A 57,671-nucleotide genomic window follows, 5' to 3' on the forward strand; every position below is an offset into this window, starting at 1 on the left:
GGAGGAATACCCAAGTCCGGCTGAAGGGATCGGTCTTGAAAACCGACAGGGGTGTCAAAGCCCGCGGGGGTTCGAATCCCTCTTCCTCCGCCATATGTGGTCCCGTGGTGTAGCGGTTAACATGCCTGCCTGTCACGCAGGAGATCGCGGGTTCGATTCCCGTCGGGACCGCCATTTTTTAAACTATATAAATTTATTCTTTCAATGTGGAGGGGTAGCGAAGTGGCTAAACGCGGCGGACTGTAAATCCGCTCCCTCCGGGTTCGGCGGTTCGAATCCGTCCCCCTCCACCATTTTTAGGGGCATAGTTTAATGGTAAAACGAAGGTCTCCAAAACCTTTGATGTGGGTTCGATTCCTACTGCCCCTGCCATTAAATGATTATATTTTACATGGCGGCTGTGGCGAAGTGGTTAACGCACCGGATTGTGGTTCCGGCATTCGTGGGTTCGATTCCCATCAGCCGCCCCATAAAAAATTGGGCTATAGCCAAGCGGTAAGGCAACGGATTTTGATTCCGTCATGCGTAGGTTCGAATCCTACTAGCCCAGCCATTATGCGGGAGTAGTTCAGTGGTAGAACACCACCTTGCCAAGGTGGGGGTCGCGAGTTCGAATCTCGTCTTCCGCTCCATATGCGCCCGTAGCTCAATTGGATAGAGCGTTTGACTACGGATCAAAAGGTTAGGGGTTCGACTCCTCTCGGGCGCGCCATACTATTTTTAAAATAAATCTGCGGGTGTAGTTTAGTGGTAAAACCTCAGCCACGAGCACAGCAACCTTGAGTAAGCAACGAGTTGTCTCGACGCATACGCTACGAAGTAAAGCAAGTAGAGGAAGAGACATGTAAGGTACAAAGTAAGAATGTAGTTATAAATTTTATATAGAAACATTGTGCGGGTGTAGTTTAGTGGTAAAACCTCAGCCTTCCAAGCTGATGTCGTGAGTTCGATTCTCATCACCCGCTCCATTATTTACCCATATATGAAACTCATACATGGGCCTGTAGCTCAGCTGGTTAGAGCGCACGCCTGATAAGCGTGAGGTCGGTGGTTCGAGTCCACTCAGGCCCACCATAGTTGATCCACAGTAGCTCAGTTGGTAGAGCAATCGGCTGTTAACCGATCGGTCGCAGGTTCGAGTCCTGCCTGTGGAGCCATTTTGGAGAAGTACTCAAGTGGCTGAAGAGGCGCCCCTGCTAAGGGTGTAGGTCGTGTAAGCGGCGCGAGGGTTCAAATCCCTCCTTCTCCGCCAGAGTTTAATATTATAGTTAAACTATGAAAAATTGAAATTGGCCCGTTGGTCAAGTGGTTAAGACACCGCCCTTTCACGGCGGTAACACGGGTTCGAATCCCGTACGGGTCACCACTTATTTTTATTACTGGAATAATTGAATAAGCTAGGAGCCATTAGCTCAGTTGGTAGAGCATCTGACTTTTAATCAGAGGGTCGAAGGTTCGAGTCCTTCATGGCTCACCATTTTCATTAGACTTGTAAATTGCAGGTCTTTTTTTGTTTGTAAAAATAAAATAGTAATTTATAAAAGAAACTAAAGACGCTTCATCTAAGCTTGTATCTTGCCTCAGAATAACTTTCCAACCATTGATTACAATAAGCACTTGAGCATTTCCAATCACATGTATAACCTCTATCATTCTAACTCGTCAAATATTTTACAATGATCAAAGTTTATTAAGAGTATTATAAGAGGTGAGTAACATTAATACATATTTTTTAATAAATGACAGAACAACTGGGCTAACTTTCATAGTATATAGTATGATATTTATATTTTGGGGAGGGAATCTTTTGGTTGGGTGTGGAATGGATAAAAATGACGATAAAAATATAGGTGAAGTGGATAGAACTGTATTTTCTAATGAAGTTGTTCAAAGTGAAATAATTAAGGGATTGCATATTTTTGGGGTAGGGATTCTTCATGAATTATTAAATGAAAAAGAAAACCAAATAATTAGTCCCTATTCCATATCTGCTGCTTTATCAATGATTTTAGCGGGAGCAGACGGAGAAACACGTAAAGAAATAAAAGAGACATTGGCGTTTAGCCAAGTAAAAGAGGAAGAAGTACATGAGTCACATGAAGCTTTATGGATTGTATTGAAAGGATTAGATACTGATATTACCTTTGAAGTTGCTAATTCTATTTGGATGGATGGGAACACGAATTTTCGTACTCCCTTTATAGATGTTCTTAAAAACAGCTATGATGCCTCAGCCCATAAATTATCAACTCCAAAAGCCATTAATGACTGGGTTTCTAATAAAACAAATAGGACGATTAAGGAGATGGTGGATGAAATCGATCTCGATGCTATATTGTATATTCTAAATGCTATTTATTTTAATGGTAGTTGGTCAGTTCCTTTTGATGAAGGCTTTACTAGTAATGAAGAATTTTATATTGGAGACAGTAGTGAAACGGTAACAACTTCTTTAATGACAAAACGGGATGAATTATATTATCACAAAACGGAGAAATATGAACTAGTTCGACTTCCTTATGGTAATGAACGATTGTTTATGGATGTGTTATTACCGAAGGAGGGGGAAAGTGTTTCTAAAATACTAGAGGTATTAAAGAGTGGAGAAATGGAATGGAAAGTTCCCATAGAAAAACAGTCTGGAATAATAGCTCTTCCGAAGTTTTCTATTGAGTACGATATGAGTCTTAATGAAGTATTAAAAGAGATGGGAATGCCAAGTGCTTTTGATCCTAAGCTTGCTGATTTTTCAAACATTGCTGAAATCCCCCCTAATATTTTTATTAATGAGGTAAAGCACAAGACGTATATTGAAGTGGATGAAAAAGGAACAGAAGCTTCTGCAGCGACGTCAGTAGAAATTACAAGGGGAAGTGCTCCTAAAGAAGATTTTCAAATGACCATTAATCGTCCCTTTTTATTTAGAATAATTGAGGATAAAACTGGTGCAGTGATTTTCATAGGCCATGTATCCAATCCATCCCTATAATTAAAAAAACAATTACGAATTAACAAAGCCAACATCCAATATTTCCAATTGGTGTTGGCTTCCTTTGTTGCTTTTCCCGCTGGAGTCGCCACCTTTCACTTCTCCAAGTATTCTAAAAAGCAACAAAATTTGCGAAAACTACCTTTAATTAAAATCCACCGAAAATGTCTTCTTCTGTTAATTCTACTGCATTTTCTAGAATATCCTCAGGTATTGTTAAATCATTTAACTCATTAAAACGACTCATAATTATGTGGGAGCTTTGGGTTGTAGTAACATGATCCCCAATAATCTCCATACTCATTTCTAAATGAACAAATGCTTCCACTTGATAAAATGTTTCTTTGTCAATGAATATTTCATAATCAAGGGCATGTATTTCAACATCAGACATTAGATCCATTACTTCATTCATCGTTTCTCCTGACATTCCCATGATTTGATCTACGAGAGCTTCCATGGCCATGCCCTCACCCTTTAAGCTAATAATATAGTGGTTGTCATCAGATGTAAGGGTAAGCTCATCAATATATTCTAAAAAAGTTTTTAATTGTTCTTCAGGATTTATTTGTTCGTCTGTTAAATTAATAAAATTATCGAGAAGAGTATCAGGAAATTTACCCCATTTCTCTGTAAATGGGTCTTCCATAAAAAAGCCATGCTCTTCGGAATAATAAGAATCATAGGACAAAAGGCCTCCCATTATCCCCATATCCATTGTTGTTAGTTGATAAAAGGTAATAGGTTCAAGCAACAAATCCATTCTTAGTTGTGAAGAAATGTCAAAGCTTTCTTCTTCCGTTATCCCCATTGATTGCTGAGTATCCATTTCTATTGAATAACTAGTTAAGTTTTCCATTGCATCCACGGAATTGTTTAGAATATCTTCAATACTCATACCTTCTTCTTGGGCAGTATCGTTACAAGCAACAGTAACTGCGAACAGGGCAATGGTTAACAAGATAAATAAATATTTTTTCATTTAATAAACCTCCAACTATATTTGCAATACTTTACTAGTTTACGATGAATGTACAGGAAGGTCTATGGCTAATTTGCCTTTAAAAGATAATTTTTACTTTTAGACTTCATTAACAAATCACTAGTAACGCCGGATACCAGCGAGCCTGTCCTTCGTCCAATAGTAACTAAACTCTGGATAAACGATGGAAACACCCTTGTCTTTTCTAACTACAATAATTCGATCTTGTCCAATATAGAGGGCAGGAAGAAGTGAACCATTATTGGAGCGAAAGAAAAAAACATCTCCTTCCTTTTCTTCTCCTTTTGGAACAGGCGACCCATATTCCCACTGTGCTTTAGCTGTTCTTGGAAATTTTTTATCTTTATGTTTAAAAATATAATGAATCAACCCTGAATAGTTAAAACCTTCATCAGGTGAAGCCCCGTTCTCCTTATAAGATATATTTAATAGTTCATATGCCCGTTGTACTTTCGTATTATCACTGTTTACTTGAAGGTGGTTAAAGCGTTTCACCCCTGTTAAATATTTTTTCCAATATTCACCTAGATAAGAGATGGTTGTTTCTCCTTCTTCACTGCTGGCATGGATGAAGAAGTTATCCCCTAAATAAATCCCTGTATGGGATATGCCTTCCTGCCAGGTTCCTGAAAAATATAGGACATCACCTGGAATTGCTTCTTCTAAGGGGATATCCTTTCCAACCTCCCATTGATTATAAGTTATTCTTGGCAAATGAATGTCCATTTTTTTATATGTATGTTGAACTAAAAAGGAACAATCAAAAGCAGCTAATGTATTACCTGTTAATAAGTAGGGGCGATGGAGAACCCTTATGGCTTCTCGGATAGGAGTATGGTCATGACTTATATAGCTGGAAGGGTTCAGTTTTTCCTTTTCTAATGGAGTTAAGCGTTTCGCTTCAACAAAATGTTTTTTCCAATAAGGGTCAGCGAATAGGTTTCTCAGTGCCACCCCTGTTTTTGTAGCCACAATAAATTCTCCATTCTCCAGATAGATAGCTGATAAGTCTCGATCTTCAATTTGAAAGAAAAGGAGATCCCCAAGCTGTAAGTTTTTTAATGTAACAACTTCCCCAAGCTCCCTTTGTAAAATAGCTTTCCTTGAAAGGAGTATACCTTCTCCTTCACGATAAAGATATTGAACCAAAGTTGCCGTATTGAAACCTTTTTCAGGTGAATTCCCTTTAGTATTGTATGGAATACCAATCAATTGTTCAGCTAGAGTCTTGATGGATTGACTTTTCATCACCGGAGAACTTTGAAAGCTTGTTCTGTTAGCAGTCTCAAAATTATGTACATTTGAAACTGCAATAGGGTCATTTACACTCATTGATTTTGTTTTAGACCAGCTGAAATCAGGTGTAATGGAATACGATAAAACATGAAGAAGTATGAAAACAGCAATAATTCCTTTCATAAAACGTTAACTCCTTTTTTAAAGATAGTTTCAATGTTAAAAGATTTGTCACTAGTATTCCCTAAAAGTTCACAAAATTGTACGGGACCCGGTCCCGCACAATTTGTGAAGTTTTGAAATTAATGGAAAAATTAAAAGAAACAACATCCATTCTGTTTTCTACCCATGTTCTTCATGATGCAGAAGAGATTTGTGAAGATATTTTTATTATTAAAGGTGGAAAAGTTATCGTAGAAGGTAATTTAAAGGAATTGCAAAAAAAATACCAGCGACCAACTATCTATTTAGAAACGGAACAACCGTTGGATCAGTGGTGTTATTCCTTAAAAAAAATGGATTGGATCCGAAATATGAATGGTAATGAGTATCAGTTAACCATAACTGTGAAGGATATAGACGAAGCAAGGGATTTTCTAATATCAAATGATGGATTGCGTAAATTGAAGCTTGTTAACTTCGAAGTCGTAAAAACGACGTTAGAAGACCTCTTTATGGAGGTGACGAAAGAATGAACCAGTGGAGTGTCCTTTTTCTTAAAGAATGGAAAGAGTCTTTAAGAAACTTTAAATGGGTTTGGATACCATTGTTCTTTTAGGGGTTACGCAGCCAATAACTTCGTACTATTTACCTGATATTCTGAAAAACTTCGGGGGCCTGCCGGAAGGGAGTCTATTAGAATTCCCTTTACCAACTGGACCGCAAGTATTGGCAGAAACGTTAGGGCAATTTAGTCAAATTGGTTTTCTTGTATTAGTATTAGCCTTTATGGGGACCGTTGCTGGAGAGAGAAATACTGGAAGCAGTATTATGGTTTTGGTTTAGCCCTTTATTATACTCATGTTTTGATTGAAAGTGTTCCGTTTAGTTATGTCTTACAAGGTGCAGTTACCTTTAGTTTATGGATTATCTTTGTGATGACATTGGTGCTTTTCTTTAGTACTTTAATGAAGAGCACTGCAGCAGTTGCCTTTTTATCCCTTGGTGTTACTATTATCATAAGCTTATTAAGTAGTATTGTACCGGAGATTATGCGCTGGTCTCCGAGCATGTTAGTTAGTCACAGCCACATGTTTTTTCAAACTGGCAGCGGGGGAGAGGCGTTCTTTCTGTCTGTAAGTATAACTTTCTTACTTATTATCACGATGGTAGTTACGGAAAGTTATGTTTTCCAACAAAAAGAGATAGCAATCCATACGACCTAATTAGGTGTAAAGAAATCCGGTGACAAAAAAATTTGTTCACAGGTTTTCTTTATTCTCAAGGTTTTCCAGTATAAACACTATTGTAATAGTTAAAAGTATAAAAATTCTGTATTTTCAAAAAAACTGATAATTTATTGTTGTTAGACTTGTGAATTTTTGATATAACTAATATAAGGAAACGCTTTCACGTATATTTTACTGTAAACTGTTTAAAAAGGAGAAGGCAATTCCTGATGTACTACTGACGGGAGAAGTATTGAAAGGAGGTTCAGTTTTTACATTCAACTTGGGGGAGCTACAATACATTAAATACCATCCATATTATTTCATATCCACTCATATTTTAATTGTACTTATTTATTTGTATTATAAATAGCATTTTATAACCAATAATCCTAAAAGTTAATGATGTTCCTTTCATTTATCATCTTTCGTGAACTGCTGAACAAATAGGGGACTTGTACATTAGTTCGTGAATAATTGAACAAAGTGATTATTAAAGTGTTTGTCAAGTAGTCTCAAAAACTTTGAGCTTACTATTTTTATAGAATGAATAGAAGGTGGGGAGAAAATGAACATTCTTGTTTGTATTAAGCAAGTACCTGATACGAAGATCATTAAAGTTAATCCAAAAACGAATACGTTGGACCGTTCTAGTGCACCAGCTATATTAAATCCTTATGATGCACATGCAGTAGAAGAGGCCGTTCGTTTAAGGAAGGTTCATGGGGGAAAAGTAACTGTTTTATCAATGGGCCCTCCACAAGCGAGGGAAGCCATAAAGAAGTGTGTGGAAATTGGTGCAGACGAGGGCTATTTAATTTCTGACAGAAGATTTGCTGGTGCTGACACTTTAGCAACAAGTTATGCCTTGTTCAAAGCGATTGATAAGATGATGAAGGAAGATGGTGTGGATTTAGTTTTATGTGGAAAGCATGCAATTGATGGGGATACAGGTCAGGTGGGGCCTGGTATTGCTCGTCGGATGGGAATTCCTCCCCTAACAAATTGTATTAAAGTTGAAGAGGTGGACCTTAAAGGAAAAACAATGAAAGTCCGTAGAAAAATTGAAAATGGGTATGAATTAATTCAATCAACACTCCCATGTTTGTTAACAGTAGAGAAGGAGATTAACCAAGTTGCCTATTCACCACTTCCAAACATGTTACGTGCCGCACGATACAACCCGATTGTTTGGACCGTCGATGATTTAGATGATGTAGACATTAAACAATTAGGTCTTAAAGGATCTCCGACAATTGTTGGAAAGATGTGGCCACCGGCGAAAAGTGAAGGTGCACAGATGATTGAAGGAGATGTCAAAAAGCAAGCTACGGAAATTGTAACGATGTTATTACAAAAACGTGAGCTTTTTGAAGTGAAAGGTGGGGAGCAAGCATGAACATGGATGAATATAGAGGGGTTTGGGTATTCATTGAACAAAGAGATGGTGATCTAGTAGATGTAGGTCTCGAGCTTTTAGGAGCAGGTAGAGATTTAGCAGATAAATTAGAAGTGGATCTTTGTGGTATTTTATTGGGCCATAATGTGAAGGGGTTATCAAAAGGAATTTTTGAGTATGGTGCTGATAAGGTGTATGTAATTGATGATCCAATTTTGGAAAAATACCGATCTGAAACATATATGATAGCGGTTGGAGATCTTGTTCGCAAATATAAACCTGAAATATTCTTATATGGTGCAACATCCAATGGTAAAGATTTAGCGAGTGCCGTAGCCACTGAGGTTATGACAGGTTTAACTGCAGATACAACGATGTTAGATGTGGATTTAGAGAAAAGGCTGTTAGAAGCAAGTCGCCCTGCCTTTGGTGGTAACATTATGGCCACCATTCTCTGTAAAAAACACCGACCGCAAATGGCAACCGTACGTCCAAAGGTTATGAAAAAGTTAGAGCCAGAAGTTGGACGTACCGGACAAATTATTGAAGAAACTATTTCTTTAAAGGAAGAAGATCTTCGTACGAAAGTTTTAGAGATTGTAAGGGATACAAAAAAGGCTGTTAACTTAGAGGATGCAGATATAATAGTAGCAGGAGGAAAAGGGATAAAAGATGAAAAGGGATTGAAAATGATTGAGGAATTAGCTGATGTTTTAAATGCTACTGTAGGTGCCAGCCGTGATATTGTAGAAGCAGGACTTATTAGTCACGCTCACCAGGTTGGGCAAACGGGATTAACAGTTACCCCGAAGGTATATTTTGCCATCGGAATTTCCGGTGCCATTCAGCACAAAGTAGGAATGGAGAACTCTGAAACAATTATTGCTATTAATACAGATCCAGCGGCACCTATATTTGATGTTGCCCACTATGGAATCGTAGCTGATGCCTTTGAAATTGTTCCTATCTTAACAGAAGAATTTAAAAAAGCATTACAGCACGTTGAACCAGTAAAGGAGAAGGAAAAGGGAGGTGTGGCACATGCCTGAAAAATTTGATGTCATCGTTGTAGGAGCAGGACCTGCTGGCACTAGCTGTGCCTATACTGCTGCAAAAAATGGTTTAAACGTTCTTCTAATCGAGCGGGGAGAATTTCCTGGTGCCAAAAACGTAATGGGTGGAATATTATACCGTAAGCAGATGGAGGAAATTATTCCTGAATTTTGGAAGGAAGCTCCTTTAGAGAGACCGGTTGTAGAACAGCGTTTCTGGTTCCTTGATAAAGAGTCTATGGTGACAACGAGCTATAAAGGGCTGGAATGGGGAAGAGAACCTTTCAATAACTTCACCGTTCTCCGTGCTAAGTTTGATAAATGGTTTGCTAGTAAAGCGGTAGAACAGGGTGTAACACTCATTAACGAAACAGTAGTTACAGAATGTATCGTTGAAGATGGAATAGTTGTTGGTGTCCGTACAGACCGTCCTGATGGAGATGTATATGCAGATGTAGTTGTTCTTGCTGATGGAGTCAACTCGTTGTTAGCGAAAAGTCTTGGTTTCCACAAGGAATGGAAACCGGAAGAAGTAGCCTTAACCGTAATGGAAGTAATGAAGTTACCTAAGAAAACCATTAATGAACGATTTAATGTATCTGATGATCAAGGAGTTTCCGTAGAAATATTTGGAGATTCTACGCAGGGGGCACTTGGTACAGCTTTCCTATATACGAATAAGGACAGCATCAATATTGGTGTAGGCACAACGCTATCTTCTATGATTAAAAAGAAAATGAAGCCATATCAACTTTTAGAATATGTAAAAAATCATCCTATGATTCAACCGTATATTGAAGGAGCGGAAACATTAGAGTATTTAGCTCACTTAATCCCTGAAGGTGGATACAATTCTATTCCTAAGTTAGTAGGAGATGGTGTCATCGTGACGGGTGATGCTGCTCAATTAGTTAATGCCATCCATCGTGAAGGATCAAACATGGCAATGTACTCAGGTAAATTAGCAGCGGAAACGATCTTGAAGGCGAAAGAACTTGGAGAATTTTCAGAAAGAGTACTGGATTCGTACCGAACTGGTATTTATGATAGTTTCATAGGAAAAGATTTGAAGAAATATAAAGATGCCACCCATACATTTGAAGAGCATCCACAATATTTTGAAGAATATGTTCCACTTATAAACCGGGCTATGAATACGATGTTTACTGTTGATGGTACGGCGAAATGGGATAAACAAAAGAAGATCATGCAGTCGTTTACCGCTGGAAGAGGAAAATTAGGAGTGGCTAAAGACCTTTATCGAGCTTGGAAGGTGGTGAAATAAGATGGCAACTACATTAGAAGAAAAACAGTATTTAGTTCGTTTTCGGTGTGACACAGAATCCCATCTTACAGTTTTAGATCATGATGTTTGCGCAACAAAATGTCCAGATAAGGACTGTACCATTTTTTGCCCTGCAGACGTGTATAAATGGGAAGGCGACCGGATGTTTGTAGGCTTCGAAGGCTGTCATGAATGTGGGAGCTGCCGAATCGGCTGTCCATTCCAAAACATTAAGTGGGAGTATCCAAAAGGTGGACACGGAATTGTTTTCCGCTTAGCTTAAAAAAAGGACCTCAAGGAAATTACTCCTTGAGGTTTATTTTTTAAGAAAAGTGTGGAAGATATGGCAAAGTTATTACCTTATACACTATCGTTATGATGTTATTATAACCGAATGAAAAATCATAGTAAATAGCGTTTACAATAGAAAGAAATTTCAAATTATTAGGTGGTGAAGACAATACATTTTTGCTATATAAAAAATTGGAGAACAGTTTACATGAAGTACAAGGAAAAATAATACTCATTAATAAAGTGCTTTTAAAAAATTTCTGATTAATATAAAATCAATACTGTTTTTTCTATAAACTTCATGTAAAATTAACAATAATTATTTGTAGCTCAATAGCACATAAAAGCATTAAAGTTTTTAAAAAGAATTATAGTAAATTTTTGTGAAAATGGAGGGGACTGGGTCCGTGAATTCTAAAGAGAAGGAGCTTTTGAGGCTCTTAGAAAAAGACGGTAGAATATCTGTAGAAAAATTATCTAAAATGTTAGATGTTTCTACAGAGGAAGTAGTTGGTATGATTCATAAATTAGAAAAAGCTAAAGTTATTTTGGGTTACTCTGCCATTATTGATTGGAATAAGGTTAACGAAACGGAAACCGTAACTGCAATGATTGATGTGAAGGTCACTCCTAAGCGGGGAGTAGGCTTTAATGAGGTTGCCGAGAGAATATATCGTTTCAAGGAGGTAAAAGCACTTTATTTAATGTCAGGTACGTACGATTTATCGGTTGTTATTGAAGGGAAAACCATGTCAGAAATCGCCCGTTTTGTATCTGAAAAGCTATCCACATTGGATTCCGTATTATCCACAACGACCCACTTTCAGTTGAAAAAATATAAACATGATGGAGTCGTTTTCGAGGACCGTGATGAAGATCATCGGATTGTGGTATCACCATGACAAGCTTCCATAAAAATAAAATAGCGATAGGTAAACTATCGAACGCGGTTCAACGGATTAAACCATCAGGAATTAGAAGGTTTTTTGATCTGGCTTCAACGATGGATGATGTTATCTCCCTCGGGGTCGGGGAGCCTGATTTCACCACCCCATGGAACGTAAGGGAAGCAAGTATTGCCTCATTGGAAAGGGGTTTTACCTCCTATACTGCTAATGCAGGTATTTTAGAGCTACGAATTGCAGTTGCAAATTATTTAAAAAAATTTAAAACTGATTATAATCCAGAAAATGAAGTAGTTATAACTGTTGGAGCAAGTGAAGGAATTGATTTAGCACTTCGAGCTATCATCAATCCTGGAGATGAGGTTCTTATAGTTGAACCTTGTTTTGTATCGTACGCTCCGTTAGTTTCTTTGGTTGGGGGAGTTCCCATATCCGTTCCTACTTCTATTGACTATGAATTTAAAGTAAGTGCAGCTTCCGTTGAGGATAAAATTACACCGAAGACAAAAGCTATACTTATTTCTTTCCCGAATAACCCTACAGGTGCAGTAATGGGCAAGGATGAGTTAGAGGCTGTGGCACAGGTTGTGAAAAAGCATGATTTACTTGTGATCTCTGATGAAATCTATGCAGAGCTTTCTTATGATAACAAACATGTGAGTTTTCCAGCAATTGAGTCTATGTGGGAACGAACGATTCTCATTTCCGGATTCTCCAAAGCTTTTGCTATGACTGGATGGCGGTTAGGCTATGTTGCTGCACCGGAGCCTTATGCAAAAGCAATGCTAAAAATTCATCAATATGCCATGATGTGTGCTTCCACAATGGCTCAATATGCCGCTTTAGAGGCTATTATAAACGGGCAAGAGGAAATGGAAGAAATGGTAGTAAGTTATAGACAGCGTCGAAATTTCTTTGTTAAATCATTACGGGAAATCGGATTAGACTGCCACCTTCCAGGGGGGGCTTTCTATGCCTTCCCGTCCATTGTATCCACTGGTTTAAGTTCTGAGGAGTTTGCTGAACAGCTTTTAATGGAGGAAAAGGTTGCTGTTGTACCTGGTTCTGTTTTCGGCTCCGGAGGGGAGGGGCACATCCGTTGTTCCTATGCTACCTCCATGGAACAACTGGAAGAAGCCATCACCAGGATGAACAAATTCATTCAGAAACATGCTTCTAAATAGTAAGGCTTGGATACGTTACAGGCGGACCAATTATGCCTAAGGGCAGCTCACGTCCTGCGTCTGCAATTACTCGTCGCTGGAGTCGCCGCCTTCCACTTCTCCAAGCTTTTCAAAAAAAGCCATAAAGTTTCATAAAAAAAGCAAAGTATCTATGGGAGACACTTTGCTAAAAAAGGGGGAATACTAGGTTGTATACAATCCTAGTGTTTCCTTTATTTTTGTTTTTATACATGATAGGAAAATAATTCATTCCATAAATAAAGATAAAAGATTATTCCCGAGGGAATATTACAAAGGATGAGAACAAGTAATTGAAGGCACTATACAGCTGATGTTTAGGATAGAAGAATGTTCTTTTGTCATGAAAAAAAACTTATGGTATAATTAACAAGTTAAAAATTAGTTAGGAGTTGTTTTCATGTCAGGTCAATATGAAGTAGGAAGTATTGTAGAAGGTAAAGTAACAGGTATTAAACCATTTGGTGCATTCGTAGCATTGGATGACGAAAAACAAGGTTTAGTACACATTTCACACATTGCACATGGATTTGTTAAAGATATTAATGAGCATTTAAAAGTGGGGGATGAAGTAAAGGTTAAAGTATTATCTGTAGATGAAGAAACTGGGAAAATTTCTTTATCTATCCGTGAAACACAGCCTAAGCCTGAACAGCCAGAGCGTCCAGCCAAAACGGAACGCCCGAGAAGAAACAATACTTCGAAGCGTCAAGAGCAAAGTAATCAAGGACAAGGCTTTAACACTCTTGAGGAAAAGTTAAAGGTTTGGTTAAAGGAATCTAATGAAATCCAAGCTGATTTAAATAAGCGTGTTAAAAAATAAGTAAAAAAGGTAACGAAAAGAGGCAGCTTATAGGGCTGCCTCTTTTTTCCACTTTAATATGAAGTTCTTTAACGTTGCGGCTCTGGACTACGCTCCAACTCTTCATCGGGTTTAAATAAAATTGAAATACAATACAACCCTGCCAATCCTACGAGGGCATAGATGAAACGGGAAAATCCAGCTGCTTGACCACCGAAAATGGCAGCGACAAGGTCAAAACGGAAGAAACCGATTAAGCCCCAGTTTACTGCACCGATGATAGCCAATGTAAGTGCTGTTCGTTGAATTCCGCTCATGCGCTCCTCACCTCCTTATCAGGGGTAGAATCAAGACACAAATAGAAGCGAAAAATATGCTCCTGACCTTAGAATGATTAAAGTAACCTACGATTATGCATAAATGACAAAAAAACTTTTTATATTAGTTCTTAAATCCTTTGTTTTTTCACCAAAACTGAGGGATAATACAAAATGGAAGAAAGTGCAGAAAGCTCATTGTTTTTTCATGACTAAAAATACTTAGTAAGAAATTATGCTTTTATCTAAAAGGAGTGTTTGTATTTGGATTCGTTTATCTTTCAAAATCCCACAAGACTAATATTTGGACAAGAACAAGTACAGCAACAACTAGCTAAACAACTGAAACCGTTTGGAGAAAAGGTCCTCCTTGTTTATGGTGGAGGGAGTATTAAAAGGAATGGATTATATGATGAAGTTTCTTCGATTTTAAAGGAAGAAGGATTTATTGTAAGTGAACTTCCTGGAGTAGAACCGAATCCACGATTGACTACTGTACATAAAGGTGTAGAAATATGCAAAAAAGAAGACATAGATGTGTTGCTAGCTGTTGGTGGTGGAAGTGTTATTGATTGTACCAAGGCTATTGCCGCAGGTGCGAAGTATGATGGAGATGCATGGGATTTAGTTACAAAGAAGTCCCCTGTTAATGATGCTTTGCCTTTTGGAACTATTTTAACTTTAGCAGCAACAGGGTCAGAAATGAATTCCGGATCCGTTATTACAAATTGGGAAACTCATGAAAAGTATGGGTGGGGCAGTCCCCTTGTTTTTCCAAAGTTTTCTATATTGGATCCTCAAAATACAGTGACAGTACCAAAGGACCACACCGTTTACGGAATTGTGGATATGATGTCCCACGTGTTTGAACAATATTTTCACCCTCAAGAGAATTCGTATCTTCAAGAATATATGTGTGAGGCTGTTTTGAAATCAGTGATAGAAGCGGGACCGAAGCTTGTGGAGGATTTAGAAGATGTAGACCTTCGTGAAACTATTTTATACTCAGGCACCATTGCATTAAATGGCATGCTGCAAATGGGCGTAAGGGGAGATTGGGCATCCCATAATATAGAGCACGCCGTTTCAGCGGTGTATGATATTCCCCATGCTGGTGGATTAGCTATTATTTTTCCACAATGGATGAGGCATAACAAAACCCTTGGAGAAAGAAAGCTCGTTAATTTAGCAGTCCGTGTATGGGGTGTCGATCCTTCTGGTAAAACAGATGGAGACATTGCAGAAGAAGGTATCCAAAAGCTCGAGCAGTTTTGGTCTTCATTAGGAGCTCCTAGCAGATTAGCTGACTATAATATTGACGATAGTCAGTTAGAGGTGATGGCTGATAAAGCTATGGTAAATGGATCTTTTGGTAATTTCAATCCATTGGAAAAATCCGATGTATTGTCGATTTTAAGGTCCAGTTTATAAATATGAAAAATTTCGCACTTGGCTGCGGTTACATTTTTTTATAGCTTGATTATTATGCTCTAATTTAATAAAGTTGGATTTATGGAAGTAGTAAGATAAATTGGAGGAGAGAAAATGTCTGATAAATTAACATTTGATTTTTCAAAATCATCATCGTTTATTTCACAACATGAAGTTGATTATATGGGTAGTTTAGTAACTGCAGCCCATGAAGCTCTTCATAACGGATCTGGAGCCGGTAACGATTTTCTTGGGTGGGTAGACCTTCCTGTAAATTATGACAAGGAAGAATTTTCCCGTATTAAAAAAGCCTCGGAAAAAATAAAAGCCGACTCTGATATCTTGTTAGTTATTGGAATTGGTGGTTCTTATTTAGGTGCACGTGCAGCTATTGAAGCATTACAGCATTCCTTCTATAACGTGTTAGATAAAGAAAGCCGCCAAACACCACAAGTGTTCTTCGTTGGAAACAACATAAGCTCTACATATGTTAAGCATTTATTAGAGGTTATTGAAGGAAAAGATGTATCCATTAATGTTATTTCAAAATCAGGGACTACTACAGAGCCTGCAATAGCTTTCCGTATTTTCCGTGATTATTTGGAGAAAAAGTACGGTGTTGAGGAAGCAAGGAATCGTATTTATGCCACTACAGATAAGGAAAAAGGTGCTTTAAAGACCTTGGCAACGGATGAAGGCTATGAGTCCTTTGTCATTCCGGATGATGTGGGAGGACGTTTCTCTGTATTAACTGCTGTTGGGCTGTTGCCGATTGCTGTTAGTGGATTGGATATTGACGCCATGATGCAAGGGGCAGCTGATGCGCGTGAAGCATACAGTAACCCAAACTTAGCAGAAAATGAAGCGTATCAATATGCTGCGGTTCGAAATGCATTGTACAATAAAGGTAAGACGATCGAATTAATGGTTAACTACGAGCCTTCTTTACATTTTGTATCAGAATGGTGGAAGCAATTATATGGCGAAAGTGAAGGGAAGGATGGAAAAGGTATCTACCCAGCATCCGTTGATTTCTCTACAGACCTACACTCCATGGGGCAATATGTACAAGATGGACGTCGTGAATTGTTTGAAACTGTGTTGAATGTTGGGAAAGTGGCGGAAGAGGTTACCATTGAAGAGGCAGCTAACGATTTAGATGGGTTAAATTATCTCGCTGGAAAAACAATGGATTTTGTTAATAAGAAAGCATTTGAAGGAACTTTATTGGCACACTTAGATGGTGGAGTACCTAACTTAATTGTCAACGTGCCGGAAATGAACGAATATCATTTTGGGTATTTAGTGTATTTCTTTGAAAAAGCATGTGCCATCAGCGGTTACTTACTAGGAGTAAATCCGTTCGACCAACCTGGAGTAGAAGCATACAAGAAAAATATGTTTGCTTTGCTTGGCAAACCAGGGTTTGAGGAAGAAAAAGCGAAACTAGAAGCTCGTTTAAACGAAAAATAAATTTATTTTGAGAAACCCCAAAATTGCGTTTAGCATTTTGGGGTTTCAGCATTAAGCTTCCTTTTAACACTAGGCTGTTTTCTAAAAGATTGTTTTTTTGTTATATATGATGTGGCTTGGATAAGCTACAGGGGGATACCTTACGCTTCTCCAAGCTTTTCCAAAAAAGGTTTCAAGTAATTATTGTGAAACCCCATTCAATATGGTAATATTTGTTTAAAGTAAATTTATATTTCTATTTTTATTTAGAATATCCACAATCCGTCTACAACTAGACTCTACATAAAATTAATTGCCTACCAACGTAGAATACAACCTCTTAGCTATCTCAGTGTCTGTTGTTCCTTTGATAATTATCCGGCCCGTTTTAAAAAGGGATATTTGATAATCTTCATAATTTAATCTGAGTAAAAAAGGTGTTTGTTCCACCTTGCCAATTTTTGACCATTTATCTTTCAAATAAGTTAAATCTAGGCTCTCCTCTTCATTCCCTAGGGGTGTTATTTGAATAGCATCGCGGCCACAAAGGGACGAAACCAATTTATCTGAAGTTTTATTATCTAAGTATGCAAATTGTTTTTTTCGACAGCAAGGACAATCAGGGTTTAGGGAATATTGAAATGGAAATGTTTCGTAATCATTTTTCCAAATATCGAGTTGAACCATGTCTTCCCGTCTATAAGTCTCATGCTCTATAAGTAGCTTAAAAGCCTCGGTAGCTTGATAGGATGCAATGATATGGACAGCTGTACTTAGTACACCAACTGTATCACACGTTTCCCCATGTCCTGAACCGACATTGGGAAATAAGCAGGCGAAGCAGGGAGTAATCCCAGGGATGATGGTTGCTGTCATTGCCCTAGAATGAACGACACCAGCATAGATCCAAGGTATTCCGAGTTTTATACTCACATCATTAATAAGAAAGCGAGTTTCCATATTGTCTGTGCCGTCTAAAATTAGATCGGAGCCACTAACTAAGGATTCTATATTTCCGTTGTTAACATCATTAACAATCGGAATAATCTTTACTTCTGAATTGATAATGGAGAGTTTTTCATTGGCAGCAATGGCTTTGGGCTTGTTGCTGTTCACATCTTTTTCGTCGAATAACATTTGACGTTGAAGATTGCTTTCCTCCACAAAATCACGATCTATTAACCTTATTTCGCCAATACCTGCACGGACTAGATGGTTAGCTAAAGCTGTTCCTAATGCACCGATCCCAATGATGCTTACTGTTTTACTTTGAAGCAGCTGTTGGCTTTCTTGTCCATTAGGCCAAAATAATATTTGACGGGAATACTTATTTACATTTACATTCATTCTCACCGGCTCCTTTGCTTTATTTAAAGCTATATCGACGCTATTAACATATGAGATTCTAAAACTAGTTTATAGGATATATTTTACAAGTGAAAGAGCATTTTCGAAATATTTAGGAAAAGTTCATCATGTAATACTATATAAATATTTTTTTACCATTAGGGAGGGGTTTCAAGTGGAACTAGGAGGTTACAGAAATCACGAAGCATGGATTGATTTAACAGAAGGGAAAGTGGAGTATCGCAAGCTAAATGAGGAAAATTTGCGGAAGTATGTAGGTGCAAGGGGTCTTGGAGTTAAATATATGGTTGATAACAAAGTGTATGAAGCAGATCCTTTTTCAGCAGAAAATCTTTTAGCAGTTATGACAGGTCCCCTTACAGGTACTCGTATTCATATGAGTGGTCGTTTATGCACAGTTACCCGTTCACCGTTAACAGGTACAGTAACAGATTCCCATATGGGAGGTTGGACCGCAGCAAGATTAAAGTGGGCGGGCTTCGACAACTTAATTTTTAAAGGGATTAGTGAAAAACCTGTGTATTTATATGTAGAAGATGGAAAAGTGGAATTGCGTGATGCTTCCAGTCTCTGGGGAAAAGGTGTCCGTGGGACGATTAAAGCTTTGCAAGACTTACATGGAGATAAAGATGTAAGTGTCATGGCAATCGGACCAGGGGGTGAAAACCGAGTTCGTTACGCTGGTTGGATGAATGAGGACGACCGTGCTTCTGGCCGTGGTGGTACAGGTGCCGTTGCTGGTTCAAAAAATCTTAAGGCGATTGTTATTAAGGCTTCTCAAAAGGGAAATATGCCAGAGCCAGCGCAGCCAGAAAAATATCCAACTGCCATTAAAAATGGTCTAACTGCATTAGTAGAAGGAGCTTTAACTGCTCCTAAAAAGGGTGGACTTTCTGTCTATGGAACAAACGTATTGATGAATATTATTAATGAATCTGGTGCATTACCTGCGAGAAACTCACAAGAGACTCATTTTGAAACTGCTGATGAGATTAGTGGAGAAGCAGTTCGGGAGGAAATTTTAGTTGGTGACCCTACCTGTCATGCCTGTCCGGTAGCCTGTAAGATAGAGGTTGAGGTGAAAGACGGAAAATACAAAACAAAGGTTGAGAGTTTCGAATATGAATCAGCTTGGGCACTAGGTCCTAACTGTGGAACTTCAAATAAAGAGGCAGTTGCATTTATGATTGACCTTTGTAACGAATATGGAATTGATACGATCGAGCTAGGAAATGCCTTCTCTGTAGCAATGGAAGCTTACGAAAAAGGATTAACGAAGGACCGCCTTGATTGGGGCGATGTGGATACAATGATTAACTGGATTGAAAAAATAGTCAACCGCGAAGAAGGGATTGGTAATGTCCTTGCTGATGGTCCAGGTCGAGCGGCAGAATTCTTTGGAGATAAAGGTTTAGCAATGGTTGTTAAAAATCAAGCTATTCCTGCCTATGATCCTCGGGGAATTCAAGGTATTGGTTTAGGTTATGCAACGAGCAACCGCGGTGCTTGCCACTTAAGGGGTTATACAGTTGCCTCTGAAATAGCAGGTATTCCTGAGCCAACCGATCGATTAGCAGTAGAAGGAAAAGGGGAGCTCTTAAAGATATTCCAAGACCTTTTGGCATTTTCCGACTCCTTAGACCTTTGTAAGTTCTCCTCCTTCTCCGAAAACGCTGACTTATACGCGGAACAATATTCTGCCGTCGTTGGAATTAACTTAACTGGCGATGATATAATGACTATTGGAGAGCGTGTCTATAATATTGAACGATATTTTAATAACAAAGCTGGTTTTGTTGGAAAGGACGACACTTTACCAGAGCGTTTCCTTAAGGAACCTGCCACTGGAAACTCTAAAGGTCATGTGAGTCATTTACCTGAAATGTTAAAAGAGTACTACAATGTTCGAGGCTGGGTAGATGGTATAGTACCGGCGGAAAAATTAAGAGAGCTTGGTATTGAAGAAGGTGTGGAAGCTTAGATAGGATTTTAGAGGTGCCCCAAAGACCGGTGTGGTCGTGGGGCACTTTTTAATAAGGCTGTTTGCGCATAGATTCGATTTTTTCCCATGGTCAATCATTTTACCCGCCAACGCGAAAAGTCTTCTTACGAAATGATGCTAATATGCTAGTTAACCGATAACGATCATTAGCTTCAAACGTTACATAAACTTTAGGGACATCTGATTGAAGGAAATGAAATGTCTCTTCCTCCGATACAATGCAGTTCCAGCCATTGCTTCTAAATAGAGTATCACTCACCTGAACCCCACCAAGCTCTACTACATATTTACAAACATCTTTCCTAGAAATTCCCCTGATTTCTAATCTCTCTTTAACCACTCAACCACCTGCTACTGGTGGGAATAGGGCAACTTCATCTGTTACCTTTAATTTAGTTTCTAAACCATCTAAATGAATGATATTTCGGCCATTTATAAAAACATGAATCATTGGTTTTAATTCTTTTTTATCAGTAAATAATTCTTCTTTCATTGGGGGGAATTCTGTAGTTAAATCATCGAGCACAGAATGAATGGATTGACCTTCTTCTATATGTAAAGTTACTTTTTTCCCACCGCAAATATCACGGAAGTTTGCAAATACTTTTATATCCATTTTCTCATCTCCCTTTTCTTCATTATTTAATAAATAGACAAAAATTTCAATTATTTTCTTTGAAATAAAAATAGAAAAGGGCGCCACTATTTGGCACCCAGTCGATTAGCCTAACTACCAAGCGTACCCTGTCCAAGCTACTGCACCAATGATTACTAATAGGATAAACACAACAAGGATGAAAGCAAACCCTGCTGCAAATCCCGGTGCTGGTGCTGGTTTAACACAATCTGACATGCTCCATAACCTCCCTTCCCAACGGAGAACTCAATACAACATATTCATTTCCCCCTAACATTGTGTAGTCATTAATGGATTCGGACAAAAATGGGTGTGAATATGTAAAGGCAACTGAAAAAGAAAAACACTCTTTTCAGTATTCTCGATTTGTACCATTAAATTTTTCATAGGGGAAGATGCTTTAGGACAAGATAAAAGAAGAAATGAAATAAATTGGAGGGATTTTCAATGTTTGAGGTGCCATCACCATTGGAAAACCGTGAATATAAGCTCATTGATTTAGAAAATAAATTAAAGCCACTAGGATATGTTATAGGCGGTGGTTGGGAGTATGATCACGGATATTTTGACTATAAGATTGACGATGATGGAAGCTATCTGTTTGTTAGATTGCCATTTACTGCTGTAAATGGGGAATTAGACACAAAAGGGGTAGAAGTTAGGTTAGGCCGCCCATTTTTATTATCCCATCAATATGAAGGTGGAAATGACCACGATAATGAAGAAGATCCTAATCCTTGGGTGAATCAATTTGCTGCACCAGCAAACCCCGATGCCATCATTCCATCTCAGTGGATTGCAACGGGGAAAGATTATATAGAGGAGCTGGAGCAAGTGATTTTGTACGAAGGAGATAGTAATCCTACTCAATAATATTATATTCTATTGAAAAAAATCAGTATATCACCCTTTAATAAGGAGGACCCTTTATTTGGATGTAAAATAGTCTCGTTGTCACGTCGTATTCCAATTAAAAAACGGTCCTCCGTTTGACATTCTTCGATTGCTTTCTTAAAGCTCTCGTTAACCAATTCTGAACGAAGGGGTTCAAAGGATAACTGATCTTGTTTTTCATGCCTTAACATTTGGGATATAACATCCGTCATTCCATGATACAAAATTCCGTTTATCATTAACAAACTTAAGTAGTTAGAGCTTTGGATTATTTCATCAGCACCGGCCCGTTCTGCATTTTTTATTTGATTAGGGGTAACTAGCTCCACGATGGAATAGATTGCAGGTTGAATCCCTTTTACCGTTAGAAGTGTTAAAACAGAATTTGCATCTGCAACCTTTTCATTTATGTGTAAGTTAGCTGTTATTATAACTGTGTGAGCTTCTTTTGCATTAGCTCTGATGAAGGTTTCATCTATTGTTGGAGACCCTTTTACGAATACAACATTAGGACATTCTTCAGGTCTTTCTTGTAAGGATTCGTCAATTAATATTAACTTTGTGTGACTATTAATTTTTCTGATTTCTTTAATTAACTGCTGACTCCGTTCATTCCAGCCTACAATAATATAGTGGCCCGATTTATGATAGGAAGTCCCGCCTTTTTCTCGATCCTGCCTTGCTAAAACGGTAGAACTGGCGAGATTTGAAATGAAAAAGGAAAAAAGGGCAATGCCAGATATAATTAAAAGCATTCCAAGTATTCTTCCAATAACACTTTCAGGAACAAAATCTCCGTATCCAACCGTCGAAATGGTGACAATGGCCCACCAGACTCCATCAAAAAACGTAGGAAATGCCCCAGGCTCAATAAAATGAATGATATACCCCACAAGGAAAATGAAAAAAAGAACGATTCCAGTCATTCTTAGAAGCCCATGAAATTTACTATAGGATTGGACAATAAATTCGAAACGAAACATAACATCAGTCCTTTTAGCTATCTCATTTCCAGTATGTACAAAACCTGGTGCATCTCATTCACCGATTTGGTATGATAGAAAGGATGGAAGGGGAGTATGACATGGTTGAAGCAATCATTTTTGCGATTACGATTTTTATTGGATGGGTTATTTTTGATACAGTCAAGCATAAGAGAGTTATTAAAGAAAACGTATGGTCTGGACTTGTAACAGCTATTGTTGCTGGTGTATTTTGGTATATATTGTTTGTCGTTTTCTAGAAAATAATGAATTTTTATTATGAAAAAATATTTTTTTCACATTTTCGACATAATTCTTTGAAAAAGACTTGATAAATGTTCACAAAGTAGCTATAATTCATAAATGTAGAAGCTTTCACATAGATATTTAAAAAAGCTTTTCAAATAGATATTTGTGGGGCGTTGGCGCAGTGGGAGCGCATCACACTGGCAGTGTGGGGGTCGTCGGTTCGAATCCGATACGCTCCACCACTTACATATTTTTTATCATTCATAATACTTACATTACTTAACTATTGTGTATAACGATGTGGTTTCTCGTAGGAAGCGAGGAGTTGCGTCGTTTTTTATTTATTATTAACGTTCTTTTCCTTAAACAAGTGATTCAAACGGTCGAGACTTATATTAAGTTCATAATCCACTATTAGACATTTTGGTTTGATAAGATGATGAATGCGATCGGTTGGGCGAAGGGAATAGAGTATTCAATCTATGCAACTTCTCGGGTTTCATTTTGCGTATTTTTCCCTAGAACATTAATTATGATTACACCTGATAGGGCTATTAAGCCTCCGATCAGGGAAAGGGTTGTTGGCCATTCGCTAAGCCAAATCCATGCCACGATAACGGCAATGGCCGGCTCTAGGTACATCATGCTAGTTACTGAGCTAGCTTTACCAGCAGACAGAGCAATTGCCCATGTAACATAAGCGATTGCTGCAGGAAAAATACCTACAAATAATGCTGATAAATGTGCTTCCATGCTAGCATTTTGAAGAGAAGTGGAAAGGCCTGGAGTAAAAATAAAAAATGGAATTGTCCCAGCCCAAGTGAGGTATGCCGTTAATTCCAGGGCCGTATAACGAGCTAACAGTTGCTTTTGAAAAACAAAAAAGAAAGATGTAGCTAAAGCAGAAATTAATACAAAAAAGGTCCCGACAGAGAAATCCAGGTTTGGACCAGCTGCTCCTAATTTAATACAGATAATACCACTGAAGCCTATTCCAAGTCCTAACCAGCCTACAGTACTCAAACGCTCTTTTAAAATCATCACGGCAATGATTGCTGTGAAAATCGGTGCAGCACCAATTAACATCCCTGCTGTTCCAGCAGAAATTGTTTTCATACCAAAGGTAACGCCAATATGGTACACGCTAATTCCAATCCAGCCTAACATTATGATTCGGATAACATCACCTTTACGTGGTAACCGAAACTTAATCCCTGGGCAAAAAGCAAAAAGAACGAATATTGCAGAGGCAATAAGATAACGAACGAGTACTAAATGACCTGCATCATATCCCCCTTGCAAACTAGCACGAATAGCTGCAAAAGCAGATCCCCATATAATAATAGTAATTAATGCCATTGAAAAAGCCTTTGCATTCAATCTCCATTCTCCTCTCTTAAAACCAACCAATTCATTTCTTTTTGTTTTACTACTTCCAATTTTATAGATACCCTGATAAAATGTCTTCAACCAGTTAGAGAAATAAAAACCAACCAGTTTAAATAAGATACTAAAATAGGGAGCTTATCTTATGGGAAACACAAAATATAAAAAAATAGTTAATTTTATAACCGATAAAATTACTAGAGGAGAATGGTCAATAGGAATGAAAATTCCGAGCCAACGGGAATTAGCCAGTCTATTTGAGGTGAATCGAAGTACAGTAATAACTGCTTTAGAAGAACTAAAAGCCGAGGGGCTATTAGAATCTAAGATGGGGCAAGGGACAATGGTTACAAATAATACGTGGACACTTTTGGGTGTATCGAAACCAGTAAATTGGAATGAAAATGTTTCACTTGGCTTTCATAAGCAAAGTATGAAAATGGTTAAGGATATCAATGAAATTGAAACAAAAAAGGGTCACATCCAACTAGGAAAAAGTGAATTGTCACCTGAAATGTTTCCTGCTAAACAGTTAAAGCAAATCATGAAAAAGGTAACCGGGGATCTTTCACCTCTTAGTTACGAAGAACCAAGGGGGAATTATCAACTCCGGCAGGCCATTTGTAGTTACTTAGAAAAGAAAGGAATTTTCACATCTCCAGACTCGATTTTAATTGTATCAGGAGCTTTGCAGGCACTGCAGCTTATAGCTATTGGTCTATTAAGGAAAGGTTCAACAATATTTCTTGAAAGACCTTCCTATGTGTTTTCTCTCTCCGTTTTTCAGTCAGCAGGGATGGACCTTCGTGGTCTACCAATGGATAGAGAGGGTCTATTGGTAAATGAAATATCAAATAATCAAGAAGGAAAAGGAAATACAGTTCTATACACCATTCCAACTTTCCATAATCCAACTGGAATTACATTGGGCGAAGAGAGGCGGAAAGAACTATTACACGTTTGTGAAAAAGAACAGATCCCCATCATAGAAGATGATGTGTATGGTGATCTGTGGATAGATGATCCTCCGCCTTTAGCCCTAAAAGGACGGGACCGATATGGGAATGTGTTATACCTCGGAAGTTTATCGAAAACATTAACCCCCGGTCTGCGAATAGGCTGGATAGTGGGCCCGGAGTCTGTAATTGAGAGGCTATCTGATTTAAAGATGCAAACAGATTATGGATCAAGTTCTTTATCTCAACGAGTAGCTTTGGAATGGTTATCCAGTGGTTTATACGAATCTCATCTATCGTTTGTAAGACAACAACTTAAAATCCGAAGAAATGTAGCTGTTAAAGCTTTATCACAACATTTGAAAGGATTAGCATCGTGGTCAGTACCGGAAGGGGGCTTTTTTATATGGGTAAAAATATTTCGACCTTTACATAACCAACATTTATTTGAAAAAGCGTTAGCCGAAGGTATTCTCCTTAATCCTGGAAACATATATGCACATGAGGCGAATCAATATATTCGTCTATCGTATAGCTATGCTTCTTTTGAAGAAATCAACTGGGGTATCTCTCAGTTAGGGAAAATTCTAAGGTCCATGCAATAACGGATCTTACATTAGGGATACAGATGAAGGCACAACGAGCAGATAAAATCCGCTAGCTGTGTCTTTTTTCGTGCTAAACTTCCGATTGTCCCCTTATAGAACCACCCCCCTATTTTACTGTAAAAATTATAGATTTAATGGACTAATCATAACAGTCCTCACGAATCCATTGATTCATTTTCTGATCATACCTATATTTATAAAGAAGAAGCCCTAGAATTTATTTCCATTATATTGTAAGCGTTTCATTTATTGCGGGCTTCCATAAATAAGATTGGTGTTGAGTATTGGGAGGTGATAAATTACCGCTGCAAAAAAAGGAGAGGGAAATGTAGAGAAGAACGACTAATTTATCTAAAACTAGGAGGGAAACTATGAAACAAAGAATGGGTATCTTTCTATCTGTGTTTATTGTTATGGTTACTGTTTTACTTCCGGGTAATGTATTTGCTAATCAACCTGAATCGTCTTACTGGTATCCGGAAACGTTGTTGGAATGGAGTCCGGAGACAGATCCCCACGCTAAATACAACCGTAGTACGGTACCATTGGCAGAGAGGGAAGTGTTATTTCCTGTTAACGAAACACAACAAACGGATGCAAAGCTGGTAGCCCTATCTGCATTGAATTCCAGCACGAGTGGAGTTCCTTCACAGGGGGGGACTGAGTTTTTTGCCAATACGTTCAGTTACTGGCAATATGTAGATTTAATGGTCTATTGGGCAGGGTCTGCGGGAGAGGGAATTATTACCCCTCCTAGTGCTGATGTTATTGATGCCTCCCATCGAAATGGTGTACCAATCTTGGGGAACGTCTTCTTCCCACCTAAAGTATATGGTGGTCAAGAGGAGTGGGTGGATCAAATGTTGGCGCAACGGGAGGATGGTTCCTTTCCAGCTGCGGACAAACTGTTGGAAGTTGCGGAGTACTACGGGTTTGATGGGTGGTTTATCAACCAAGAAACGGAGGGGGGAACTCCGGAGACAGCGGTAAAAATGCAAGAGTTTCTCATTTATTTACAAGATAATAAGCCAGAGGAAATGCATATCATGTGGTACGATTCTATGATTTCCTCTGGAGCGATTCGCTGGCAAAACTATTTGAACGACAATAACAAAATGTTTTTGCAAGATGAAGATACTAGAGTTGCTGATAGTATGTTCCTAAACTTCTGGTGGTGGAACAATAGTCAGAAGAGCTCTCATGAAAAGGCGTTAGAACTAGGGAGAAGTCCATATGATTTGTACTCAGGCATTGATGTGGAAGCAAATGGTACCAATACGTATGTAAATTGGTCAAATTTGTTTCCTGATGGGGAAGCGCCTCATACCTCATTAGGAATTTACCGACCGGACTGGGCATTTAAAGTGACGGATAACATGCAAGATTTCTATGCAAAAGAACAGGAGTTTTGGGTTGGACAGTCAGGAGACCCTACGAAAACGGGGAATAATCCTGACAATTGGAAAGGGATGGCCCATTATTTCACTGAAGCGACGGTTATCAATGAATTACCGTTTGTAACACATTTTAACACAGGGAGCGGGCAATTCTTCTCCATAGACGGGGAAGTGAAATCAGATCAGTCTTGGAATAACCGAAGCTTGCAGGATGTTCTTCCTACTTGGCGATGGATTCGAGAAAGTGATGGGGAAGCACTGGCCGTTGATTTTGATTGGGAAGAAGCTTATTTTGGGGGAAGCTCCTTAAAAGTGTATGGTGAGTTATCACCGGAAAATGCAACCAATGTAAAGCTATATAAAACCAATTTAGAAGTGGATAGAGACACAGAGATTTTCGTTACTTATAAATCTTCATCGAAGAAACCAAATATGAAAGTGGGAGTAAGCTTTGATGGGGACAAGGATGAGTTTGAATTCTTCCAGCTTAGAAAACAAAGCCATGATGGTTGGGTTACAGAAAGGATAAAACTGAAGAAATTTGCTGGGGAAAGGATTACTACTTTATCCTTATTTTTCGAGAGTGACGAAGTGATCCATGACTATCAGCTAAATGTCGGAGAGCTGAAGGTTACCAGTAAAAATCAAGATAAGGTAGTCCCTGAGGTTCCTGAAAATCTGGATTTAAGCAAAACGTTTGATGAAGGGTTATATGCGGATATTTCCTTGTCTTGGGAAGGAAAAGGAGAAGTGCGCCATTATGAAATTTACCGTAATCTTGAGAATGGTGAAAAAGAGTTCGTAGGTGCAACTCCTAATAATGTGTTCTTTGTTCCAGAGTTAAGAAGAGACGGAAAAGAAAGTACAACTACCATCGAAGTAGTTGCTGTCAGCAATGACTTCATTAGAAGTGCTGGTACAACTAGGACATTTGAATGGCCGCCATATCCAACACCAAAGGCTGATTTTACGGTGAGTCAAACCTTTGCTGCACCAGGAAGTGAAATTCAATTCTTTAACCGATCCTCAGAAGCTACGGAGGAGGTAGAGTGGATCTTTGAAGGTGCAACGCCTTCTACAAGTACCGAACTGAACCCAACGGTCGTATATGAAGAAGAGGGGACATACAGTGTCCGATTAATTGCAAGAAATAGTGAAGGAGAAGATATCGTCTTTAGGGAAAACATTATCACTATTTTAGAAGATGCCAGTGATATTAGAAACCTTGCTTTAAATCAGCTGGCGACAGCAAGTGGACAATGTGCTCCAAACGAGGGGCCAAGTTATGCGGTAGATGGTAAAGTGACCAACAACAGTAAATGGTGTGCGATTGGGTTGAATCACTGGCTCAAGGTTGACCTCGGTGACGTCTATCAGTTATCGCAGTTTGTAATAAAGCATGCAGAAGCTGGGGGAGAACCCGCAGCATTCAATACCCGGTCATTTACGATCGAAACGAGCGTGGATGGAGTGGCTTGGGAAAATGCAGTATTCGTAACAAATAATTCATTAGCCATAAGCGAGCATTCGATTCCATTAACAGAAGCTAGGTATGTCCGCTTGACGGTTCACCAACCGACACAAGGTGGAGACCAGGCTGCAAGAATTTATGAATTAGAGGCATATGGATTCTAGTAATGCAAGGGATGCAATAGGCGATTTTCTGCCCACTAATAGTTACTAAATTAAAGTGGCAAAGTCTATTTTCTCGGAGTTTATTTTTAGAATTAGGTAAATTGTCCAGGGGCACTGGAAAAGGGGCGCTATCTCCCTTTACCAGTGCCCCTATAAATTTTAGTATAGCCGTCTGTTATACCTTTCCCTTTCGGTAAAGAAGAATCGATCCATTAACCTAATGTCAATTTTAAAGTTTTTCTGCGATTATTAAAGGACTTGGGTGAATTATATTTAAAGTCTTTTTTTTTCTTTATATGATGAATGTATGAGAATGTAAACGATTTCTCCATAGAAAGGGGTTAATGGCGTGAACAATAGATTCCCAGAGGGGTTTTTGTGGGGGGCAGCCGCATCAGGACCACAACTAGAAGGGGCAGGAAGTAAGTATGGAAAAGGGAAAACAGTTTGGGATTACTGGTTTAAGACGGAGCCGGAAAAATTCTATCAACAGATCGGTCCAGAAACAACCTCAAACTTTTACGAACAATATAAGGAAGATATTGAATCGATGAAGGAGATTGGCTTTAATTCTTTCCGGACGTCTATCTCATGGGCGCGGCTTTTGCCCGATGGCAAGACCATCAATCCAGAAGCGGTTAGCTTTTATCGAGATGTTTTTAGTAGATTAAGAAACAATGGTGTCAAGCCGATCACCAATTTATATCACTTTGATATGCCGTATCGCCTTCATTTGAAAGGTGGATGGGAAAATCGGGATACGGTAGAGGAATTTGCCCATTACGCCAAAGTGGCTTTCGAAACTTTCGGTGACCTCGTGGATACGTGGGTGACCTTTAATGAACCGATCGTACCTGTTGAGATGGGTTACTTAAATGATAAGCATCTCCCTGCGGTATATGATATGGGGCGGGCCACACAGGCGGCTTATTTTACGCTCCTGGCCCATGTGAAGGCCGTTCGTGCGTTTCGTGAATCTGAGCAAACAGGAGGAATTGGTATTATCTTGAATCTAACACCTAGTTATCCGAAGAGTGATCAGGAGGAAGATCGGGAAGCAGCGAAGTGGGCTGATATTTTCTTTAATCGGAGCTTCTTAGATCCGGTGGTGTTAGGCAAGTATCCAGAGGAAATAACGGAGTTTTTAGAAAGAGAATCGATCAGTGTTCTCTACACAGAAGAAGAGATAGCGTTGATTAAGGAAAATACCGTTGACTTTTTGGGAGTGAATTATTACCAACCAAGACGAGTCCAGAGGGGAGATAAGAAAGCAGGGGTAGGTTTGGACAAGTATTTTCAATCATACCAATGGCTAGAGGCAAGGATCAATCCCCATCGAGGCTGGGAGATTTACGAGAAGGGGTTGTATGATATCGCCTTGAACATTCGCGATAACTATCGGAATATTCCTTGGTATGTTGCGGAAAATGGGATCGGAGTGGAAGGGGAAGAGGCATTTCTGGACGAGTTCGGGGAAGTTCAGGATGACTATCGAATCACCTTCATGGAAGATCATCTCCGCTGGCTTCTAAAGGGGATAGGGGAGGGGTCTAATTGTTACGGTTACCACGTATGGACCTTCCTCGATAATTGGTCCTGGCTAAATGAATATAAAAATAGATACGGTTTGCTTCGACTAGATTTAGAGACACAAGCTCGAAGGAAGAAAAAGAGTGCCTATTGGTTTAAACAAGTGGCGGAGACAAATCAGCTTCCGCAAAGTGGTGAGTGAAATGAATTGCTTATTGACAATTGACATCGGTGGTACGTTTACAAAATTTGGATTAGTTTCAACGGAAGGGGAGTTGACGGAAAGACAGCAGAACCCCACTCCTGAAACATTGACGCAATTCCTTTCCCTTGTAGAAATTTATTATCACAAACATCAAAATCATTACGGGATTCAAGGAATCGCTATCAGCTGCCCGGGGAGTGTCACAGAATCGGGGAAGATACTCGGATACAGTTCCGTCCCCTTCCTTCATAAGGAGAACATCCGGGAAAGAGTGGAGCGTTACTTTCAGCTTCCAACAACGGTGGAGAATGATGCCAATTGTGTTGCCCTTGGGGAAATGTGGAACGGGGCAGCTAAAGGTATGGATACCTTTGCCTGTATTGTTTGCGGTACGGGGATTGGGGGGAGCATCGTTATGAATGGAAAACTTCATAAAGGCGTTAATTTACATGGTGGCGAATTCGGATATGTGCTTTTTTCCAACACGAACGAAGAATTCCATACCTGGAGTGAGCTCGGTTCTTCCTCTGCTCTCACGAGACGATTAAGGCAGACAGCTCCTTATTATGAGAATTGGACGGGACCCCTTGTATTTGAAAACGCAGAAGAACACAAGGAGGCGAATGAGTCGGTTGCTCTCTTTTTTCGAACGTTGGCTATGGGGGTCTTTACGATTCAGTACATCATTGACCCAGAAAAGATAATCATCGGCGGAGGGATTACCCGCCAAGAAAGTTTTATGAAGGAATTAACTGCCCATCTAGATGTTTTGTTTGAAGCGAAGCCGTTTGCGAAAGTACGACCGAACGTGTCGGTATGTCAAAACTTGGACAATGCACAGTTATTCGGGGCCGCTCATGTCTGGTTGGAGAAATACGGAAGGGGTGTTTCCATTGTTTAATCATATAGGGTCTTTCTTTACCGAATCCAGTTATTGGATATGGAGAATGATGCAATTAAATTGGTTGTGGTTGAGTCATATTTTACTTGGGGGTGTCGTGTTAGGGGTGTTCCCGGCGACCGCGGCGATGTTTGCCATGACAAGAAAATGGCTCCGGGGAGAGCTGGACCAGCCGCTGTTTCGGGATTACCACCATTATTATCGGCAAAATTTCTGGAAGGTGAATGGGTTAGGCTGGATTTACTTCGCTATAGGTGCATTCCTTGCCTTTGATCTTCATTTAGTAAGTCAAATGAACGGAGTGATTGCCTTAGTTAGCAGTCTGTTACTCGTAGTAATGTCATTGGTTTATTTGTTCTCTTTCTTTTACTTGTTTTCCTATTACGTTCATTTTAACCAAACATTTAAGCATTACTTAATACAGCCATTTATTCTCACGCTTCTAAGCTTTAAACAAAATCTGCTTATTGCTATTGGCTTAGGTTTAGTCGGTTATTTAATCTACAACATACCTGGATTAATTCCGTTTACGCTCGGAGTCATGCCATCCTATTGGGTGATGAAAGTCTCCTTGAATCGTTTTCGGGAAATACAGGCTAAGTCAGAATCTATCGTTGGAGGGACATCATGATGCAAAAGAAAACCGCACATATTATATCCCACTCCCATTGGGATCGGGAATGGTATATGTCATTAGAAGAACACCGTTATTACTTAGTGAAGTTATTTGATGATTTGTTGGAAAAATTAGAGGAAGATCCTGACTTTCATAGCTTTCATTTAGATGGTCAAACGATTATGGTCGATGATTATCTCGCTGTACGTCCTGAGAAGGAAGAGGAAGTGAAGAAATATATTTGGGAGGGAAGATTGGTCATCGGACCTTGGTATATTTTGCAGGACGCTTTTTTAACAAGCTCGGAAGCGAATGTGAGAAATCTCCTTTATGGGATGCAAACAACGAAGGAGTTTGGACAAGAGGGAAATCTCGGTTACTACCCGGACACATTTGGCATTTACGGCCAGGCACCCCAATTACTAAAGCAGGCGAAGATCGATGTGGCAGCGTTTGGGAGAGGGGTGACACCGACAGGCTTTAATAATCAGGTGTTCCATCAAGACGATTATTCTTCGCCGTATTCCGAATTAAAGTGGGAGTCTCCTGATGGGTCATCGGTACTGGGTATTTTATTTGCCAATTGGTATTCGAACGGAAACGAGATCCCGGAGGATCGGGATGAAGCGAAGAACTATTGGGAGAAGAAGTTGAAGGAGTCGGAGAAATTCGCCTCCACTTCTCAACTCCTTTATTTGAATGGATGTGACCATCAGCCTTTACAGAAAAATGTTACAGATGCGATCAAGGTGGCAAATGAGCTATATCCGAATGTGGAATTTAAACACTCTAGTTTTCAGGAATATATTGAGGAAGTAAAACAAGAACTACCGGAAGACTTGCAAACGATACGGGGAGAATTACGAAATCAAAAAACAGATGGGTGGTCAACCCTTGTGAATACAGCCTCGTCGAGAATTTATTTGAAGCAGGCAAATGATCGTTGTCAAACTTTACTGGAGCGAGTGTTGGAGCCGTTAGGGTTACTCGTTTCCGATAAAAACCTACACCGGGACTTCGCGGCGTTTTACTGGAAACTTCTAATGGAAAATCATCCTCATGATAGCATTTGCGGTTGTAGTGTGGATTCTGTGCACCGTGAAATGACCACCAGGTTTGATAAGGTGGAAAAGGGAGCCTTAAAGTTCGTAGAGGAGCAAGCGAGGGAGATTGCTGATAACATCGACACGGTCCATGAAAAGGAAGACGCGATTCCATTAGTTATCTTCCAAACAGGTGGAGCACCGATAAAGGAAGTGATCAAGAAGAAGGTAGCGGTGAAGAAAATCTACTTTGATGAAATACCTTTCGCGGAAATCCCTGACAAGCTGAAAGGGGGATCACTCCCTTCCTATCATCTAGAACGTGCCGATCAATCGATTGTACCGGTGTCGGTGAAAGATTTAGGTGTGAAGTTTGGCTATGAACTTCCTCAAGATAGATTCAGAAGGCCTTATTACGCCCGGGAAGTGGAAGTTACTTTCTTGTACGATTCCTCCAATACCGTGGGGTATGAAAGATGCTTCCTCGTTCCAACTGCAGAAGGAAACAAGGAAGAAGAGGCAGGTTGCATTTGGAATACGGCCGGAAATAAATTAGAAAATGAAAACCTCATTGTACAGCTTCACGATAATGGTTCTTATACGTTAGTGGATAAACGATCAGGCATCGAATATAAGCAACTTGGGATCTTAGAGAACACCGGAGATATTGGTAATGAGTATATGTTTAAAGCTTCCGGTGATGGTGAAAGCATTACAAACGAGAACAGCAACGTAACTGTGAAAGTACTAGAAAATACTAGCGAGCTTGCTTCGGTTGAAGTCACAACGTATTTTTCCGTTCCAAAGGAGGCTGACGAACGCTTAAAAGAGGAAAGGGAAAACCTCGTTTGGCATCCAGAACGGAAAGCGGGCAGAAGCAAAGAGATGGAACAAATCATGATTCAATCTGTGATGACCCTCGAGAGGGCAGGGGAAGGGTTGAAAGTGAAGGTTACTATGAATAACCTTGCAAAGGATCACCGTCTTCGTGTTTTATTCCCAATCGGTGAGGGCAGCTCCCATCACTATGCGGACAGTATTTATGAAGTGGTAGAACGTCCAAATCAACCGGAAAGTCAGTGGACCAACCCATCTTTCGACCATCATATGCAGCGGTTTGTGAGCTTAAATAATTCGGAAAAAGGCTTAACGGTTGCAGCAAAGGGACTGCATGAATACGAAATTAAGGATGATAACACGATCGCAGTAACAATACTAAGGTCTGTTGGTGAACTGGGAGACTGGGGAGTATTTGACACCCCTGAAGCGCAATGCCTTGGGGAGAATGAGGCTGAATTTATGGTGATTCCCCATCAAAAGGACATCTTCACCTCTCGTGCTTACTTAACTGCCTATCAGTATCCGTTAGCATCGACGGTCATACAAACGAAGCAAAAGCAGGGGAACGCTTCTGAAGTGAAAGAGCTCTTTACGTGGGAAGGGGAAAAGCTTGTGATTACCGCTTGCAAACCATCCCTTGAAGGAACGGGAATGATTATTCGCTGGTTTAATCCTACTTCTGAAACAGTACAGCTTTCATTTGAAGTAGGAGCCGGTAAGCCAATCTATCGATCTACGATTTTAGAAGAAAAACTAGATTCCGTTGGAGCTGGCACAGCGGAACTAAAAGTGAAACCATACGAAATCTTTACCCTATTAATAGAAAATTAACGCGACTATTTTATCTAAACCAACACAAGGAGAAATGCGAGATGACAACGGAGCAAAAAAAGATTCCAGCATCCTTACAAAGGATCATTGATCGAGTAAAAGACGTATATGCGAACGATACAGAAGTACAAAAGCTATTCGAAAATTGCTTTATTAACACGTATGAAACGACGTTAAAGGAAGATGAAGATGGGACATTCGTTATAACCGGTGATATCCCAGCCATGTGGTTAAGGGATTCCTCTGCACAAGTACGTCCTTATTTAACCGTAGCAGAGGAGGATCCAGAGATTGCGACAATGCTCAAGCAAGTGATCGAACGGCAATGGAAGTATATTCTGCAGGACCCTTACGCCAACGCCTTTAATCGAACGGCCAACAACAAAGGACATCAGCAAGACAGAACAGAAATGAGTCCGTGGATTTGGGAACGAAAATACGAAGTGGACTCCTTATGCTATCCGATTCAATTGACTTATTTGTATTGGAAGGCAACGGGAGACAACACGATTTTAAATGAAACCTTGAAGAAAGTGTTGGAGGTCATTTATGAGGTTTGGAAGGTGGAGCAGAATCACGAGGAGAATTCTCCTTATTTATTTGAACGGGATGATTGCCGTGTGTCAGATACCTTGCTTCGAGACGGTAAAGGTGGCTATTCTGTCAAAACGGGAATGACATGGTCTGGCTTCCGTCCAAGTGATGACGCATGTCTATACGGTTACTTGGTCCCTGCCAATATGTTCGCGGTCGTCGTACTAGATTACGCAAAAGAGATGTTAACGGCTATGGAAGAGACAGAGCTAGCTGGCAAGGTCACGGAACTTTCCCGTGAAATAAAAGACGGGATTGAAATGTACGGGAAAATCGACCATCCTGTCTTTGGGGAAATGTATGTGTATGAAACAGATGGAGACGGAAACGTGAATCTGATGGACGATGCAAACGTTCCAAGCTTACTTTCGATGCCATATCTAGGATATTCTTCCCTGACGGATCCAACGTATTTAAATACGCGAGAGTTTATTCTTAGTCGTCATAATCCTTATTATTATGAGGGAGAAACGGCATCTGGAGTCGGTAGTCCCCACACACCAGACCATTATATTTGGCATATCGCGTTAGCGATTCAAGGAATGACGGCGGTGGAAAGAGAAGAGAAGGACCGCATTTTAGAATTATTTAAAACCACGCATGGATCAACATATTATATGCATGAAGGTTTTGATGCGGACAGACCGGAGAACTTTACCCGTTCCTGGTTCGCTTGGGCTAATTCCATGTTCAGTGAGTTTATTTTAAGTGAAATTGGGGTTTATGTGCCAGGAAGTCCATTGGAACGTCAAAAAAGGATGGAGGTAGATAAGCGTGTTCTATAAGATCGAAAAGCTGCAGAATCGAGTCAACGAACTTGATAGATACCGCTACCGCGAAACGAAGACCATTGATTTTTTCCATGTATATGAGCCGGAGGTAGGGGAGGAGACGATCCTTCCTTCCTCTTACACCGATAAGAAGATGAGAGTTAACGATAACTGGTGTGGAAGGGATAAGTATATTTGGCTGAACACGACACTAGAGATACCGGAAGCATGGTCAGGCCAAAAGGTCGTTGTATATCTTGATTTAGGACGGACGGGAGGAGGGAATAACTCTGGATTTGAATCCCTTCTCTATGTCAATAAAGCGCCGTTCCAAGGGGTAGATTCCAATCACCAAGAAGTGATTTTGCCTGCGGATGTTGCAGGAACCACGGTAGAAATCGACATTATGATGTGGTCCGGCTTGGAAGGGGGAGGCCACCCGCAAGAGCAATTTTACCGCTTGAAAGAAGCGTGGTTTGGGGTTTTAGATGAGCAGGTAGATGAACTGTATTATAAGTCAAAAGCCATCGTCGATACTCTCGGAAGACAAGATACGAATGAACCGGCCTACGCCTCTGTCCTTGCGAGCTTGAACTACGCTTTCAAAGAAGTGGATTGGATGTTTCCTGGAAGCGAGCTATTCTATGCTTCCCTAGAGCGGGGGTTAGCCTTACTCAACAAGGAAATGGAGAAAATAGAAAAGCATGAAGAGGTTACCGTTCATACGGTTGGTCACTCCCATATTGACCTTGCTTGGCTATGGCGGACAAAACATACGAAAGAAAAAGCAAAACGCACCTTTTCCACTGTTTTGCGATTGATGGAACTGTATCCAGATTATACGTATTTACAAAGCCAGCCGCAATTGTACGAATGGATCAAAGAAGAGGAACCGGAGTTGTTCGAGGCCATTAAAGAAAAGGTGAAGGACGGCCAATGGGAAGTGGAAGGGGGCATGTGGGTAGAGTCGGATTGTAATATTCCATCTGGGGAATCGTTCGTCCGTCAGCTGCTCTATGGAAAGAACTTCTTTAAGAAGGAGTTTGGAAAAACGAATAAAGTCCTTTGGCTCCCAGATGTGTTTGGCTATAGCTGGTCATTACCTCAAATTTTGAAGAAATCCGGCATTGATACGTTTATGACAACGAAGATTAGCTGGAATCAGTACAATAGGATGCCCCATGATACGTTTTATTGGCGTGGGATTGACGGGACAGAAATATTAACCCACTTTATCACCACACCGGAACCAGGGAGAGACGAGAATTCTTGGTTTTATACGTACAATGGTCTCATCACTGCCGAAACGGTGAAAGGGATCTGGAAAAACTACCGTGATAAAGAAATCAACCAAGATTTGCTTCTTGCCTATGGCTATGGTGACGGAGGGGGAGGAGTCAATCGGGAGATGCTTGAGTTGAAACGCCAGTATCATAAGATACCGAGCCTGCCAAAGGTCACTTCGACGAAAGTAGGCGATTACTTTAAGAAGCTCCATGATAATGTAACGAACACCGATCAGTATATCCATACATGGGACGGGGAGCTGTATCTAGAGTATCACCGGGGAACGTATACGAGCCAAGCAAAAATGAAAGAGATGAACCGAAAATTAGAACAATCCCTAAGAAAGACGGAAATTTTGTCAGCGTGGAACAGCCTTGAAAATGGCTGGGCGCATTATCCAAGCGCTACTTTAGAAAAGGCATGGAAAACGGTGCTTTTAAACCAATTCCACGATATCATTCCTGGCTCCTCCATCACCGAGGTGTATGAAGATGCCCATAAGGATTATGTCGAGGTTGCCAGAGCTAATAAGGAAATCATTGAGTCCCAACAACAAGACATGGTACAGGAGACCGAGAACTCCTTAGCTTATGCCCATCTTCATCAGTATAATAATCCAATTCTTGTAACGTTGCCTAATGGCTACGAGAATCATAGGTTTGAATTGGAAGGGGAAAATCTAGAGAGTCAGGAGATATCCAATGGGGACTCCCTTCTATTAATTGAAGAGAGTAAGCCTTTCTCCTTCCAAGAGATTCGTGTTAATGGAATGAAAAAGGAACAACCGGTCACGGCACTCAGTGAAGTTTCCCTAGAATCACGGACATGGGATACGCCTTATTACCGTATCCTGTGGAACGATAACGGGCAAGTTACCCGTATTTTTGATAAGAATTCCAACCGGGAATTGATCGAAGCTGGAAAAGTGGGAAATCTCCTAAAATTATATGAAGATAAACCAATGGCACATGATGCTTGGGATATTGACTTATATTACCAGGAAAAATACTCTACTGTGGAGACATTAAAAGAGTGTAAAATAATAGATAACGGACCGCTAAGAACAACACTTTGTTTTACTTGGAAACAAGGAAACTTAGAAATAAAACAACATATCCATTGCTATTGTCATACGAAAAGAATTGACTTTGAAACGGAAGTGGATTGGACTTTACGCCAACACTTATTGAAAGTGGAATTTCCGATTGCCGTCCGTACTACGGAAGCAATCTACGACATTCAGTTTGGAAATGTGAAGCGGCCTACCCATTGGAATACATCATGGGATATTGCGAGATTTGAAACTGTGGGACATAAGTGGGCGGCCCTTGCAGAGCCGAATTACGGTGTCAGCTTAATGAATGACAGCAAGTACGGGTACTCCATTAAAGATAATGTAATGGCACTCTCTTTATTAAAAGGTGCCATCCATCCAGACCCTAAAGCGGATATGGGGATTCATCAGTTTACCTACTCCCTATATCCATTCGCAGGTGTTGCCCATAAACAGGACGTGGAACGGGAAGCAACTTATCTAAACAACAAACTGGTAGCTAAGCCTGGAACGGTCCAAGCACCGTTTACCGAGTCGCTTCTCACTATTTCGAGTGACCAGGTAATTGTTGATACAGTAAAGAAAGCAGAGGATAATGATCACTTAATCGTAAGACTCCATGAGATGGAAGGTACCCAGGTACAGATTAAGCTCGATAGTTATTATAAAGTGAAACAATGGCGAGAAGTGACGTTAATGGAAGAGGAGTATACATCTTCTCTCCATAGGGAGTTTAATGATAAACCAATGGAACTGAATTTTACCCCATATGAAATAAAAACATTGGAAATAGTAATCTAAAAATCTGATAAGGTAAACGAAACGAGGCTTGGACATAACTAAAGTGTTTAATCGGAAATACGAACAACACACTACCTTAGCGGAGGAAATATACGTAGACGCCCGCGGAAAGCGAAGTATATTTCCGAAGCGGGTAGATTGCACCTACATCTAGTTTGTTCGGATTTCTTATTAGTAAAAATACTTTTGTCCCAGCCTCTTTCCCTTTTCATTTATATGTTAGGAGAAGGAAGCATGAAAACATTAAGTTTTATCCGAAAAATAAGTAGCAGGCTATTTCACCGTGTGTTTTTCACCTATTCCACGATCATATTCCTAACGATGGTCAGTTTATTTGTGTTTCTCTCTGAGTATTATTCGGACTTTATCGTTCAGAGAGAGATTGATAAACATGGAACTATTATAGATGAAATAAAATCAGATTTTCATGGGAAACATCAATTTGTATCCCAAGGTGTTCGTAATTTATATCTTGAGAAAGATTTAATACAGGATTTGGCATTCGCCCTGCAGCATGATTATGAAGAGTATATTGGATACAGGCTCGATAAGTTTGCCAATAGTGATTCCTTTGTACCGTACAACTTTGATATTTACGTCAAAAATTATTTTTCGAGAGATGACACGGTCGTTGCCCTTGAAATAAAAAATGAGACTCTCGGAACAGAATATGCCTACTTATTTAATCACGGTCGCTGGAGAGAAAGTACGAAAAAGGAGATGGAGATGGAATATGATAATTCCTCTGGGCATGGAAGTTCCTTCTTTTATACGGTTCGTGAACAGATAAATGACCCCATCTCATTAGAGCGTTTAGGTACTTTATCCGTCTACTTTACTTACGAAAATTTGGAACGGATCCTCTCCCTTAGAGAAGAAACGGTACAAGGTACCTTTCTCGTAACAGATGAAAATATGAATGTGTATTTTTCGAACGGAGATGTAGCAGATGACATAATAGAGGCAATAAATTATGGTACCGTGCAAAAAGAACTTAAGTTAGATGATCTGTATTATATACAATCTTCCGTGGAGCCAGTCAGTGAATTAATGGTTACAGCAATTATCCCTAGAAATGAGTTAGCATCTTTATTTACTTATAAAATTACCATTCTATCTCTCATTATGGTTTTAACCTTGCTTGCCATTGCATTGCCTTATTTTTCCCTTAGGGGACATTCAAAGCGGGTAGACCAGATTGTCACTAAAATGCGTGAAGTTCAAGAAGGGAATTTAAATATAAAGATCGATACAGGGAAAGGAAATGATGACTTAAGTGTTATTTCGGAGACATTTAATGAGACATTGGATGAATTAAATAATTACATTAATAAAGTGTATACATCGAAGATAAAACAAAAAGAGGCGGAGCTTGCCAGTCTTCAGGCACAAATCAATCCCCACTTCTTATACAATACGTTAGAAGCAATCAGAATGAAATCATTATCAGAAGGTGGCCGAACGACTGCGAAGATGATTGTTCAGCTATCTGAATTGTTCCGTCATTCCTTAAAAACGACAGAATTAGTCACATTGGAAGAGGAACAAAATCATGCTCATCAATATATCGAATTGTTTAAGATCAGATTTCCAGGGCAACTAACGAGTCGTTTTGAGGGGAGTGAAGGTCTGAACCATTATTTAACACCGTCCTTTATTTTACAGCCTCTGATTGAAAATTTCTTAATCCATGGCTTTAAACAAAACAGTAATGACAACAGGCTCGAAATAAAGATGAGGAAGAAGCAAGACATCTTATGGATTGAAATCGAGGATAATGGCAATGGAATTAGTGAAGAGAAATTAGAGCGGATTAAACACAAGCTGGCTGGGGGAGAGAGTTCTTCCAATTCGATCGGGTTAGCCAATGTAAATCAACGGATCAAGCTAAAATATGGGCAAGATTACGGGGTAACGATAGAGAGTACTCCAGGGGTGAAAACAGTAGTAACGGTAGGATTACCCGTTATAGAGAGGTGACGATTTATGATAAGCGTAATGCTAGTAGATGATGAACCGTTAATTCTGGAAGGTTTGAGAAATATTATTGATTGGGAATCACTTGGATTTCAAGTGGTTGCAACGGCGAGGAATGGTTTAGAGGCGTTAGAGAAGTCCAGGAAAGAAGTTTCCTTTGATGTGTTGATAACAGATATAAAGATGCCAGAGATGACGGGCTTGCAACTCATTCGACGCTTACGAGAAGAACAGAAAAATACGAAGGTGATCGTCTTATCTGGTTTCCAGGAGTTCGGATTGGTGAAAGAGGGATTGCATTTAGGGATTGAAAACTATCTTTTGAAACCTATCAAGGAAGAAGAATTAATTTCTTCTCTCCAACATGTCAAAGAAAAAATTAAACAAGCGGTGCTGGAAGAGGAGTCAGTTTTAGTCTTAAGGGATCACTCCATCTGGCGCTGGATCGTTGGCAAAATGAGTTATGAAGCGTTAAGACAGCGGATGTCTTTTTATCCTGAGCTGAAAGTAGTCCCCCCATTATGGATGGGGTTATTGAAAGTGGATGTTGACGAACAGAATGAAGAAGAGTGGCAAACGTGGCGGAAAACCTTTGAACGGGAAGGAAATATTGTAACCGTTATCACTCCCTCTGGTGATTTTCTGTTCTTGTGGTTAAAGGAATCTCCAGAGTGCTGGGAAGAGGAAGTGGACAAGTTACGACGTCTAATAGACTCGACGGAAAAAATAGAAGACTATGTTTTTGTTCACAGTAAAAAAATCAGTGACTTAAGTCAAATTCAGGATTTGTATCGGGAATTAGAAATGGCAAGCGAATTAAAGATGCTGCTCCCGGAAAAAGATCATCGTCTTGCAGAGCAATTGTACAGTGCGTCGGAAGGATATGAGCATTCGAAAAAGTACTCCAGTAACTATGTGACTCACGAAATCATGGAGCAACTAGCCAATCAAGACTATGAAGCGGTGAAAGCCTCCATGAAACAAACGTTATCCATGTTGGAACAGGAGCGGCCCTTACTCATGAAGAGTGTTTTATTGGAGTTCTTTTTCCAATTGAAAAACAAATTCTCGTTGCATATTGACTATGAGATATACGTGGAGACATTAAACCAAATTTTATATATTGAAGAATTAACGGATGCCTTGGAACTAGTGGAAAAATGCATCGAAATGATGGATATGAATTATTCACAGCAACATCAGGAATATAGCCCTATAATACAAACCGTGTTGAATTTTATTCATCAGAACCTATCAGAAGAGATGTCTCTTAAAACATTAGGTAACAGCTTTCATATTAATTCTATTTATTTAGGGCAACTGTTTCAAAAGGAGGTAAATTGCTCCTTTACGAAATATTTAAATAAGCTAAGGATTGAAAAGGCGAAGAAATTACTTCTTCATTCCCACGAAAAAGCAGGGACAATCGGGAAAAAAGTGGGATATACGGACTCTGCTTATTTTTATAAACAGTTTAAAAAGTTGGAGGGGGTTACTCCTTCCGAGTGGAGAAAAGAAAAACAATGATAGGAGGGTAACTCATAAGGTAAACATGACCTTTGAGTTACCCTCTTCTTTTGTATACCTATAATAATTTTATGTGTATTTATTTTAGCCAGTAAATCTAAGATATATCAACTTTAGTATTTGAAAGGGGTTTCATATAATTAAATTAGGTTAACGAAGTCAGACTTGGAAGGGGGAAGAAAATGCAGCGCTTAAAGAAATTTGGAAAAAACTTATACGATAATCAAATCTGGCTTTTCATGGTACTACCTGGATTTGTCTGGCTCATCGTCATGAAGTACATTCCGATGTTTGGACAAGTCATGGCGTTTAAGGATTTCAGATTCCATCCAGATGGATTTTTCGCTAGTGTTTATCATAGTGACTGGGTTGGGTTTGAAAACTTCAGGTTTTTATTCGGTACAAACGATGCTTATATCATCACAAGGAATACGGTTTTATATAATTTAGTCTTTATTGTTTTAGGACTTATATTAGCGGTTGCTGTTGCGATTATCTTAAGTGAATTAACGAAGCAAAAACTTGCTAAAATTTATCAAACTGGGATGTTATTTCCTCACTTTTTATCCTGGGTGGTTGTGAGTTATTTTGTATTCGCTTTTCTGAGTGTAGACCGGGGGTTGTTTAACAGTGTTCTAGAGATGTTCAATATGGATCCAGTCTCTTGGTATAACGAACCCGGCTATTGGCCATATTTCCTTGTGGCAATTAGTCAATGGAAGGGTGTAGGATTTGGAAGTATTGTTTACCTTGCTGCTATTGTAGGGATCGACAGAGCCTATTACGAAGCAGCAATGATTGATGGGGCAAGCAAGTGGCAACAAATTTGGCGAATTACAATCCCAATGATCATGCCGCTAATTATCATTCTAACTATTTTAAATATAGGAAGTATCTTCAGTGCAGACTTCGGGTTGTTCTATCAGATTCCACGGGATTCTGGACCATTGTATCCAGTGACAAACGTTATCGATACGTACGTTTATCGTGGTCTCATGACTATGGGCGATATTGGAATGAGTACCGCAGCAGGGTTATATCAGGCGACCGTGGGATTCATCTTAATCTTACTAACGAATTATATCGTTAGAAAAATTGACGAAGACAATGCACTATTCTAAAGAATAATCAGGTGGAAGGAGAGTGAAAAAGTTGGATATCCCACCAAAAGCAGCAGAGTCAGCGAAACTTAATAAAACCCTTCCGCTAAGGAAAAAGAAAAAGTATAATCCGTATGGTTTTTCAGGCAAGACGAGTGTAATGATGCACATTTTACTTGGATCCTTTGCGTTTCTATGTATCTTTCCATTCATTTACGTTATTATTATTTCCTTGTCGAGTGAACAATCACTTTCGATGTATGGTTACCGATTAATACCGGAAGCATGGAGCTTAGAAGCCTATCAATATTTATGGCAGGTAAGGTCACAAATCTTTCGAGCCTACGGGGTGACACTCTTTGTCACGATTGTTGGTACGATTATCAGTGTATCTGTAATAGCCTTGTACGCTTACGCCATATCAAGGAAACAATTTTTGTATCGAAAGCAATTTACATTCATCGCCTTTTTCACAATGCTATTTAGTGGCGGAATGGTACCATTTTACATTGTGATGACACAATTCTTAGGATTGAAAAACTCCATTTGGGCACTAATATTGCCAATGACGGTAAATGCCTTTTATATCATTATAATGAGGACATTTTTCCAGCGATCTGTTCCGGAGGCGATTCTCGAATCGGCACGAATTGACGGGGCAGGGGAGTTTCGTATCTTTTTAACGATTGTATTACCACTAGCTGTTCCAGGTATTGCAACGATCGCGTTATTTAATACGCTAGCCTATTGGAATGACTGGTTTAACGCTTTGCTATTTATAGATAACCCTAGTTTAGTCCCATTACAGTCTCTATTAATGAGGATTGAAAATAACTTAGATTTTATTCGACAAAATGCGATGCTATCCAGTCAAAACGGTTCCATTTTAGCTTCGATACCACAGGATTCAGCTAGAATGGCAATGGTCGTTATTGCTACGCTGCCGATCGCATTATCTTATCCATTTTTCCAAAAGTATTTTGTTAAAGGATTAACGATTGGAAGTGTGAAGGAGTAGAAGTAGGTTTTACTTAAGGTTGGTCTCAAAGGGAAGGTTTAAAACTCCATTCTATGTTGTAATACATTCCCTTTTTGATAAATAAAATCAGCAAGTAGAGAAGAAACGGGGGAAGAAAATGAAAAAAGTTATTTTACTAGTAGCCATTCTTTTTGGTCTTGTGAGTGTTCTAACCGCATGTGGCAATGAAGACTCACAAACAAATTCATCACCTTCAAATAATGAAGATAGTGGTGAACAAGCTGCGGAAAGTACAACAGAATCGGAATTGGACGATGTTACGTTAGTTTGGTACTTGATTGGTACACCTCAGCCTGATCTTAATAAAGTTCTAGAAGAGGTTAATGCGTATACGCAAGAAAAAATTAATGCAACGATTGACCTAAGGTTACTGGACTGGGGGGAATTTAACGACAGAATGCAAGTAATTACCACTTCCGGGGAAGAGTATGACATTGCATTTACAAGCTCTTGGGCTAACAACTACGCTTTAAATGCACGACGTGGTGCTTTTGTGGAATTAAATGACTTAATGGACCAATACGGTCAAGAAATGAAAGAATTAATCGATCCTGCATTCCTAGAAGGAGCGCAAATTGACGGAAAACTTTATGCTGTTCCTACGAATAAAGAAGTAGGCCAACAAGCGGTATTGTCTTTTAATAATGAACTAGTGGAAAAACATAATTTAGATATTTCAACAGTTAACTCTTTAGCTGACTTAGAGCCATTATTGGCAGTCATTAAGGAAAATGAAACAGACGTAACACCGATCGCAACATTTGATGCGTATCTTCCGTTTGATTCTATCCTTCAAGAGGAAATGCCTTTTGCTTTCAGATTAGACGGGAATACAGATGAAGTAGTTAATAAATATGAAGAAGAAGTTACGATGGAAACATTAAAAGTAATGCACGATTACTATAAAAAAGGTTATATCCGTCCAGATGCTGCAACAAGCACAGACTCTTGGCCGTTAGAAACACCAAACTGGTTTGTTCGAAAAGAACTTTATCAGCCATATGCAGAATTAATTTGGTCCAGGTCTGCGGGATATGAAATCGTAACCCGACCTCTTCATGAGCCATATGTATTTAATAACTCAGTAACAGGTTCTATGCAGGCAATTTCAGTCACCTCAAAGAACCCTGAGCGGGCTATGATGTTCTTGAACTTATTAAATTCGGATCCTTATTTAAGAAACTTACTTGACAAAGGAATCGAAGGGGTTCACTACGAAGAGAATCCTGATGGTACGATCAAAGACTTACCTGCACGTGTGGAAAGATATAACATGCCGAGCTTTGCAATCGGAAACCAGTTGATTCTGAAGTTATACGAAGATGATCCAGCAGATAAATGGGAAGCTTTCGAAGAGTTTAACGAAAATTCCATTCCATCACCAGCATTAGGGTTCTACTTTGACTCTAACCCTGTTCGTACAGAGATCGCAGCAATCAGTAACGTTACAAGTGAATTCTCACCTGCATTACTAAAAGGTGCGGTGGACCCAGAAGAATATATTCCGTTATTTAATGAGAAATTGTATGAAGCTGGAATGCAAAAAGTATTAGATGAAATTCAAAGTCAATACGATGAATGGAAAGCAAATCAATAATTCGATTATTAGATGATTCCATTTATGAATGATGAGACAGCTGTAAGATGCAAGACGAAAGGTACCCAAATTCAATTTCGGGTACCTTTCTAATTATATGGAGGGATGAACATGTTTTATGGAGCTGTTGAGGCAGGAGGCACAAAATTTGTATGTGCAGTGGGAGATCAGGAAGGGAAGATTATTGACAAAATCACACTTCCAACAGAGGAACCTCAAACTACCTTGTCCACAATTTACTCTTTTTTTGATAACTATCATTTAACGGCCATTGGAATCGGTAGTTTCGGCCCGATCGAATTAAATAAAGACAAAGAAAACTATGGGGAAATATTGAATACACCGAAGCTTTCATGGAAGAACTTTAATATTTATGAAGCATTCGCAAAGAGATATAAGGTGCCAACTTTCATTAGTACCGATGTCAATACGGCAGCACTTGGGGAATATCGCTGGGGATCGGCAAAGAATGCCAACAGTTGTTTGTACATTACGGTTGGAACGGGCATCGGAGCAGGCTTTGTAAATATGGGTGAGGTATTAAACGCATGGAACCATCCTGAAATGGGACATATTCATGTACCTCGCCATAAAAATGATACTTTCGAAGGGAGCTGTCCTTACCATAAAGACTGTTTAGAAGGGTTAGCATCAGGCAGTTCCATCGAAGCCAGGTATAAACGGAAAGGAAAAGAATTGGGACATGAAAAGGAAGTCTGGGAACTGGAGGGCTATTATTTAGCCCAAGCAATCATGAGTTATTCATTAATTCTGGGTCCGGAAAAAATCATTCTTGGTGGCGGAGTTATGAAGCAACAGACACTCTATCCAATTATTCGAGAGCAACTTGCAAAGTTACTTAATGATTATATTACCATTGAAAAAATGGAGGAGTATATCGTCCCCCCTTCGCTCAACGATAATCAAGGGATTATGGGGGCATTAGCCCTGGCAATCCACGGATACGCGATAAAAAGTAGTGAGGGGCCAGTAAATACTTAAAAGGCCCTAGGGGGGAAGAGTCACAATAAGGTTTCTTGTAAATTTTTATACGTATTTTATATTAAAGGAGTAGGTTATGATACTTGAACCATTGTTTTTAGAACCTGTTTTTAAAGAACGGATATGGGGTGGAAAGGCTCTGAAGGATAACTTTGGTTATTCTATTAACAGTAATATAACAGGAGAATGCTGGGCTATATCCGGGCATCCCCATGGACAGAGTGTTGTCAAAAATGGAGTCTATAAGGGGTGGACTATAGAGAAGCTATGGAAGGAAAGGCGTGGATTATTTGGTAACCCAACAGGTGAAGTTTTTCCTTTACTTGTTAAAATCTTGGATGCAAATAAAGATTTATCTGTGCAGGTACACCCTGATGATGCGTATGCAATGTATAATGAGAATGGCGAGTTGGGGAAGACAGAATGCTGGTACATTATTGATTGCAAAGAGGATGCAAAGATAGTTTATGGACACCGTGCCCAGACAAAGGCTGAGCTAATGAAAATGATTGAGGAAAAGAGGTGGGAAAGCCTACTGAATTATGTACCAATAAAGCCAGGAGATTTCTACTTCGTTCCAAGTGGTACCGTCCATGCATTGTGTGAAGGAACTTTGGTATTGGAAGTACAGCAGAGTTCAGACACGACTTATAGAGTATATGATTATGAAAGAGAAGATGAAAATGGGGCGTTAAGGGAGTTACACTTAAATAAAGCGATAGATGTTATAAACGTCCCATTTAAACAAGTAGATAATAAGCATGAACAACAAAGGCATGAAGACTCGATAAAAACTACTTTTGTAGAAAGTGAATACTTCACTGTTCATAAATGGTCTGTAAAAGAATCATATAGCCATACAAAAGAAGAACCTTTTCTATTATGTAGTGTTATCGGTGGTGAAGGCAAGTTACTTATAGAAGAGGAAATATTCCCAATAAAAAAAGGTGACCATTTTATACTACCTGATTATATAGAAAACATCACATTAAAAGGGGAACTTGAAATAATCGTTTCTCATTTGTAAATATCTTCAACCATGGCGTAGCTGTATAGAACCATATCCCCTCCATGTAAAGTTAAAGGATAATCCTTTCACTTCACATGGAGGGAAGAAAATGAAGCACGATAGTTTGGAGGAGGGAAAGCTAAACTATTTTTAGAGTTGTCTTCCTGATAAAGAAGCTCTTCTATGGAGTAATATAAACAAACAACGCTTTATTTCATAATTGTTCAGGGAAGCATGCAGGCATGATAGCCGCTGTTTGATTGCACGGGTGGGAGCGAATGGGTTATGGAGATTTAACTCACCCACTGCAAATTCAAATTAAAAACATTATAAAAATATTAGCTGAGTGCGAGCAATGGTTGCGGCGTACCTACTGCATTCCACTTTATAATTTGGCACTCACCTATTTGAAATTTGTATGTCCAGAGCAAGTAGAAGACCTTCCCCTTACTGAAGACGTTTGGCTAAATATCATCATCTACTTATTGAACAAAATAAAGTATTCCAATACCGATACAATAAATAGATTACGAAGTAAATTTCCACAAATCAGATATAATGATTCAGGAATTCCAGTTGGAGGTTATTACATTAGAGAAGGTGTTGATTCCCTATGATTGAAATAATTGTACTAGACAAAGAATCTGCTATACAAGCTGAGGAAGCCGGTGCGAGCCGTTTAGAGCTTGTATCTTCTATTAATAGTGGTGGGTTAACACCGACAAGAAAAACAATTGCTGAGGTTTGTTCCTCTGTTTCCATATCTGTTTATATAATGATTAGACCACATTCAAATAACTTTGTTTATTCTCCCTTGGACAAATTAGAAATTTTTGAAGGAATCTCCGTAGTGAAGGAAGAGGCAGCGGCTGGCATTGTTTTTGGTGCATTAACTATGGACAATAAATTAGATGAAATACTACTTAGTGAAGTAGTTAATAAAGTGGGAGATTTACCAATTACATTTCATCGTGCAATCGATGAAGCAAAGGACCCGATTGAACTATATTCCCAACTAATAAACTATCCAAACATAAAAAGAGTACTGACATCTGGTGGTAAGCCAGTAGCAAGTGAAGGCATCGATTACTTGAAAAGGCTGATCGACATACAGAAGGAAAAAAATGGACCCATCGTAATGCCGGGATCTGGAATTAATATAGATACGCTACCAATGCTCCATGCTTCACTTAATGCCAGTGAATATCACATTGGCTCTGGGGCAAGGGTTTCTAGAAATTATAATGAGCGAGTGGATGCAGAAAACGTTCGTAACATGATAGAAATTATAAGCGGAAAATAAACCTTCTAATCGAAGTTTCTTACCCTTTATTATAAGGTAGAAGGTACTTGAAATAGCTTTTCATAATTATTAGGAAGAAGGGAAAAAAAAAGTGAAGTTGGTTCCATTCTTTGATAAAATTATGCAATATTAAAGATAAAAACTACTTTCCAATATATTGTCTAATAAGCTTTTTCACTAAATAAGAAAAAACCTTCCAATTATAAGTTAATGGAAGGTTTTTTAGCATCACATTTTTAGTATAACATGATGTATTATATTTTTATTGAAAAATGTTTGACAAACTATAGGCTGTGTAGTTAAAGAAACTTTGTAATTAATGATTAACTAAGGAGTCTCGATTAGGTGCTTGAGGTGGTTGTTCCAACCAATTCCTGTTTATCATAAGATTAGCTCCATCCTCTGAAAACTTCATAATTTCCATCATAATTCTAGCATAGTGAGCACCTAAATCTCTTCTCATCGAGGTACCTAACCCAAATCCCATAAAACCAATTGCAGTTGAGTTTAGGGATGTGACCATATATAGCATTAGCTTATCAGAAAATGGAGCTGTTGTGGAATCAGTTACTTCCATACCAACAGGAGTCGTACCCAGTAAATCCTCTTCTTTTAAAATTTCATTTAATATAGCTGCTTGTTTCTCAGCAAAATCCTTTCCTTTTATAAAATACTCCCTTATTTCTTTATCTTCCACAACTTGACTGAACCCTGTTAATACCACCACACCAAAAAAGTTTCTTTCTATATTGAAAAAGAGCTCGGTAAGTTCTATTACATTTATTGGTCTACGTTTCCCAAGCCAACCTGTTAAAAAAGATTTGTCATCTATAAAATCAACTTTATTAGGATATGGAATAGTTGGAGGGCGGTCATAAATTCCTTTAGATAACATTAGATTTACTGATTTTTTGTATAAATTATTTACTCCCATTAAACAATTCGAGAAAAATTCTAAAACATCCTTTCGAGCAATTGTTGCAGTTAATTTTCCATAACCCATTAAACCAATTGCAGCGTTGCTATAGACAAAACTTAATGCAAAGGAGTCATTAAATAAGGAAGGAGCAGTCAAGTCTATATCATCGTCGGAAAAACCACTTGGAATTGGAAAATTTTCTTCCTTAAATATGTTGGATATTTTCTCTAAATGGCTCTCCGTTTCATCTAAAGATAGTTGTAAAATAGGCTTTATTTCTTCATCCTGCACAGTGTTCAGAAAGTGTTTGAGGAAACATCGAAAAGCACTGTCTTGCATGTATACCGTCCATAAAGCAGCTATCTCAGTTGACGATAACTTTACATTTTTCTCCATTCTGTATCCTCCAACAATTTATTATTTGGTTTATTATTTTTTTCTTTTAGTTATTTTATACTCAATTTTGAATGGAAGAGAATTGATACTCAACTCTAAGACAACTGTTACGGTTTTCCACCAAAAGGTTGGTTCCTAAGACAGAATGAAAAAAGTGAAAAAATAATATGAAGAAAGATTTCTATTCGTAGTAGACAATTAACATGCAAGGAATTTAACACTATAAATCAGGACAAATTAATGTATCATCTCGAACAATTTATAGATGACCTCACTATATTTCTCATTAGAAAAGTCTTGTGAAGAGGAATTAGCATAGAAAAGTAATAGAACTAAGTTAATTTGGATAGTTCATGGCGATTAAGAGTTATTCATATATCTTTAAATATGCGGATGATTGTGTACCCCACAAAGGCGCATAAAAGTAGCCCGTGGAACTTCCTAGTGCATCATGCTGCATAAAAAGATGAGGGTGGACCCTCAAAATCGCCATACAGGTGCAGATTTCAAACCAACTTAAGCTGCATTAGGTCAAAAGATATTGTATTGTGGTGATTGTCAGGAAAAAGGGGAACTTGATTCCGTTAAGTAGGTGTTATGGTGACGAACGCTATTAAAGTATCGAAAGTATAGGAATGTCATCAAAACTAGGAGGGAGTCGTTGGTTTAGGACAAGCTTGGAGGAAGTTTGCTGACTGTCTAGGTTTGCCACTAATATCTACCCCTTCCCGATAACTTCCAACACGGTTCTAAGGGGAGCCAATTTAACATAATTAGATAGGTTTCCCTACTACTAGTCTTAGTTTAAAATAGACTGTACAACGATAGTGACTAAGGATATAAATTTATTAAACTCAAAACATACGTAACATTAGCAAGGAAATAGTTTACAAATTATATTGACCTTTGTTTACTTGTGGTATTTTTTTAATGTTAGGGTACTTTTTTAAATAGACATAGTACATCAATAGTGTTAATATGAAAATAATTACTAAAATATTTAATAATGTTTTAGGGGAGGAAACTACTACTTTTAAGTAGAAATTATTATTAATTAAGTGAATAATCAAATATATATACGCTATAAAAGTATATTAACTGGTTTAAATGATTAAATACGATCAATTGAATTGAGGGTGTTTTAAGTGGCTACAATTAAAGATATTGCAAAAAAAGCGGGTGTTTCACCTGCAACTGTTTCACGTGTTCTTAACTATGATTCAACATTATCTGTTGCTGATGCAACGAAAAAAAAAATATTTGAAGCAGCAGAAGAGTTATCATATCAAAAAAGATCAGCAAAAAAATTTGCTGGTCAGAAAATTGCTATTGTACATTGGTATATGACAGAAAAAGAAGAATTGAATGACCTCTACTATCTTTCGATCAGGGTTGGAATTGATGAACGCTGTAAACAGTTAGAGGTGATCCCGGAAATATACTATTATGATAATATTAATGAAATTGATTCTACTCAAATAGAAGGAATTATTGCAGTTGGTAAATTTAGTAATAAACAGGTTAATGACCTATCCAAAATACACCCACTAATTGTATTTGTTGATTTTAGTCCTGACGAGGATATATTCGATTCAGTAGTTATTGATTTCGAGAAAGCTACAAAAAGCATTATCAATTATTTTATTGAATCAGGTCACAAAAAAATTGGATATATTGGTGGACGAGAGTTTCTTAAAGATGAACTTAATCCAATAGATGATTTACGTGAGATGACGTTTATAAAGTATATGGAAGAAAAAGGTTTATTTCAAGAAAATTTTATGTTTATTGGGTCTTTTTCTGTAGAAGAAGGCTATAAACTTATGAAGCAAGCGATAAATGAGTTAGGAGATAAGTTACCAACCGCATTTTTTATGAGTAGTGATGTAATGGCAATTGGTGCTTTACGAGCACTACACGAGGAAAAAATTATTGTACCGGATCGTGTAAGTGTTTTTGGTATAAATGATATGTCTGTTTCTAAGTATGTTTATCCCCCACTAAGTACAGTAAAAGTTTACACGGAAGAAATGGGGGGCACAGCTGTGGATACGTTAATCGAACGAATGGAAGGTAGAAATATCGCCAAAAAAATAGTAATCTCAACGAAGTTAATGATTCGAGAAAGTGTAAAAGCTAAATAATTATCCATGAATAGATTAATGAAAAGTAATAAAAAACTCTACTAACGAAAACGAGTTAGTAGAGTTTTTTTTGTTCTGTTCAGGATTTAACAAAATACGGCACTTAGTAACAAGTAACTTATTTACTAAATTATATAGAATGAAATATGGAGGGGGAGGAGATGTAGATAGATAGTATGACTAACTCTAATGGCTCTAGTTAGTTAGTTTTGTTTAATAAATACTTTACTATATATTTTTTAGAAAAAAGTAAATTTTCAGTAGACTTAAGAACCACCTCAATGTTATTATTAAATAAATTAGGTAATAAATTTAATAAATTTTTTACCTTACCGAAATTAAGGGGGCGGTAATGGAACATTAGATTATTAAGAAATGGGGTGAATTTATGGAATATGCTTTAGGAATAGATATAGGTGGTACTAAAATTGCTGCCGCTATTCTTAATCAATCTGGAGAAATAATTAATCGAGTAGAAGTGAAAAGTAAACCAGAAAACGAAGAAAAAATGTTTGAGCAAGTAGTTGAATGTATAAAAAATTTACTAAGTAATTCACTTATTCCTGTTGCTGATATATGTGGAATGGGAATTGGTATTCCAGGTAAAGTAGATCAAGAGAATGGATTGGCTGTTTTTCAAAACAATTTACCCTGGAGAAATTTTCCTATTAAAGAACGTCTAAAAAGCATTTTTCCCGTTGAGCATATTGTAATTGATAATGATGTATGTATGGCTGCTTTTGCAGAATGGAAACAATTAGACATGAAAGAAAATACATCTTTTGTCTATATCACGGTTAGTACTGGAATTGCATGTTCATTCATAAATTCAGGTTCAGTTATTAGAGGAGCTGGATTCGCAGGAGAAATAGGACTTATATCTGTATTAAATAATCTTTCAGAAAGTGGAATTGAAACACTTGAAAGATCATCGTCTGGGTTGGCAATTGAGAAACTAGCGAAAAAGCATTTTCAAAACCCGAATATGACTACAAAGGATTTTTTTGATGAATACGTAAAAGGTAACTTATTAGCAAGAAGACTCATGAAAGAAATTGTTATCTCATTAACCCATGGTATATACTCAATAGTTTGTCTACTTGATCCCCATAGAATTGTATTTGGAGGAGGAGTTATGAACCACAACCCATTCTTACTAGATTTAATGAAAGAGTCACTAAGGGATAACTTAGTATTTGGACAATATCAAGTATTAGACAGAATGCAAATAAGTGGTTTAAAAGAAAATTCTGGTGTTATTGGAGCTGGTTTGCGTGGACTAAATCTCTCTCAGACTATAATTAAATGAACTACTATTATTTACTAAATTTTTAAGAGGAGGTAAAGAAAGTGAAGCAAGTTCGAATGGGAATTATTGGTGCAGGTTTGAGGAGTGGTATAGCTAAGTATTGGCATCAGCCAGAAAAGAACTCAATTGTGGTTGGGGTCGCAGATATCTCGACAAAAAGGTTAGACGAGTTCAAAGAAAAGATTGATGACAATTGTTTTGCTACAACAGATTATAAAGAACTTTTAAGGAGAGAAGATATTGATGCAGTTGCAATAACATCACCAGATTACTTACATGAAGAACATGCAATTGCAGCACTAGAAGCTGGAAAACATGTTTATTGCGAGAAACCTTTAGCTATAACCGTAGAAGGGTGTGACAACATAATTCAAACAGCTGAAAGAACAGGGAAACATTTAATGATTGGATTTAATATGAGGTATATGAATATGTATCGTACCATGAAAGGAATTGTTGATTCTGGTGTAATTGGTGATATAAAAGCTGTTTGGGTACGACATTTTGTAGGGTATGGAGGGTATTTCTATTATCATGACTGGCACGCCTTAAAGAAAAACACAACCTCTCTATTATTACAGAAAGGATCACATGATATAGATATCATACATTGGATTGCAGGTTCATATACAAAACGTGTTTCTGCATTTGGAAGTTTAGATTTCTATGGTGGTGATAAATCGAACAATTTAACTTGCCCTACATGTGACATACAAGATAGCTGTACAGAGGCGAGTCCAGGTGTATTAGTAGAATGTGCTTATCGGGAAGAAATAGATGTTGAGGATAATAATGTGGTAATTATGGAACTAGAAAATGGAGTAAAAGCTTCTTATTTACAATGTCATTTCACTCCAGATTACCAAAGAAATTACACATTTATCGGCACGAAAGGTAGAATGGAAAATTCAGAACCGGACGGAAAAGTGTATGTAAAAACAAGAAAGTCTAATACATGGGAGGAATATTCTGACCAAACATATGAAATTAAAAAAGCAGAAGGGAGTCATGGTGGGGCCGATCCTATAATTTGTAAAGACTTTATTGACTTGATATTAAATGACAAATCTCCAATTCCAACTATTTTAGATGGAAGAATGAGTGTTGCTACGGGATGTGCCGCAGCCGAATCTATGAGAAATAATGGTAAGACTGTTGAAGTTAAAAGACCTTCTTTTATTGTGAATACGTAACTAAAACATAATGGAAATTAGAGATGGCTTTAAGGAAATGAGGTGATCCCTTGGCAAATATAAACATTAGTTCAAAAAAAACAGGAGTCACTAAAGTAAAACCTGAACGATTTAAACCACTAAAGAAATCACTAAAAAGAAACTTTGATCTTTATTTATTAATTGCACCAGTTTTAATCTATTTCTTAGTCTTTCATTACTTTCCTATGTATGGTGTACAAATCGCTTTTAAAAATTTCAACGCATCACTTGGGATATGGGGAAGTCCATGGGTAGGGTTTGACCATTTTGAAAGATTTTTTAATAGTTTTTTCTTTTGGAGACTGATTTTAAATACGTTAGGAATTGGTTTATACACACTTGCATTAGCATTTCCAATTCCTATTATTATCGCTTTAATGTTGAATGAAGCTAGAAATGCTAAGTTTAAAAAGTTTGTTCAAACGGTAATCTACGCACCACATTTTTTGTCAACTGTGGTAGTAGTAGGTATGCTACTTTTGTTCTTAAAGCCAGACGGATTGCTTAATCAATTAATCATTTTGTTTGGTGGGGAACCTATATATTTTATAACTGAACCATCTTGGTTTAAAACGATTTATGTTTTCTCAGAAGTTTGGCAAACAATGGGATGGAGTTCCATTATTTATTTGGCAGCATTAACTGCAGTTGATAAACAATTACATGAAGCAGCAGTAATAGATGGGGCTAATAGATTACAAAGAATATGGCATATTAATATTCCTACTATTATGCCCACTATTGTAATACTGTTTATTTTAAATGCGGGAACAGTTATGTCTGTTGGATTCGAAAAAGTATTTTTGATGCAAAATTCACTAAACATGTCTGCTTCAGATGTTATTTCAACTTATGTATATAGGAGTGGTATTTTAGAAGCTCAATATAGTTTTTCTGCTGCTATTGGTCTATTTAATTCTGTAATCAATTTTATATTATTAGTTATGGTTAACTATTTTGCCAAAAAAGCAAATCAAACGAGTTTATGGTAGGGGGGGTAGGAATGAAAGATTCAAAATCAGATAAGGTAGTAGATATAATAAATTATTTTCTATTAGTTATAGTCGCCTTACTTGTAATATACCCACTACTATTTGTACTAAGTGCATCCCTTAGTGATCCGAGAAGTGTAATCAATGGTGAGGTATGGTTATGGCCAAAGGGTTTTACCTTAGATGCCTATGCAAAATTATTTCAAAATCAGGATCTTATACGTGGGTTCGTGAACACTTTTAAGTATACCTCCGTGGGAACAATTATCAATATTGTTCTGACTATCATGGCTGCGTACCCTTTATCAAGACGAGATTTTGTAGGCAGGAATGTTTTAATGGCTATTTTAGTTTTCACAATGTTCTTTAGTGGTGGGTTAATTCCACTATATCTATTAATTAGAGACCTAGGAATGCTTGATACTTTTTGGGTAATGGTTATTCCAAATGCTGTATCTATTTTTAATATTATTATTATGAGAACTTTCTTTCAATCCATACCATGGGAATTACAAGAGGCCTCTATTATTGATGGTTGTTCGAATATTCAAATACTAACCAAAATTATTTTACCTCTTTCTATGCCGGTTATTGCCGTTATGGTGTTATTTTATTCAGTTGGACATTGGAATTCTTACTTTAATGCATTAATTTATTTAACAGACAGGGATAAATTTCCTTTACAACTTATATTGCGTGAAATACTGATCCAGAGTCAGACGGATGAAATGATTCAAAGCACCACTGAATCAATAGTAGAACAACAAATGATGGTTGAAGGCTTGAAGTATGCTGTTCTGATTG

At 38.4% G+C, this 57,671-nt stretch carries 49 protein-coding genes, 15 tRNA genes and 1 pseudogene (1 of these 65 running past the window's edge); 54 read left to right on the forward strand and 11 right to left on the reverse strand.

What is annotated here, in order from left to right:
- The 14 genes from J2S74_RS15650 (at position 1) to J2S74_RS15715 (ending at position 1,477) form a co-directional block, all read left to right on the forward strand.
- Positions 1-93 (forward strand) — tRNA-Ser (locus J2S74_RS15650).
- Positions 94-98: 5 nt separating this feature from the next.
- Positions 99-174: transfer RNA gene (locus J2S74_RS15655), tRNA-Asp, on the forward strand.
- A 34-nt stretch (positions 175-208) separates the two neighbouring features.
- Positions 209-293 (forward strand) — tRNA-Tyr (locus tag J2S74_RS15660).
- A gap of 5 nt (positions 294-298) precedes the next feature.
- Positions 299-372: transfer RNA gene (locus J2S74_RS15665), tRNA-Trp, on the forward strand.
- A 22-nt stretch (positions 373-394) separates the two neighbouring features.
- Positions 395-470 (forward strand) — tRNA-His (locus J2S74_RS15670).
- Positions 471-478: 8 nt separating this feature from the next.
- Positions 479-553 (forward strand) — tRNA-Gln (locus J2S74_RS15675).
- A gap of 4 nt (positions 554-557) precedes the next feature.
- Positions 558-632 (forward strand) — tRNA-Gly (locus J2S74_RS15680).
- Between the two features lie 3 nt (positions 633-635).
- A tRNA-Arg gene (locus tag J2S74_RS15685) sits at positions 636-712 on the forward strand.
- 182 nt (positions 713-894) lie between these two features.
- A tRNA-Gly gene (locus J2S74_RS15690) sits at positions 895-968 on the forward strand.
- Between the two features lie 29 nt (positions 969-997).
- A tRNA-Ile gene (locus tag J2S74_RS15695) sits at positions 998-1,074 on the forward strand.
- Between the two features lie 7 nt (positions 1,075-1,081).
- Positions 1,082-1,157 (forward strand) — tRNA-Asn (locus J2S74_RS15700).
- 4 nt (positions 1,158-1,161) lie between these two features.
- Positions 1,162-1,252, forward strand: a tRNA-Ser gene (locus J2S74_RS15705).
- Positions 1,253-1,291: 39 nt separating this feature from the next.
- Positions 1,292-1,366 (forward strand) — tRNA-Glu (locus tag J2S74_RS15710).
- Between the two features lie 35 nt (positions 1,367-1,401).
- A tRNA-Lys gene (locus J2S74_RS15715) sits at positions 1,402-1,477 on the forward strand.
- Here the strand turns inward: J2S74_RS15715 and J2S74_RS15720 are convergent.
- Positions 1,465-1,635 carry a hypothetical protein gene (locus J2S74_RS15720; RefSeq protein WP_307327030.1) on the reverse strand — a complete coding sequence of 57 codons (171 nt, stop codon included), beginning with the start codon at positions 1,633-1,635 and terminating at the stop codon, positions 1,465-1,467. The two genes, J2S74_RS15715 and J2S74_RS15720, sit on opposite strands and share 13 nt — an antisense overlap.
- A gap of 172 nt (positions 1,636-1,807) precedes the next feature.
- Between J2S74_RS15720 and J2S74_RS15725 the strand changes: the two genes are divergently transcribed.
- A complete protein-coding gene (locus J2S74_RS15725; RefSeq protein ID WP_307327032.1) occupies positions 1,808-2,989 on the forward strand; it encodes a serpin family protein in 1,182 nt (393 codons plus the stop codon).
- A 148-nt stretch (positions 2,990-3,137) separates the two neighbouring features.
- Here the strand turns inward: J2S74_RS15725 and J2S74_RS15730 are convergent, their stop codons facing one another.
- Positions 3,138-3,971: a DUF6612 family protein gene (locus tag J2S74_RS15730; protein WP_307327034.1), complete on the reverse strand. Its 834-nt coding sequence runs from the start codon at positions 3,969-3,971 to the stop codon at positions 3,138-3,140.
- A 120-nt stretch (positions 3,972-4,091) separates the two neighbouring features.
- Positions 4,092-5,411, reverse strand: coding sequence for a C40 family peptidase (locus J2S74_RS15735; RefSeq protein ID WP_307327036.1), 1,320 nt, complete (start codon positions 5,409-5,411; stop codon positions 4,092-4,094).
- Between the two features lie 122 nt (positions 5,412-5,533).
- Here J2S74_RS15735 and J2S74_RS15740 point away from each other — a divergent pair, with 122 nt between their 5' ends.
- From J2S74_RS15740 to yugI, 10 genes are all read left to right on the forward strand, one after another.
- The gene (locus J2S74_RS15740) at positions 5,534-5,923 is read left to right on the forward strand and encodes an ATP-binding protein DrrA1-3 family domain-containing protein (RefSeq protein ID WP_307327039.1); all 390 of its coding nucleotides are present in this window, start codon (positions 5,534-5,536) and stop codon (positions 5,921-5,923) included.
- A gap of 55 nt (positions 5,924-5,978) precedes the next feature.
- Positions 5,979-6,233, forward strand: a complete 255-nt coding sequence (locus J2S74_RS15745; protein ID WP_307327041.1) for a hypothetical protein — start codon at positions 5,979-5,981, stop codon at positions 6,231-6,233.
- 20 nt (positions 6,234-6,253) lie between these two features.
- Positions 6,254-6,613: a hypothetical protein gene (locus J2S74_RS15750; protein ID WP_307327043.1), complete on the forward strand. Its 360-nt coding sequence runs from the start codon at positions 6,254-6,256 to the stop codon at positions 6,611-6,613.
- Positions 6,614-7,184: 571 nt separating this feature from the next.
- A complete protein-coding gene (locus J2S74_RS15755; RefSeq protein WP_307327045.1) occupies positions 7,185-8,015 on the forward strand; it encodes an electron transfer flavoprotein subunit beta/FixA family protein in 831 nt (276 codons plus the stop codon).
- The gene (locus J2S74_RS15760; protein WP_307327047.1) at positions 8,012-9,064 is read left to right on the forward strand and encodes an electron transfer flavoprotein subunit alpha/FixB family protein; all 1,053 of its coding nucleotides are present in this window, start codon (positions 8,012-8,014) and stop codon (positions 9,062-9,064) included. The genes J2S74_RS15755 and J2S74_RS15760 overlap by 4 nt, the downstream gene beginning before the upstream one ends.
- On the forward strand, positions 9,057-10,352 hold the full coding sequence (locus J2S74_RS15765) for a geranylgeranyl reductase family protein (RefSeq protein WP_307327049.1): 1,296 nt from the start codon (positions 9,057-9,059) through the stop codon (positions 10,350-10,352). Before J2S74_RS15760 ends, J2S74_RS15765 begins: the two co-directional genes overlap by 8 nt.
- Position 10,353: 1 nt before the next feature.
- Positions 10,354-10,635: a ferredoxin family protein gene (locus tag J2S74_RS15770; protein ID WP_307327051.1), complete on the forward strand. Its 282-nt coding sequence runs from the start codon at positions 10,354-10,356 to the stop codon at positions 10,633-10,635.
- 397 nt (positions 10,636-11,032) lie between these two features.
- Positions 11,033-11,545: an Lrp/AsnC family transcriptional regulator gene (locus tag J2S74_RS15775; protein ID WP_307327053.1), complete on the forward strand. Its 513-nt coding sequence runs from the start codon at positions 11,033-11,035 to the stop codon at positions 11,543-11,545.
- Entirely contained in the window at positions 11,542-12,732 is a 1,191-nt protein-coding gene (locus J2S74_RS15780; protein ID WP_307327055.1) for an aminotransferase, read from the forward strand. The genes J2S74_RS15775 and J2S74_RS15780 overlap by 4 nt, the downstream gene beginning before the upstream one ends.
- Before the next feature lie 418 nt (positions 12,733-13,150).
- Positions 13,151-13,573 (forward strand): S1 domain-containing post-transcriptional regulator GSP13, encoded by a 423-nt coding sequence (yugI, locus tag J2S74_RS15785; protein WP_307327057.1) that lies wholly within the window; start codon positions 13,151-13,153, stop codon positions 13,571-13,573.
- A gap of 68 nt (positions 13,574-13,641) precedes the next feature.
- Here yugI and J2S74_RS15790 read toward each other — a convergent pair whose 3' ends face one another.
- Complete coding sequence (locus J2S74_RS15790; RefSeq protein WP_088076342.1) at positions 13,642-13,869, reverse strand: DUF378 domain-containing protein; 228 nt, start codon at positions 13,867-13,869, stop codon at positions 13,642-13,644.
- A 264-nt stretch (positions 13,870-14,133) separates the two neighbouring features.
- On the opposite strand from J2S74_RS15790, the gene J2S74_RS15795 reads away from it, so the two are divergent.
- Both J2S74_RS15795 and J2S74_RS15800 read left to right on the forward strand, forming a co-directional pair.
- Entirely contained in the window at positions 14,134-15,300 is a 1,167-nt protein-coding gene (locus J2S74_RS15795; RefSeq protein WP_307327063.1) for an iron-containing alcohol dehydrogenase, read from the forward strand.
- Between the two features lie 114 nt (positions 15,301-15,414).
- Positions 15,415-16,773, forward strand: coding sequence for a glucose-6-phosphate isomerase (locus J2S74_RS15800; RefSeq protein ID WP_307327065.1), 1,359 nt, complete (start codon positions 15,415-15,417; stop codon positions 16,771-16,773).
- A gap of 288 nt (positions 16,774-17,061) precedes the next feature.
- On the opposite strand, the gene J2S74_RS15805 is transcribed toward J2S74_RS15800, so the two are convergent.
- On the reverse strand, positions 17,062-18,099 hold the full coding sequence (locus J2S74_RS15805) for a ThiF family adenylyltransferase (RefSeq protein ID WP_307327067.1): 1,038 nt from the start codon (positions 18,097-18,099) through the stop codon (positions 17,062-17,064).
- A 175-nt stretch (positions 18,100-18,274) separates the two neighbouring features.
- On the opposite strand from J2S74_RS15805, the gene J2S74_RS15810 reads away from it, so the two are divergent.
- Entirely contained in the window at positions 18,275-20,101 is a 1,827-nt protein-coding gene (locus J2S74_RS15810; RefSeq protein WP_307327069.1) for an aldehyde ferredoxin oxidoreductase family protein, read from the forward strand.
- Positions 20,102-20,201: 100 nt separating this feature from the next.
- On the opposite strand, the gene J2S74_RS15815 is transcribed toward J2S74_RS15810, so the two are convergent.
- From J2S74_RS15815 to J2S74_RS15825, 3 genes are all read right to left on the reverse strand, one after another.
- The gene (locus J2S74_RS15815; protein WP_307327071.1) at positions 20,202-20,462 is read right to left on the reverse strand and encodes a MoaD-like domain-containing protein; all 261 of its coding nucleotides are present in this window, start codon (positions 20,460-20,462) and stop codon (positions 20,202-20,204) included.
- Entirely contained in the window at positions 20,463-20,738 is a 276-nt protein-coding gene (locus J2S74_RS15820; RefSeq protein ID WP_307327073.1) for a ubiquitin-like small modifier protein 1, read from the reverse strand.
- 114 nt (positions 20,739-20,852) lie between these two features.
- Positions 20,853-20,975 (reverse strand): YjcZ family sporulation protein, encoded by a 123-nt coding sequence (locus tag J2S74_RS15825; protein ID WP_307327075.1) that lies wholly within the window; start codon positions 20,973-20,975, stop codon positions 20,853-20,855.
- Between the two features lie 231 nt (positions 20,976-21,206).
- Here J2S74_RS15825 and J2S74_RS15830 point away from each other — a divergent pair, with 231 nt between their 5' ends.
- On the forward strand, positions 21,207-21,632 hold the full coding sequence (locus J2S74_RS15830) for a YugN-like family protein (protein ID WP_307327077.1): 426 nt from the start codon (positions 21,207-21,209) through the stop codon (positions 21,630-21,632).
- Positions 21,633-21,634: 2 nt separating this feature from the next.
- On the opposite strand, the gene J2S74_RS15835 is transcribed toward J2S74_RS15830, so the two are convergent.
- A complete protein-coding gene (locus J2S74_RS15835) occupies positions 21,635-22,636 on the reverse strand; it encodes a potassium channel family protein (protein ID WP_307327079.1) in 1,002 nt (333 codons plus the stop codon).
- Between the two features lie 71 nt (positions 22,637-22,707).
- Between J2S74_RS15835 and J2S74_RS15840 the strand changes: the two genes are divergently transcribed.
- Both J2S74_RS15840 and J2S74_RS15845 read left to right on the forward strand, forming a co-directional pair.
- A complete protein-coding gene (locus tag J2S74_RS15840) occupies positions 22,708-22,896 on the forward strand; it encodes a hypothetical protein (protein WP_307327081.1) in 189 nt (62 codons plus the stop codon).
- Positions 22,897-23,052: 156 nt separating this feature from the next.
- Positions 23,053-23,127, forward strand: a tRNA-Ala gene (locus J2S74_RS15845).
- A 238-nt stretch (positions 23,128-23,365) separates the two neighbouring features.
- On the opposite strand, the gene J2S74_RS15850 is transcribed toward J2S74_RS15845, so the two are convergent.
- Complete coding sequence (locus tag J2S74_RS15850) at positions 23,366-24,265, reverse strand: DMT family transporter (protein ID WP_307327083.1); 900 nt, start codon at positions 24,263-24,265, stop codon at positions 23,366-23,368.
- 151 nt (positions 24,266-24,416) lie between these two features.
- Between J2S74_RS15850 and J2S74_RS15855 the strand changes: the two genes are divergently transcribed.
- The 18 genes and pseudogenes from J2S74_RS15855 (at position 24,417) to J2S74_RS15935 (ending at position 49,893) form a co-directional block, all read left to right on the forward strand.
- Positions 24,417-25,832, forward strand: a complete 1,416-nt coding sequence (locus tag J2S74_RS15855; RefSeq protein WP_307327085.1) for an aminotransferase-like domain-containing protein — start codon at positions 24,417-24,419, stop codon at positions 25,830-25,832.
- A gap of 374 nt (positions 25,833-26,206) precedes the next feature.
- On the forward strand, positions 26,207-28,867 hold the full coding sequence (locus J2S74_RS15860; RefSeq protein ID WP_307327087.1) for an endo-beta-N-acetylglucosaminidase: 2,661 nt from the start codon (positions 26,207-26,209) through the stop codon (positions 28,865-28,867).
- A gap of 349 nt (positions 28,868-29,216) precedes the next feature.
- Entirely contained in the window at positions 29,217-30,599 is a 1,383-nt protein-coding gene (locus J2S74_RS15865; RefSeq protein WP_307327089.1) for a glycoside hydrolase family 1 protein, read from the forward strand.
- Position 30,600: 1 nt separating this feature from the next.
- Positions 30,601-31,503 (forward strand): ROK family protein, encoded by a 903-nt coding sequence (locus tag J2S74_RS15870; RefSeq protein ID WP_307327091.1) that lies wholly within the window; start codon positions 30,601-30,603, stop codon positions 31,501-31,503.
- A complete protein-coding gene (locus tag J2S74_RS15875) occupies positions 31,496-32,134 on the forward strand; it encodes a YesL family protein (RefSeq protein ID WP_307327093.1) in 639 nt (212 codons plus the stop codon). Before J2S74_RS15870 ends, J2S74_RS15875 begins: the two co-directional genes overlap by 8 nt.
- Positions 32,131-34,833 carry an alpha-mannosidase gene (locus J2S74_RS15880; protein WP_307327095.1) on the forward strand — a complete coding sequence of 901 codons (2,703 nt, stop codon included), beginning with the start codon at positions 32,131-32,133 and terminating at the stop codon, positions 34,831-34,833. Before J2S74_RS15875 ends, J2S74_RS15880 begins: the two co-directional genes overlap by 4 nt.
- Positions 34,834-34,874: 41 nt before the next feature.
- Complete coding sequence (locus J2S74_RS15885) at positions 34,875-36,212, forward strand: glycoside hydrolase family 125 protein (protein WP_307327097.1); 1,338 nt, start codon at positions 34,875-34,877, stop codon at positions 36,210-36,212.
- A complete protein-coding gene (locus tag J2S74_RS15890; RefSeq protein WP_307327099.1) occupies positions 36,202-39,339 on the forward strand; it encodes an alpha-mannosidase in 3,138 nt (1,045 codons plus the stop codon). The genes J2S74_RS15885 and J2S74_RS15890 overlap by 11 nt, the downstream gene beginning before the upstream one ends.
- A gap of 234 nt (positions 39,340-39,573) precedes the next feature.
- Entirely contained in the window at positions 39,574-41,319 is a 1,746-nt protein-coding gene (locus J2S74_RS15895; protein ID WP_307327101.1) for a sensor histidine kinase, read from the forward strand.
- 6 nt (positions 41,320-41,325) lie between these two features.
- The gene (locus J2S74_RS15900; protein WP_307327102.1) at positions 41,326-42,843 is read left to right on the forward strand and encodes a response regulator transcription factor; all 1,518 of its coding nucleotides are present in this window, start codon (positions 41,326-41,328) and stop codon (positions 42,841-42,843) included.
- A gap of 182 nt (positions 42,844-43,025) precedes the next feature.
- Positions 43,026-43,964 (forward strand): ABC transporter permease, encoded by a 939-nt coding sequence (locus J2S74_RS15905; protein ID WP_307327104.1) that lies wholly within the window; start codon positions 43,026-43,028, stop codon positions 43,962-43,964.
- A 139-nt stretch (positions 43,965-44,103) separates the two neighbouring features.
- Positions 44,104-44,961, forward strand: coding sequence for a carbohydrate ABC transporter permease (locus tag J2S74_RS15910; protein WP_307327278.1), 858 nt, complete (start codon positions 44,104-44,106; stop codon positions 44,959-44,961).
- A 118-nt stretch (positions 44,962-45,079) separates the two neighbouring features.
- Positions 45,080-46,579, forward strand: a complete 1,500-nt coding sequence (locus tag J2S74_RS15915) for an ABC transporter substrate-binding protein (protein ID WP_307327106.1) — start codon at positions 45,080-45,082, stop codon at positions 46,577-46,579.
- 111 nt (positions 46,580-46,690) lie between these two features.
- Positions 46,691-47,581 (forward strand): ROK family protein, encoded by an 891-nt coding sequence (locus tag J2S74_RS15920; protein ID WP_307327108.1) that lies wholly within the window; start codon positions 46,691-46,693, stop codon positions 47,579-47,581.
- 76 nt (positions 47,582-47,657) lie between these two features.
- On the forward strand, positions 47,658-48,608 hold the full coding sequence (gene manA / locus J2S74_RS15925; RefSeq protein WP_307327110.1) for a mannose-6-phosphate isomerase, class I: 951 nt from the start codon (positions 47,658-47,660) through the stop codon (positions 48,606-48,608).
- Between the two features lie 182 nt (positions 48,609-48,790).
- Positions 48,791-48,850 (forward strand): annotated as a pseudogene (locus tag J2S74_RS27450) (asparaginase); the annotation flags it as partial.
- A gap of 18 nt (positions 48,851-48,868) precedes the next feature.
- Positions 48,869-49,207, forward strand: a complete 339-nt coding sequence (locus tag J2S74_RS15930; protein WP_307327112.1) for a hypothetical protein — start codon at positions 48,869-48,871, stop codon at positions 49,205-49,207.
- Positions 49,204-49,893 (forward strand): copper homeostasis protein CutC, encoded by a 690-nt coding sequence (locus J2S74_RS15935; protein ID WP_307327114.1) that lies wholly within the window; start codon positions 49,204-49,206, stop codon positions 49,891-49,893. Before J2S74_RS15930 ends, J2S74_RS15935 begins: the two co-directional genes overlap by 4 nt.
- Before the next feature lie 316 nt (positions 49,894-50,209).
- On the opposite strand, the gene J2S74_RS15940 is transcribed toward J2S74_RS15935, so the two are convergent.
- On the reverse strand, positions 50,210-51,208 hold the full coding sequence (locus J2S74_RS15940) for a DUF3231 family protein (RefSeq protein WP_307327115.1): 999 nt from the start codon (positions 51,206-51,208) through the stop codon (positions 50,210-50,212).
- A gap of 1,145 nt (positions 51,209-52,353) precedes the next feature.
- On the opposite strand from J2S74_RS15940, the gene J2S74_RS15945 reads away from it, so the two are divergent.
- From J2S74_RS15945 to J2S74_RS15965, 5 genes are all read left to right on the forward strand, one after another.
- Positions 52,354-53,352 (forward strand): LacI family DNA-binding transcriptional regulator, encoded by a 999-nt coding sequence (locus tag J2S74_RS15945; RefSeq protein ID WP_307327117.1) that lies wholly within the window; start codon positions 52,354-52,356, stop codon positions 53,350-53,352.
- Positions 53,353-53,740: 388 nt separating this feature from the next.
- Entirely contained in the window at positions 53,741-54,661 is a 921-nt protein-coding gene (locus tag J2S74_RS15950; protein ID WP_307327119.1) for an ROK family protein, read from the forward strand.
- Positions 54,662-54,702: 41 nt separating this feature from the next.
- Entirely contained in the window at positions 54,703-55,854 is a 1,152-nt protein-coding gene (locus J2S74_RS15955) for a Gfo/Idh/MocA family protein (RefSeq protein WP_307327121.1), read from the forward strand.
- 50 nt (positions 55,855-55,904) lie between these two features.
- Entirely contained in the window at positions 55,905-56,867 is a 963-nt protein-coding gene (locus J2S74_RS15960) for an ABC transporter permease (RefSeq protein WP_370876021.1), read from the forward strand.
- 11 nt (positions 56,868-56,878) lie between these two features.
- Positions 56,879-57,671 carry the 5' portion of a carbohydrate ABC transporter permease gene (locus J2S74_RS15965; RefSeq protein WP_307327123.1) on the forward strand. The gene runs 86 nt beyond the window's last position, so only the first 793 of its 879 coding nucleotides appear in the window; the start codon lies at positions 56,879-56,881; its stop codon lies beyond the right edge, outside the window.

Origin of the sequence: Evansella vedderi, assembly GCF_030813435.1 — a bacterium.
GTDB classification, from domain to species: domain Bacteria; phylum Bacillota; class Bacilli; order Bacillales; family Salisediminibacteriaceae; genus Evansella; species Evansella vedderi.

Coding starts and splice junctions, on each gene's coding strand:
- J2S74_RS15730 (WP_307327034.1), bottom strand. CDS start 3,971: ATGAAAAAATATTTATTTATCTTGTTAACCATTGCCCTGTTCGCAGTT.
- J2S74_RS15735 (WP_307327036.1), bottom strand. CDS start 5,411: ATGAAAGGAATTATTGCTGTTTTCATACTTCTTCATGTTTTATCGTAT.
- J2S74_RS15740 (WP_307327039.1), top strand. CDS start 5,534: ATGGAAAAATTAAAAGAAACAACATCCATTCTGTTTTCTACCCATGTT.
- J2S74_RS15745 (WP_307327041.1), top strand. CDS start 5,979: ATGGGTTTGGATACCATTGTTCTTTTAGGGGTTACGCAGCCAATAACT.
- J2S74_RS15755 (WP_307327045.1), top strand. CDS start 7,185: ATGAACATTCTTGTTTGTATTAAGCAAGTACCTGATACGAAGATCATT.
- J2S74_RS15760 (WP_307327047.1), top strand. CDS start 8,012: ATGAACATGGATGAATATAGAGGGGTTTGGGTATTCATTGAACAAAGA.
- J2S74_RS15765 (WP_307327049.1), top strand. CDS start 9,057: ATGCCTGAAAAATTTGATGTCATCGTTGTAGGAGCAGGACCTGCTGGC.
- J2S74_RS15770 (WP_307327051.1), top strand. CDS start 10,354: ATGGCAACTACATTAGAAGAAAAACAGTATTTAGTTCGTTTTCGGTGT.
- J2S74_RS15775 (WP_307327053.1), top strand. CDS start 11,033: ATGGAGGGGACTGGGTCCGTGAATTCTAAAGAGAAGGAGCTTTTGAGG.
- J2S74_RS15780 (WP_307327055.1), top strand. CDS start 11,542: ATGACAAGCTTCCATAAAAATAAAATAGCGATAGGTAAACTATCGAAC.
- yugI (WP_307327057.1), top strand. CDS start 13,151: ATGTCAGGTCAATATGAAGTAGGAAGTATTGTAGAAGGTAAAGTAACA.
- J2S74_RS15790 (WP_088076342.1), bottom strand. CDS start 13,869: ATGAGCGGAATTCAACGAACAGCACTTACATTGGCTATCATCGGTGCA.
- J2S74_RS15800 (WP_307327065.1), top strand. CDS start 15,415: ATGTCTGATAAATTAACATTTGATTTTTCAAAATCATCATCGTTTATT.
- J2S74_RS15805 (WP_307327067.1), bottom strand. CDS start 18,099: ATGAATGTAAATGTAAATAAGTATTCCCGTCAAATATTATTTTGGCCT.
- J2S74_RS15820 (WP_307327073.1), bottom strand. CDS start 20,738: ATGGATATAAAAGTATTTGCAAACTTCCGTGATATTTGCGGTGGGAAA.
- J2S74_RS15825 (WP_307327075.1), bottom strand. CDS start 20,975: ATGTCAGATTGTGTTAAACCAGCACCAGCACCGGGATTTGCAGCAGGG.
- J2S74_RS15830 (WP_307327077.1), top strand. CDS start 21,207: ATGTTTGAGGTGCCATCACCATTGGAAAACCGTGAATATAAGCTCATT.
- J2S74_RS15835 (WP_307327079.1), bottom strand. CDS start 22,636: ATGTTTCGTTTCGAATTTATTGTCCAATCCTATAGTAAATTTCATGGG.
- J2S74_RS15840 (WP_307327081.1), top strand. CDS start 22,708: ATGATAGAAAGGATGGAAGGGGAGTATGACATGGTTGAAGCAATCATT.
- J2S74_RS15855 (WP_307327085.1), top strand. CDS start 24,417: ATGGGAAACACAAAATATAAAAAAATAGTTAATTTTATAACCGATAAA.
- J2S74_RS15860 (WP_307327087.1), top strand. CDS start 26,207: ATGAAACAAAGAATGGGTATCTTTCTATCTGTGTTTATTGTTATGGTT.
- J2S74_RS15870 (WP_307327091.1), top strand. CDS start 30,601: ATGAATTGCTTATTGACAATTGACATCGGTGGTACGTTTACAAAATTT.
- J2S74_RS15880 (WP_307327095.1), top strand. CDS start 32,131: ATGATGCAAAAGAAAACCGCACATATTATATCCCACTCCCATTGGGAT.
- J2S74_RS15885 (WP_307327097.1), top strand. CDS start 34,875: ATGACAACGGAGCAAAAAAAGATTCCAGCATCCTTACAAAGGATCATT.
- J2S74_RS15895 (WP_307327101.1), top strand. CDS start 39,574: ATGAAAACATTAAGTTTTATCCGAAAAATAAGTAGCAGGCTATTTCAC.
- J2S74_RS15900 (WP_307327102.1), top strand. CDS start 41,326: ATGATAAGCGTAATGCTAGTAGATGATGAACCGTTAATTCTGGAAGGT.
- J2S74_RS15905 (WP_307327104.1), top strand. CDS start 43,026: ATGCAGCGCTTAAAGAAATTTGGAAAAAACTTATACGATAATCAAATC.
- J2S74_RS15910 (WP_307327278.1), top strand. CDS start 44,104: ATGATGCACATTTTACTTGGATCCTTTGCGTTTCTATGTATCTTTCCA.
- J2S74_RS15915 (WP_307327106.1), top strand. CDS start 45,080: ATGAAAAAAGTTATTTTACTAGTAGCCATTCTTTTTGGTCTTGTGAGT.
- J2S74_RS15920 (WP_307327108.1), top strand. CDS start 46,691: ATGTTTTATGGAGCTGTTGAGGCAGGAGGCACAAAATTTGTATGTGCA.
- manA (WP_307327110.1), top strand. CDS start 47,658: ATGATACTTGAACCATTGTTTTTAGAACCTGTTTTTAAAGAACGGATA.
- J2S74_RS15930 (WP_307327112.1), top strand. CDS start 48,869: ATGGGTTATGGAGATTTAACTCACCCACTGCAAATTCAAATTAAAAAC.
- J2S74_RS15935 (WP_307327114.1), top strand. CDS start 49,204: ATGATTGAAATAATTGTACTAGACAAAGAATCTGCTATACAAGCTGAG.
- J2S74_RS15940 (WP_307327115.1), bottom strand. CDS start 51,208: ATGGAGAAAAATGTAAAGTTATCGTCAACTGAGATAGCTGCTTTATGG.
- J2S74_RS15950 (WP_307327119.1), top strand. CDS start 53,741: ATGGAATATGCTTTAGGAATAGATATAGGTGGTACTAAAATTGCTGCC.